The organism is Blastocatellia bacterium (assembly GCA_035573895.1).
In the GTDB taxonomy this organism is placed as follows: Bacteria; Acidobacteriota; Blastocatellia; order HR10; family HR10; genus DATLZR01.
Genome location: DATLZR010000149.1, coordinates 1 through 45,100, shown reverse-complemented (window position 1 = coordinate 45,100; position 45,100 = coordinate 1). Strand labels below are relative to the sequence as shown.

Genomic DNA, 45,100 nt, shown 5'->3' with positions numbered 1-45,100 from the left:
TAAAGGCCGATTCCCTTCCCTTCGTAACGGCTCAGAGCATACCGCCCCGCACCAGGAAAGGGGACCAGCAGGGGAGGAGCCTTTGCCCTGACACCGGTGTCGCAAAAATGCGCTTGGTCGTCCTCCCGATCGCTCGTCTGCTGCGAAGCGGGGCGATTCACGTCAATGCGATATAGCGAACGAGGAACAGGACGGCAAAGAGGTAAATGAACCAGTGAACCTCGCGCCCGCGACCCGCCACGGGCTTGAGCACGGCATAGGCGATGAATCCGAAGGCGATACCATCTGTGATGCTGACGGCCAGCGGCATGAGGATGATGGTGAGAAATGCCGGGATGGCCTCGGTCATATCATCCCAGGGAATGAGCTTGACGCCCTTCATCATCATCGTGCCGACGAGCACGAGCGCAGGAGCAATGACCGGATAGAGCGTCATTCCGCCATCGGCCGGATAGCCCCCGCCGATCATTTTGACGAGCGGATAAAAGAAAAGCGAGAGAAGAAACAACGCGGCCGTCGTGACGTTAGCCAATCCCGTCCGTCCACCGGCCGAGACTCCGGTGGCACTCTCGATATAGGCCGTCACCGTCGAGGTTCCCAGCATCGCTCCCGCAACCGTTCCGATGGCATCGGCCAGCAGCGCCTGACGCGCTCGCGGCAGGACGCCGTTCTGCATCAGTCCCGCTTGCTGGGCGACGCCGACGAGCGTGCCAACGGAATCGAAGAGAGCGAGAAAGAAAAAGACGAAAATCACCTCGATCATATCGGGACGAAAGGCCCCCGCGATATCGAGCTTGAGAAAGGTGGGCGCGAGCGAAGGAGGCCGACCAACCAGTCCCTGATAGCGAACGAGTCCCAGTGCCAGCCCGACGGCCGTCGTGGCGAGAATGCCCCACAAAGCCGCTCCCCGAACCTGACGGGCAAACAACATCGCCATCACCGTCAACCCGAACAGCGAGAGCATTGTCGGAGGGTCCGTCAACCTGCCGAGCTTCACCAGTGTTCCTGGAGACGCCACGATCACACCCGCCCACTCCAGGCCGATCAGAGCGATGAGCAAGCCGATCCCCACCGCGATGGCGTGTTTGAGCGATTCCGGGATGGCCGTGATCACCCGCTCCCGAAGGCCAAATCCGGCCGTGAGGATGAAGACGATTCCCGCGATCGCCACACCGCCGAGGGCGACCTCCCAGGGCACCTTCATGGTCAACACAACCGTGTAGGCGAAGAAAAAGTTGTGGCCCATCGCCGGAGCTACGGCGATGGGGTAGTTGGCTAAAAAGGCCATGAGGAGCGTGGCCGCCGCACTCGACACGCATGTAGCGATCAACACGGCGCCGAAATCCATCCCGGCCGCGCTCAGCACGGCGGGTTGGACGAAGATGATGTAGGCCATGGTGAGAAACGTCGTCACGCCCGCGAGGATTTCGCGCTTGATCGTCGTTCCATATTCGCTCAAGTGAAACCAACGCTCTCCGAGACTCAGAGCTTTCGTCGCGGCTGCCATTTCCCGTGCCGGCATCGTCCTCCTCCGTCGTATCACAAACGTGACTCCCTCAACCAGGCGAAGTGGAACGCCTCATGACGCAAGGCGGGCGAAGTATATCCCTTCGCCTGCTCCGAGAGCAATCGCCGATGCGAAGAAGGGAGAATGGCAACCCGCATGAGAGTGGTAGGCTAAGCCCCCTACCGTGTCTGACCCCGGAGCGAGAAGGTGCGAGATGGAACTTCCCTCAGGCGGGACCATGTCCTCGGATGATTTTTCGCACGGCAAGCATCGCAGCCGCTCATGGGGGGACGCCGATCATTGATTTCGCCGTCCGGTATAAAGGCCAGTCGCTCACGCAAGCGCTCGATAACTGGCACCAGAAGGCCAACGGCAAGCCGGCCATTGATTACAGTTTCCACCTCATCGTCACCGATCTGCCCGCTGAGCGGCTGCCGGAACTCAAACGGCTCATTCATCAGGAAGGCGTGACGAGTTTCAAACTCTTCCGGGCCTATCCCGGCGTGTTCCTGGTGGATGATGGCACGATCTTCAAAGCGATGACTACTGCTGCCGAAACCAGCCGTGATAAAGATGAACCGCCGATGGCGGAACTTGACCTTGACATGACCCGTGAAGTGCGTCACGTCTGGAAGTTCTTTGGCGACCGCCGACCGGAGACGTATAATGAGCTGGGAAAAATCTGATGAAAACGGCAGGCTCGAAAGCCCGCGCCACAAGTGGCGCGGACTTTCCAGTCTGCGGGAGAGCGCAGGCTTGAAGGCCTGCGCCACACTCGCACATCACAGGCGGTGGAGGATTTATGTATCGTCTTTCGTTCAAACATCTGGTGCTCATCAGCTTTCTCTCGGCATTTCTGGCGGCGGGGTTGGTCATCGGCTACTACCGCTGGCTGGATAAGCCCGCCATCACCTTTGAATCGCCGGAGCGGGAGCAACCGGCGAGTTCTTCAGCAGCAGCGCTGATCGAGGATGAGCGGAACAATATCGAGGTCTATCGCCGTGCCTCGCCGGGAGTGGTTAACATCCGCACGATCACGATGGTTCAGGACTTCTTCGCCGTCTATCCCGAAGAAGGTGGCGGGTCGGGCTCGATCATTGACACGCAGGGTCACATTCTGACCAACTATCACGTTGTCGAGCGGGCCGAGCGGTTGTTTGTCACGCTGGCCGACGGCAGCGAATATCGCGCTCGCGTGGTGGGGACCGATCCGGATACCGACCTGGCGGTCATTAAGATTGACGCGCCGCGAGAGAAACTCACCGTCGTGAAGATGGGTGATTCCGATCGGTTGATGGTGGGGCAGAAGGTTCTGGCCATCGGTAATCCCTTCGGCATCGGTCAGACGCTCACACGCGGCATCATCAGTGCCCTCGGACGCCCCATTCGCGCCCGCAATGGCCGACTCATCGAGGGAGCCATTCAAACCGACGCCTCGATCAACCCCGGTAATTCCGGCGGCCCGTTACTCAACTCCCAGGGTGAAATGATCGGCGTCAACAGTCAAATCCTCACGCCCTCGGAGGGCAGCGTGGGGATTGGCTTTGCCATCCCGGTCAATCTGGCCAAGCGCATTGTGCCCGATTTGATTGCCCGGGGTCGAGCGACTCGCCCCTGGCTGGGAATCATTGCCCTGCCCTATCCGGTGTCGCGTCTGGCCGAGGAACTGGACCTGCCGGTTCGATCCGGCGTCATGGTGTCAGAGGTCATCTCCGGAGAGGCGGCCGATCGAGCCGGCATTCGTGGCGGACGCCAGCCGGTGCGCATTGGACGCGGCATCTATTACCTTGGCGGCGACATCATCTACGAGCTTGATGGCGTGAGGATCACGACTCTGGACGATATTAACCGGGTGATGAATCGCCATCGTCCCGGCGACACTATCCCGGCCGTGATCTACCGTGGGCGCCAGCGACTCACACTGACGCTCACGCTCACGGAAAAACCGGCCAATACGTGAGGGTGACGCGGTCGGTCCAACATTCATCACGGCGTGGAGCACCAACCGTCGAGGCCGTGGCCGTTCATTCGCTCGGCCACGCCCCCTGACGGGACGGTCCCGCCAAACGGTAAGGATGAGGTCGTGAGCCCTCTTCTTGCGAGAACCCTCGCTCGACCCCGGGCGGTGATCGCTCTGGTGCTGGGCCTGGCCCTTCTTTCACTCGTTCAACTCGCTCGCCAGGGCATGCAGTTTGACAGCTCGCCCGATACGCTCATTGCCGAAAGTCACGAGGCCCGTCGTCTCTATGCTCAGGCGCAGCGAATTTTCGGCAGCGATCGGCTGCTGGTCATTGGTCTTCACACCCGCGACGTGTTCTCTCCCGATTTTTTGATGCGGCTGCGGGAGCTGACCCGGAGGCTCGAACAGTTCAACGGGGTCGAGCGCGTCATCAGCCTCACCAACATCCCCACCATTGAGAGCGTCGGCGGCGCCCTTGAGGTGAAAACTCTGCTCCCGCCGAATCCCTCCCCCGCCGAACTTCGCACCATCCGCCGGCGGGCGCTCGGCCATCGGTTGCTGCGACGCAATCTCCTTTCTGACGATGGTCGGGCGACGGCGATCACGATCTTTCTTTCGCCAACGGCCGACATCGCCATCACCGAAGAAATGTATCGCGTGGCCCGCAGCGTGGCCGGCCCTGACGACGTCTACATCGCCGGGGAACCCATCATGGAGTATCGCGGCTCGCGGAGCATGATGCGGGATTTACTTAGATTGCTGCCGGTGTCGCTGGGTCTGGTGGTGATCGCTTTCGCCCTCACCTTTGGCCGGTTGAGAGGGGTTCTCTTGCCGTTGGGGACGGTGGCTCTGTCCGTCCTCCTGACGCTGGCCGTCATGAGTCTTGTGCGACGGCCCATCACCGTCAGCACCCTGACGTTGCCGGTGATCCTGATGGCAATTGCCGGTTCCTATGTCATTCATGTGCTCCATCGTTGCTGGCAGACGGGAGATTTTCCCGGCGAGCCTCCATTCATTCGGGAGATCGGACAGGGCTCTCTCGTTCGGGATAACAGACCGAGTGAGGCGACGTCGTCCGAGGAAACCGATTCGCTGACATTCTCCGGGCCGGAGGCACCGCTCGGGCTCTGGCGCGACCGTTTGCGTCAGGCGCTGGCCTTCATTCAGTGGCCGGTCATTGTGTCGGCCACGACGACGATGGCGGGATTCACGTCGCTAATTTTCACAGGGATTCCCACGTCGCGGGACCTGGGCGTGTTTGCCGCCTGTGGCGTGGGAATCGCGCTGTTCCTGGCTCTCGCGTTCGTTCCCGCTGTTCTGGTGCTTGCGCCCCTTCACCTGCGGGCGGTCACCTCAACGGCGGAGAGGCTAGCGCATCTGTCGCAGAGGATCGCCCACTTCGTCATGCGCCGACGGCGGGCCATTTATAGGGTCACCGTGCTTGTGACGCTGGTGAGCGTGATCGGCCTCACGCGTATTGAGATCAATACCGATTACCTGCGCTTTCATCCCTCTCGGTCGGAGCTGCACGCGGCCGCTCGCTTCCTTCACGAGAAGCTGGCTGGCGTAGCCTCGTTTCATCTTCTGGTTGACGCCGGAAGACGCGGAGCCCTCGAACGGCCGGAGATCCTCGCGCGAATCGTCGAGCTTCAGCGCCAGATCGAAGCCCAGCCGGGGATTGACACGACGTTTTCCATCGCCGATCTGGTCATCGAGGTCAATCAGGCTCTCGCGTCGGGCGATCCCGCGCAAGCGATCATTCCCGACAATCGCGAGCGCGTGCAAAATATCTTCGCCGATCTACTCTCGCAAGATGACATGGCGCGTCACCTGATGAACCGGGAGCGATCGCAGGCCGTGATTCTCGTGAGGTCCCATCTCTTCGGTTCGAGAGAAATGAGCCGGGTGCTTGCTCGCATTGAGCGATGGGCGCGGGCCAATCTCGCCGAGATGACCGTTCATCCCACGGGCTTGTTTGTGCTACTCAATCGAACGGCCGATGATGTGGCGCGTCAGCAATCGCGCAGTTTGACGGTGGCGCTGACGCTCGTCTGGTTCATGATGGTCGCTCTCTTTCGCTCGTCGAATGCGGCGATGGTGGCGCTCATTCCCAACGCCCTCTCGATCCTCCTCTTTTTCGGGGTTCTCGGATGGACGGGAATTTCTCTGGACATCAACACGAGCCTGGTGGCGAGCGTCGTCCTCGGGCTGGCTGTGGATAACGCCGTTCATCTTCTGTGGCGGTATCGGGATGAGCGGCGGCGGGGAATCGAACCGGACATCGCGCTGCATCGGGCGCTGCTTCACGCCGGTCCGCCTATTCTCGTCGCCAACCTCACGCTGATCGCCGCGTTTGTCATCTTCGGGCTCTCGACATTCCCCCCCATTCGGATCGAAGGCTTGCTGGCCGCGATGACCGTCTTCGTGTCACTGCTCTCGAATCTGTTTGTGCTTCCGGCTCTCGTCGCTCATCCGCTCGTTGGTTTGAACCTCTTCCGACGCTGATGTTACACTTGGGGGCGTGAAACAGCGGGTTGTCATGGTGGTCGGAGCGGTGCTCGTGGCGCTTCTGGCTTCGCAGTGTCAGCGACGAGCCGCGCACGAGGAATCTCCTCTGCCGGCCATCAGCGGTGAGGACGTCATCCAGCGATTCCGGCAGCAATTCTCCCGCCGTCCTTTCTCCGCCCGAATCAAGATTTCCTTCCCCGGCGATGAAGCAGCGCCGGAAGAAATTCTCGTTCGCGTCCTGCACCGACCGTCGGCGGACGAAACGCGCACCTTCATGCAAATCGTCTCGCCTGTGAGCGAAAGCAAGCAGGCCGTGCTCGTCATCGAGCGCCCGGGGCAGAAGACCGACGTGATTTCCTACCTCCCCGGATTGAGACGGATCGTCAGACTCTCGACGGGACGGCGACTGAGCTACAAAGGGGTGAGCGTCTCGGTTCAGGAATTGATCGGGGGAGAACTCTACAACTATGACCACACCCTCACCGGGGTGCAGGTCATTGACGGCGTGCCCACCTATGTGGTGGAGAGTCATTTGAAAGCCGATCGGGAATCAGACTATCCGCGAATGGTCGGCTTCTATCGGCAGGATACTTTCCTGCCCATGATGGTGGAACTCTATAACGTCCGAGGGGAACGAGAACGCATCGCTCGCTTCACCGAAATCACCACCGTTGAGGGTCAGCCGACGATCCGACGTGTCGAGGTCGAAAGCGTCCCCGATGGTCGGCATTTCACTCTGGAAACCCTCGAGGTGACCTACGAGGAACTTCCCGAGGCGCTTTTCACTGAGGCGCATCTGATCGAAGTCGTCACGCGGGCTGCGCAGGAAATCCTGAGAGGGCAACCGGCAGTGATCCGTTGAGGACGAATGAGACGTCGGTCGTGTGCGCCCGCTCACGCAGACGCCAGCGTGCATGGGGAGGAAGAAGGCCCTCGGTGAGGACAATGGACTCAGGGATGATGGAGATAGAACAACAACTGGAGCTTCTCAAACGCGGTGTGGTTGATCTCATCCGGGAGGACGAGCTGAAGGCCAAGCTCGAGCACTCCAACCGCAGCGGTCAGCCCTTGCGCGTCAAACTGGGGGCCGATCCCACGGCTCCCGATCTCCATCTCGGTCATACGGTCGTGTTGCGCAAGCTGCGCCAGTTTCAGGACCTCGGCCACACGGTCATCTTTCTCATCGGCGATTTCACCGGGATGATCGGCGATCCCACGGGTCGGTCGGTGACGCGACCACCACTATCGGCGGAGGAGATCGCCGCCAATGCCGAGACCTACAAGCGCCAGGTCTTCAAAATCCTCGATCCCGACCGCACGGTCATCGAGTTTAACTCGCGATGGCTCGGAGCCCTCCGCAGCGAGGATTGGATCCGACTGGCGGCCAGGGTGACTCTGGCGCAGATTCTCGAACGGGACGATTTTCAAAAGCGGCTCCATCAGGGCAGTCCCATCAGCCTCCACGAACTGCTCTATCCGGTCGCCCAGGCTTACGATTCGGTCGTCCTGCGCGCCGATGTGGAAATGGGAGGAACGGATCAAAAGTTCAATCTGCTCGTGGGCCGGGATCTTCAGCGGGAATTCGGCCAACCGCCGCAGGTGGTCATGACCGTCCCGCTTCTGATCGGCACCGATGGCGTGCAGAAGATGTCGAAATCCTATGGCAACTACATCGGCATCACCGAGTCGCCCGATCAAATTTACGGCAAAACGATGGCCATCTCCGACGAGCTGATGTGGCACTACTACGAACTGCTGACCGATGTTCCCCTGGCGGAACTGGCTCGATGGCGGCGCGACGCCGACGAAGGCCGCATCAATCCCCGCGATCTGAAAGCGCAACTGGCCCGCCGTCTGGTGACCGAATTCCACTCGGCAGAAGCTGCGGCCCGCGCCGAGGAGGAATTCAACCGGATCTTCCGCGAGCGCCAGTTGCCGAGCACCATTCCCGTCGTGGAGATCACCCTGGCGACACCGACCATCGAGCTGGCCCGGCTGCTGGTGACGACCGGATTGGCCCCCTCGATCCGCGAAGCCCGACGGCTGATCCAGCAGGGGGGCGTCTCTCTGGACACCGTGCGATGCTCCGATCCCCGCGCCGTCGTCTCCTTTGAAGACCGCCGCGAACGGCTCCTCCAGGTTGGCAAACGTCGTTTTCTCCGCGTCATTGTGGCCGATACGGGAAGGCAAGGCGGCTGAGGCCGGCCGCGTGCAGGACGATAACGGAGGACAGAATGCCGACCGATCGTGGGGACGCACTCGCCGGCCGTTGTCCGCAGCGCGTCCACCGAATCACTCTTGTATGAGGAACTGACGCGATGAACTGGAACGCCCTGCTTTCGACCTTCGCCCTCATCTTTCTGGCCGAAATGGGAGACAAAACACAACTGGCGGCCATTACGATGGTCTCCCGAACGCAATCGCCCCTGGCCGTCTTCCTCGGAGCCTCGCTGGCGATGGTGCTGGTAACGCTCCTTGGTGTCCTCGGGGGAGAACTCCTCGTGCGGTTCGTCCCGGAGGAATATCTCCGGAAGATTGCCGCCACCGCCTTCATCCTCATCGGCGTCCTCATGCTGGCCGGGAAGCTCTGATCTGATCGGGCAGCGATCCGAAGGGAGAGCAAACGGCAGGCCCCCTGTGGTCGTTCCCGGAACGACAACACGCGCGAATCGCTCGCCACTCTCGTTCACCGAAAGAAGCCACAGGAGTTGAGATGTCGCCGATTCTCCCGGATCAGTGGGGCGCATGCTCTGCGGCTGGCGCAGGAGTCGCCGACGCGAAAGTCGGCACTACATCCTCCGAAACGTTTATCGGGGAATGTTTCGTCATTTCCGGGCATCGGCTGAGCGCTGGGAACAACTTGGCTGATTTCAGTTGCATCGCGGCAGTGGGTTATAATCAGGCGCGTTGACGGCCTTGATCAGCGAAAAGCTTTCGGATGCATGCCAGGGGAGGTTGCCGGGTGGAAGACGTTGCTGAAACAAGAGGGAAGACCCTGACGGCGCCGCCGATCGAGATTGAGCTGATTCTTCGCGCCGAGCATTCCGATCCGTTCCACCTTCTGGGAATGCATCGGGTGGAATACGACGGGCAACCGGTTGTAGCCGTGCGCGCCTTTGCTCCGGAGGCAGCGGACATCAGCGTGATTGATCTCGCATCAGGTGCCGTCTGGCCGATGGTGCGACTTCACCCAGAGGGATTCTTTGAAGCCGTGATACCGGTCAAGGACCCCTTCCCTTACAGGCTCCGGCTGACGGATGAGAGCGGGCGGAGCTGGGAGATTTATGATCCCTACAGCTTTCCTCCGCTGCTCAGCGAGTTCGATCTCCACCTGTTTGGAGAAGGGAAGCATTATCAGATCTACGAGAAGCTTGGGGCTCATCTGTGCCAGGTCAACGGGGTCGAAGGCGTCCATTTTGCCGTGTGGGCTCCCAATGCCCGGCGCGTGAGCGTCGTCGGCGATTTCAATCGCTGGGATGGCCGCCGTCATCCCATGCGGATTCGCGGATCGTCCGGGGTGTGGGAACTTTTCCTTCCCCAGCTTGGAGAAGGAGAACTCTACAAGTTCGAGATTCGCTCGCATCTGTCGCCCACTCCGTTTGTGAAAGCGGATCCCTACGGGTTCTTTCACGAGCGTCCGCCGGGTACAGCTTCGATTGTTTTTCGTCCGGGCCGGCATGTCTGGACCGATGAACAGTGGATGAGCGAGCGATCGAAGAGAAACGCCCTCGATGCTCCGATGGCCATTTACGAGGTTCATCTTGGATCGTGGCGACGGGGAGAGGGAAACCGTGCGCTCAGCTATCGTGAACTCGCCCCCCTGCTCGCCACGTATGTGACGGAGATGGGCTACACGCACGTCGAACTGCTGCCGGTGATGGAGCATCCGTTCGAGGGGTCCTGGGGCTATCAGGTCACCGGGTACTATGCGCCCACGAGCCGTTGGGGAACCCCTGACGATTTCGCCTATCTGGTGAACGTGCTCCACGAGCACGGGCTCGGCGTGATTCTCGATTGGGTGCCCGCTCACTTCCCCCGGGACGATCATGGGTTGAGCTTCTTTGACGGAACGCATCTTTATAATCATGCCGATCCCCGGCAAGGGGAGCACCGGGATTGGGGCACACTCATCTTCAACTACGGGCGGCATGAGGTGAGGAACTTCCTCCTGGGGAGCGCGCTGTTCTGGTTGGAGAAGTATCATGCCGATGGGCTTCGGGTTGATGCCGTGGCCTCGATGCTCTATCTGGATTATTCTCGTCCTCCGGGTCAATGGATACCTAACATCTACGGCGGCCGGGAAAATCTCGAGGCCATCGCTTTCCTCCGCCAGTTCAACGAAGTCGTGCACGAGCGGCACCCCGGAGTGGTGACGATTGCCGAGGAATCAACGGCCTGGCCGATGGTCTCGCGGCCCACCTACGCGGGCGGGCTCGGCTTCAGCTTGAAATGGAATATGGGGTGGATGAACGATATCCTTGCCTACATGTCGCGGGATCCCATCTACCGGAAGTATCATCACAACGATCTCACCTTCTCGCTCATGTATGCGTTCTCGGAGAACTTCGTTCTGCCGCTGTCACACGACGAAGTCGTTCACGGGAAGCGCTCGCTGCTGGACAAGATGCCGGGTGACCGGTGGCAGAAATTCGCCAATCTTCGAGCGCTCTACGGCTACATGTACACGCATCCGGGGAAGAAACTCCTCTTCATGGGTGGAGAGTTCGGCCAGTGGCGGGAGTGGGATCATCAGTCGAGCCTGGAGTGGCATCTTCTTGAGGAAGACCTCCACCGGAAACTGCAGGTCTATGTTCGAGACCTCAATCGCCTCTACCGGTCGCAACCGGCCCTCTATGAGCGAGATTTTCAGCCCGAGGGGTTCGAGTGGATTGATTGTCACGATTGGGAGGCGAGCGTCCTGACATTCCTTCGCCGGGCGAAGGATCCGGCGGATTTTCTCGTCATCGCCGTCAATTTCACCCCCGTTCCCCGCGAGAACTATCGCGTGGGGGTTCCCGAGGCGGGATTCTATCGAGAACTCCTCAACAGCGATTCCGATTTTTACGGAGGGAGCAATCTCGGCAACGCGGGTGGTGTCACGGCCGATCCGATTCCCGCTTTTGGCCGACCCTATTCGCTCGCGCTCACGCTGCCGCCTCTGGCCGTTCTCATCCTCAAACCGGAGAGGCCGCAGATTGCCCTCCGTAGCAACGAGGAATCGCCGAGTGTGTCCTAAGGCGGCGCATTTTCGCAGACGGGAAAGTCTGCGCTATATTGAGTGACATGAAAACACATACAGACTATCTCGTCTTCAACACCAGGAAGCGACGCGAATACATCAACATCACAGCGGATGTCGAACGAGCCGTTCGTGCCAGCGGCATCACCGAAGGGATGGTCCTCGTCTCGGCCATGCACACGACGGCTGGCGTGTATGTCAACGACGACGAGGACGGCCTTCTCCAGGACCTCGATGCCATGTTGGAGACGATCGCTCCCTACGGGCGCGACTATCGCCATCACGAGACGGGAGAGGATAACGGTGACGCCCATCTGAAGTGCTTGCTCATTCACCATCAGGTGATCATTCCCGTCACCGGAGGCAAGCTCGATCTCGGTCCCTGGCAGCGGATCTTCTATGCGGAGTTCGACGGTCGCCGTCGGAAGCGCGTCGTCATCAAGGTCATGGGGGAATAAACGCAGCAGGGGGATCCGTCTCCGTCACAGCCCGCAGGGGAATCCGTGATGGGACCTGCCATGCGCTCGACCGGAGGCGGTCGCATGGGTCGAGCGGGTGCGGCGGGAGAGGCGCAGTGGAAGAAGCGGTGCGAAAATGGCTGGATCGGCTGGGAGAGTATCTGGATCGTGCTCTCGGCCGCGAGAGCGAAGGAGTGACTCTGCCCGCCCTCATCCCCGCCGTTCAGAAGGCGATTGAACATCGGCTGGCAGCAGATCGGCAAGGAATTCGTCGGATCGCGCCCAATCGGATCACCCTTCGGCTCCCGGTGGATCTCTACACCCGACTCGATGAGGCCGGTCGGGCAAATCTGGAGACGGTCGTTCGAGAGATCGCCCAACAGTACATCGCCGATCACCGCTACACCGTCACGGGGGCGCTCGGTGTCAGTCTTCTGGCTGATGTCCAGCTCGCCTCGTCGTTCGTTGTCGAGGCAGATCATCAGGAGGAGGCGCGTCACTGGCCGCGATGGCGCTTGCGACGGCTGGAGGATGAGACCGTTGTAGTCGCTCTGGAGACGCTCGATCCTCAAGGGCGGTTCACCGTTGGTCGGAGCCCCGACAACGATATTGTGATTGCCCATGAGAGCCTCTCGCGCTTCCATGCCACCCTGTCGCTCGGTGCGGATGGGTTGCCGATCATTGCCGATTGCGGCAGCGCCAACGGGACGTTCGTCAACGAGCGACGGGTGACGACGCACTGTCGGATCCAGCCCGGGGATGAGGTGCGGCTCGGCGCCGTGCGTCTTGTCGTCGAGGACCTTTCCTCATCGTCGTCGGATTGAGGATCAGCCAATGATAGTGCTCGCCCGGTATCTGAGTCTGGTTTTTCTCGTCCTTCTGGTGCTGGCGGTGTGGCGGGCGGCACTTCTGTGCTGGGCGGAGCGGCGACGCACCGAGAGGCCCCCCCCTCAGCCGGGAACGGGGACCTCCCCCACCGCTCCCGGAAAAACGACGCTTTCGCCTCTGTCCGCCTCCGTGACGCGCTGGCTCAACGGATTGCGCGCGGTGTTCATTGTGAGCGGCATCGTGGTTCTGATCGCTCACGGATACTGGGCTTTCTTCGTGAGCGGACCGCTCGGTGAGAACGAAAGCTACACGCGATCCAAGCGCCTGTATGATCAGCGCAATCGGCGGCTGGAGGAGATCGGCTTGCGCGGCTGGATTTTTGATCGAAGGAAGAAGGAGCTGGGCGAGTCCTCCTCACGGCAAAGGCAGAGGTCGGCCGCCGAACGGATGCGGATCGAAGAGGAGAGCCTGCTGGCGGGCTACCGATTGGAGGGCGACTCTCTCGCTCGCTATTATCCGCTGGGGCCGGATGCGGCTTCGATCATCGGCTATCACACGCTCGTTCGGGGGAGTTCAGGAGCGGAACTGGCCTACAACAGTCTTCTGCGTCCTCGGCGCGGGCGTCTGGCCGATCTCTGGAAGACGCGCCTCGTCGGCGAGGATGTGATCCTGACGCTCGATGCCCGACTTCAACGGGCGGCAGCACAGGCGCTTCGGCGGACGGGCAGACCGGGAGCCGTCGTCGTCCTCTCGGTGGAGGACGGGGATGTCCTGGCCATGGCGAGCATGCCCACGTTCGATCCCCGCGCCGTCGAGGATGATACCGCGTGGGAGCAGCTCGTCTCCGATCCGGCTCAACGACTGATCAATCGCGCCGTGCGACAGTACTACTTGCCGGGCTCGACATTCAAGACGCTGGTCGCCGTCGCCGCTCTGGAGAATGGCTGGAAAGATCTCACCTTCACCTGCTCGCGGGAGGGCTATCGTCCGGGCGGATCTTCTCGTCCCATCTACGATGACGGGGGTCCCGGTGAAGTTCATGGACGCATCGGTCTGGCCGATGCATTGCGCGTCTCATGCAATCAGTACTTCGCCCAACTCGGCGTGATGCTGGGAGCCGATCGGCTGGCGGAAACGGCGCGACGCTTCGGCTTCCATATTGATCCCGCGCCGGAGAGCGCCCGCGATCCGAAATTCGCCGACGATCTCTGGACCAATCGGGATCGTTCATTTGAGCGCATCTTCAGCCCGAATGTGAGTCGGCTGGTCCTTTCCTCAACGATGGGGACCTATGATGTGGCGCTGGAGTCCTATGGGCAAGGCTTTGTGCAGGTGACGCCCCTGCAGATGGCGCTCCTGGCTCAAGCGGTGGCCCATCCGAGAGGAGAGATGATGGCTCCCCGGCTGGATTTTCTTCAGCCGCCGCGCGTTCTGGCGCGACCGCTGTCAGCCGCCACGGCGGCGCGAATGCGAGCCTTGCTCACGGCGGTGACGACTCAGCCGGGGGGCACGGCGGCTTCGGCATTCGCTTCACTGCGTCGTCAGGGGATTCTCACCGGTGGCAAGACGGGAACAGCTCAAATCGAAACTCCCGGCGGGCGTCGGGTGGATTCCTGGTTCATCGGGTTCGCACCGAGCGAGCGTCCGCAGATCGCCTACGCCATCGTTGTTGAGGGCGGAGGCTACGGCGGAGCGGTAGCGGCACCGATGGCTGCAGAGATCGTCAAAGAAGCCCTCGCCGCAGGAATCGTTCGCGTGACGGGGACTCCGGTGAAGGCTCTGGCCCGTCCATCGCGCCGGTCCGGGTCAAATTCTTCCCTCGCTCGCATCCGCCGGATGAGGGAGCCACACAGGTAGCGCAGACTTTCCAGTCTGCGAAAATGTGCAGGCCGAAAGCCTGCGTCACAGCTCGCGCGGACTTTTCCAGTCTGCGAGAAAGCGGAAGTGATGAATAAGCCGTCAGCTCATCTTCTGATCCATCTGCTGGTGATTGCCGCTTCGATCTGCGGCTATGGGGCGATCTATCTGAGCAGTCTCTCGCGGGGCTATGCTCCGAGTCTCTGGCCGGTAGCACGCAATCTCGTGGTGCTGATGGGTCTGTCCGTCGTCTTCGTGGTTCTCATCAGGGGGGCGCGCTACCGGGGAAATTTGACCATCTTCACAGCCGCATTTCTCCTCTTCGCGGTGGGATCGGTCGCTCAATATCGGCTCTTCAGCGATCCCGAATATGTCGCCCGGCTGGCGGGCAGGCAGGACCTGGTCACGGCGCACCGGAAGGCGAAGATTCGCGCCTGGCGGGCACTGGCCATCGAAGCCGCTTACGATGAGGCCAAGCGCGATATTCTGACGGGGAGCAGTCCCGGCATCGGCTCGGATGTCTCGGCACCCCCTCTCATGCGCACGACGGTGACGGCGCAGGAATTTTTCTCCTCGGCGTCCACCTATGCCCCGCCACTGGCCGTCCTGGCTCTGGTCGTGAGCTTCCTTGCCCTTCGCCGCGAGTCCGTCCTTTCCTGGCTGCAGCGACACAGTGTCACGCTCGCCGTCGCGGCGTTCATTCCCCTGCTGATCGTGGCCGGACTGGCTCGGAGCGGAAAACTTCTGGAGGAGACGACGCCCTGGGAAGTCGGCAAGATCATCTTCCTCATCAGCCTGGCCGGGATTCTGGTGGACACCTACAGCGTCATCCGGGTCACCCAGTGGAATCTTCCCCCGGCACGATCGGTGCTGCCGCTGGTGGTCGTGACGGCTTTCGCCATTTTGCCCTTCTTCGTGCTGAGCGATTTCGGACAGTTGATGGTCTTTCTCACCGTTTACTTCACCCTCTATCTGATCGCCGTCGGCCGTCGGGCGCAGATTGTGCACGGAGTGATTCTGGCTCTGGCGATTGGGTTACTGGCGTACGCGGTGGGGAAGATTCCCCCTCGAGTGTTCGTGCGGTGGCATCTGTGGCACAGCACCTGGCAGGCGCCCGATCCTCAGACCGAATGGTGGCAGCGGGTCCTGGCTCAACGTTTCGGTCCGTCGGGTCCGGGGAAAATCAGCAACGATGAACTCTGGCGCGACCAAGCGTTGCAGCTCATGCAGGGGCTCTTTGGCCTGACCGAAGGCGGGCTGATCGGGACGGGACTCGGTCTGGGAATGCCGGAGACTGTTCCCGTCTCCGAATCGGATTTCATCTATGCCGCCATCGCCGAAGAGATGGGATGGATCGGAGGAGTCCTCGTGGTCGGCGCCTTGTTGCTCCTCGGGCTGGCGGGCATTACAATAACGCTCTCGGTCACCGACATGTTCACCCGCTTGATCGCCGCCGGCGCGACCTGTTTTCTCGTTTTTCAGGCGCTGGTGAACATCGGCGGGGTCATCAAGCTTCTGCCGATGACGGGCATCACGTTGCCCTTTGTCAGTCATGGAGGCTGGTCGCTGGTGACCTCCTTCGCCCTCATCGGCGTGTTGATGGCGCTCTCGCAGAGAGCGCGTCAGAGGGCCTGAATGGGGGAGCGCAATCACATCCGGCTGGAGTCCTCCCGCCCGTTCAAACGCGGCATCTATGGCGTCGTTTGCGACCGGGGACTGAATCCGAGACGACCGGTGAACGAAGATTTCTTCCTGGCGCTGGAAGACGCCTGTGTCTTTGCCGTCGCCGATGGCGTCGGCGGACAAAATGCCGGCGAAGTCGCCAGTCAGGTGGCCGTGGAAATCCTCCGCCACCATTTCAGCCGCAAGGTCCGCAGTGACAGGATTCGATACCTGGAGCAGATCATCGGCTATACCAACAGCTATCTCTACGAGCTGGCGGTGGAGGAAGAATCGCTCACCGGGATGGCCACGACGCTGGCGCTGGTCTTGATTGAGTCGCGCCATGCCCTCATCTGTCACATCGGAGACAGTCGCGTCTATCGTCTGACCGACGGAGTGCTGTCCCGGGAAACGCACGATCATGTCCTGGTGGAATATGAGCACGGCGGCGGACTCTCCATCCTGGAGTATACCAAGCGCCATATCCTCACCCGCGCTCTCGGCATCGAGGAGGTGGCCAAACCCGACATCAAGAAGATCGCGCTGGAGCCCGGGACGCGATTTCTCCTTTGCACCGATGGGATCACGCATCACATCAGCGACGAGGAACTGCAGGACATCCTGACCGAGGAGCCGGATCCGCAAACGGCCTGTGATCGTCTGAAAGACCTCTGCTACGAGCGGGGAGCGCGAGACAATTTGACCGCGCTCATCGTGAATGTAGACGTTGTGCCTCACCGCTTGACGCGGGCGACCGACGAAAGCGACGGCGAAACGGGCGGGCCCGCGCGTCCGTCGGTCGCTCACCGGGATCAGCCCGCCTGGGCTTTGCCCAAACATCCTCTGACCGATCGGACCGTGAGCGACGATCTCTCCCCGCGAGAGGGGGTGGAATCGGAGGCGGGATCTCATCCGGCGGCAGCGGAGCCCACAGGGAGAAGCAGCCGTCAGCCGCCCTGGTGGAAGATCGGTGGGCCGAGCATTGCCGCTACCGTCATCAGTGCGCTTCTCATCTTTGTCACCGGTTTGCTCCTCGGCCGTTCCTGGAGCACGAATGGATCGAGGACGGTGACACCGACGATCGCGCCCTCTCCTGCGGAAGCGGAAGCTCATGCCACGTTCGATCAAGGCATCCGTCATTTCAACCAGGGACTCTACGAACAGGCCGAACGGGATTTTCATCGCGCCGTTGATCTCGACCAGAACAATAGCGTCTATTATCACTGGCTGGGGCGCGTCCGTCTGGCTGCCGGCAAGTGGCGGGAAGCCGCCGAGAGCTTTCTCACGGCTGTGGAACTCCGGGGCAGCGACGAGAATCTCCTCTTTGCGGCAGCCGCGCTGGAGGCGTGCGGGGAGTCAGCCGAAGCGGATCGCCTGCTGCAAACCTACCTCGGCCGGCAGAAGGCGTCGTCACGTCGCTGAAGGGATAATTCGAACGAAAGGCAGTGGATTGGCGGTGGCTGACTGAGTATACTAGCAGCCGTCAAGTGAGGAATCGCAGGCGCGAAAGCTCGTGCGACAAGGAGCATGGGTTTTCTCGTTTGCTCAGGGGTGCTGGCCGAATGGTCCGTGCGACCCGGTCGCCGGTGGGAAACGTCGGGCAGAGGGGAGAGCCGACGCTCCTCATTGGCCGTGCGATGACTGGATGAGTCGAGGGTGGTTGAAAAAACTGAAGGGATTTCTCGCCGATCTGGACAGGGAATATGTCGGGACGGCCGACGAATCGCCGTCGCGCTGGGATGAATTTCTTCACCAAATCGCCGCCGAGATCGAACGGGTGATGCGGGAGGAGATGCTCTCGCCTCCCAACGAGCCGGTGTACGTTCCTCCGGGATATGTCGTCTTCCTCAGCCGAGAGGATGATGCGGCGCTGCGCGGTGAGAAGCGGATCGGTTTCGTGCGCGGATTGCAGAATCTGACGGCGATGCGCGCGCGCGAGATCACCCGCGGCCGTCACCATACCGAATCGTTCGCCATCCAGATCCGGGTGGACGGATCGCTCCCGCCGGGACAGTTTTCGGTCACCCCGATCTGGCACCGCGACGAACAGAAGACGACTCTTCTCGGACCGGCCCCACCCGGCGGCCAGACGACGCCGCTGGAGATGAAACCTCAGGATGAAGAGACGCGCGTGATCGCGCCTTATCGCCTGGTGGTCGAAGTCAGCACGCGAGAGGGAGGCGAGAAAACGGTGCGCGCGTTCTCGCTTCCCGTCGTGACCATCGGGCGTGGGGGAACCACGGTGGCCGTGGACCTGGAGCTTCCCGGCGATCTGGAGATCAGCCGTCGTCACGCCCGGCTCCAGCGTCAGGCGGCAAACCGGTGGATGTTGGTCGTCGAGGGCCGGAATCCCCTGACGCTCAACGGCCGGGAGATGGAGGCCGGAGAAGAAGCGGCCATCGCCCCCGGAGATGAGATCGGTATTGGCCGCTACTGTGTCCGTGTTATCGAGTTGACCTGACCGGTAACTATGCGCCAGCGATCCTGGACATTCGATGTGTCGCGCTGTCTCGATGCCTCCGGTCGGCTCCTGCCGCCGGACCGGATCGAACTGGGACTGCTCATAGATACGACGAAGATCCTCCGCCTGCAAATTCAATTGAGCATCATCACCCACATGGAGGCGTCGGTTTATCTCTACGATGAGGATTTCCCCCTGCCGCTGGTTCACGATGCGCTGCCGTTGCTGGTGCAATCGCCGCTCTGCCGCGAACTCAACAAGCTGGAGGATAGAGCGACCGGCCTGCCCCGCTGCGTCATTGATACCTGGCAGGCATCGCTCAAGGCGATGAAAGAGCTGCGCCCGGTGAGCGCCGATTGCGTCGGCGGGCGCAAGACGCTCTGGAGCTGCCCGATCATCCTCACTTTCGAGGGCCGCCGCTATCCCAAAGCGAGCTTGACCGTCGCCGCGTATCCCATCCTCAACTTCTATGGCTGCGCCGAACTGGAAAGACTCTTTCCCGAAGGAAATCCCGCGCTGGGGACACGCTACCAGCAGGCATTCGATCTCGCTCTGGACGGCGAGAAACTTCAGGGCGTGCGCGACCTCGTTCAGATTCTGGCCGAGTCCTTCTCCGAAGAAATCACCGCCCGCTACGAGTACGCGCATCGGTACGTCCTCGCCGGCGGCGCCGCATCGGTCACGTCCGAGCCGCGTCCCGATCTGCGTCATCTTGTGGAAACGATCTCCCAGATCGCGCACGACATCAATAATCGGCTGACGAGCATCAATCTCTATGCCCAGATCCTGAACCACTCTCTGAGCGAAAACGAGGAGGTGGCGGAGAATCTGGGACTCATCCGAACCGAAGCGCGACAGGCCATCGAGACGGTTCGCGAGCTGGCCCAATCGGCCCGAACTCTCGTTGATACGGTCGCCGCTTCATCGTCACCGACGGCTCCCGTCACGGAACCGACAGTGGAGGAGATGGAACGGAAACGCATCCTCGTGGTGGACGATGAAAAAGCCGTTGCCGAACTCATCCGGCGTATTCTCCAGTCGCACAACTACATCGTGGATACGACGCTCGACGGGGAAGCCGCCATCGGCTTGATCGAAGCCAATCGCTATGATCTCATCGTGGCGGATTTGAAGATGCCGGGCGTGGGCGGCATGGAACTCTTTCAACACTTCAGTCGGGTGGATCCGGAGATAGCCCGACGAATCGTTTTTCTGAGCGGGGATGTCATCAGCCCCCACACGCTCACCTTCTTGCGCGACACGCAAAGCCTCTATCTGACGAAGCCCTGCACCATCGAAGAGCTTCTCGGCTTCGTCAAAACGGCGCTCCAACGCAGCGCCACGCGGTGAGGAGGAAGCAAGCATTCCCGCCGGCGAAACTTGATCGTTCTCGCCGCGGGCGGCCTGATGAAGCGGAGAGATGAAGAAATCGCTCGCGAGTCTCAGCAGGCCGCACCTTCGGGAGCTGTCGGCTCCGTTCCCACCGCCTGGCTCTCGCCGTGGTACTCGTCGCGGAGCCGCGCGCACGGGGTCCGAGTAACGATCCACCGTCCTCAGCAGAGGCGTATGTTTATCGCAAGCATATCACATGCCAGTACCGGAAAAACACGTTTCGGGGAGGACATCGGCTATGAGCCAGAAGAACTACAACGGCTACAGATCCTACCAGTATCTCGAACCGGGTGTGGATTACAAGCCCTTTCGCCTGGCCCGTGAGATCGGGCGCGTCGAGTCGTTGACCGTCGAGGTGAGTCCGGCGGAAGAGGAGCGCGTCCAGCGACTGCTGGATACGGCTCTAATCGTCTCGCTGCATGACCATCCGTTCGTCACTCCGGAGGACGTGACCGAGATCTTCGACTATCGCCGTCAGGGACGCGATTGGACCGGCTACCAGGGACTCGCCGTCTCCCACATTGATGTCATCTTCGACAACTTCATGGACGGGACGGCGCTCATCACCAGTAATGCCGGGTGGAAATGGACCGACATCATTCACGATCTGGGAATGCGGTTGAGCGATCTGGCTCACCAGAAGATGGTCTATCGCGCCGAAACGGTGGCGGATCTGCTGGCCGCCAAAGAAACGGGGCGCATTGCTCTGGTGCCGGCGCTCGAAGCGGCGACGCCGATTGAGAACGAGATTGATCGGGTGGACGTCCTCTATGGCCTCGGTGTGCGCATGATGGGCATTACTTATAGTGAGGCGAACGCGCTCGGCTCGGGCCTCAGAGAGCGCACCGATGCCGGCCTGACGGAATTCGGGCGCCGCGTCGTGCGTCGCATGAACAAACTGGGCATGGCCATTGATATTGCTCACTGCGGCGATCAGACCTCGCTCGATACCATTGCCGAAAGCCAGAAGCCGGTGTTCATCTCCCACGCGGGAGCACGGGCCTTGTGGCCGACGGCCCGCATGAAACCCGATGAGGTTCTCCGCGCCTGCGCCGCCAAAGGAGGAATCATCGGGATCGAGGCCGCTCCTCATACGACATTGACCCGGAATCACCCTCGCCACTCCATCGAGTCGGTGATGGAACACTTCGAGTATATCGTGAATCTCGTCGGCATTGATCACGTCGCCTTCGGCCCGGACACCCTGTTTGGCGATCACGTCGCCTTACATCGCGTCTTCGCTGAGCATCTCTCGATTCGAACGGTTCATGGGAGCGTCCCCTTCCCCGAAGTCCCTTACGTTGCCGGCCTGGAGAATCCGTCCGAGACGTTCCCCAATATCGTTCGCTGGCTCGTGCGTCACGGGTACTCCGATGATGAGATCACCAAGGTTCTGGGGGGGAATGTCATTCGCGTCCTGCGGGAGGTCTGGTGGTCGTGAGAGCGAGCGGGGGCATACCCCATAAAGAGAAGCGAATCATCCGGGGCGTCGCTCGCCCCCTGAGTGGCCGGAGGAGCGACGCCGTGAGTTTCTGACGTCATCGCCATGACCGGTCCCTCTTTGACGTTTCTCATCGTTCTGGTCGTCTATTTCTTCGTCATTCTGGCCATCGGGGTGTGGGGACTACGGCGCACGCGCACCGAGGACGATTTCCTCACTGCCAGCCGCACGATTGGTCCCTGGGTGGGTGGAGCCGTCCTGGCAGCCACGCAAATTAGTGCCGGAACGTTTGTGGGAACCGTCGGCCGCCATTATGCCACCGGCGTCAGTTGGGTCTGGGTCTGGCCCGGAGTTTGGTTCGGCTGGCTTCTGTCAGCCCTGCTGGTAGCCCCGAAGCTGCGCGAGTGGGGCGCGGTGACGATCCCCGATTTTCTGGCGGCGCGATTCGAGAGTCAGGCGGTGCGCGTCGTATCGGCGCTTTTGATCATCTTCAGCTACACGATCCTGCTCACCGCTCAGTATCAAGCCTGCGGCGAGATCTTCCAGGCCCTCTTCGGCCTCGATCCTCGCGTCTCCATGCTGATCCTGATGGTGAGCACGCTCCTCTACACGATGCTGGGCGGTGTGCGGTCAAGCTCCTACATTGATTTCCTGCAAACGCTCATCATGGTAGCCGGAGTGATGGTGGCGATTCCTCTTCTTCTCTACCAGGCCGGAGGTCTCCAGATCGTCGGGGAGTATCTGACCGCACTCGATCACCGATTGACCGGCTGGTGGTACAGCGGCCGTCAAATTCTCGGCTTCTCGCTGGCCTTCGGATTGACGATGGCGGCGGCTCCTTACGAAATGGTGCGCTTCTACTCGATGCGGGATAAAGCGACGGTGCGGTATGCCATCGGCGTGTGCATCCTCTTTCAGGCGCTCATCGGAGCAGCGGTGATGCTCATCGGTCTCATCATGCGCATGCTCTTTCCCCATCTCTCTTCCCCCGATCAGGCGAGTTCTCTCATGGCACTTCATCTGTTGTCGCCGCTGGCGGGCTCGCTCTTTCTCGTGGCGATGATCTCCGCCATCATGTCAACGGTCAACTCGATCCTCATCGTCACGGCAGCCGGAGTGTCCCATGATCTCTATGTCTCACTCATCAATCCCCACGCGTCGGAGCGGCGCAAACTCCTGCTCAATCGGCTGAGCATTCTGCTGCTCGGCGCGTTGCCCATTGGATTTGCGCTTGAGCGGTATACCGATGTGCAATCGCTCGTCGTGGTGCAAACTCGCTTCATCGCCAGCTTCTTCTTCGTCCCCATTGTAATGGGCTTGAACTGGCGACGGGGAACGTCCGCCAGCGCCCTCGGTTCGATGATTGGGGGCTTCCTGGGGTGCTTGCTCTGGAGCCTCTGGGGCCAGGATCGCTTCCCCGATATTGACGCCGTCGAAATCGGCATCGCCGCGAGCGCCCTTCTCTATGTCGCCATGAGCCGCACGAAGACGGGCCATAGAGCAGGCGCGGAGAACGGCAGAAAAGTTGAGGAACAAAAATGATGTCAGGTCCATTCACCCTCGTTCGGGATGATGCCCGGTGCGGGATCCCTTCCGCCTCTACTGCTCGAGCGGGAGTGCTCGGCATTGTTCTTGTGCTGGTGAGCGCGTCTTTTGTCCGGGCGGCCGACGGTATGCCCGCCCTCACGGCGTATGAGGCTCGCCTCGCCTTCGTTGATCGTCGGCAGATCACCGCCACGATCACGGTGACCACCGCGCCGCCCCCTTCCGGTGAAAAGCTCACGCATACGCTCATCCGTTTCGACCACCAGCATATCGGCGATCTTGAGGTGCTCACGACGGCGGGACAACCGATCGAGTACGAATATCGGACCACGGGGCGAACCCATCATATCGCCTTCGCCGCCGCAGTCAGAGAGCCGGGGAAGACTTCTCTCCGGTATGTCATTCGCTATCGCGTCGAGGCGACGTCGGATGAATCCGCGCGGATCCCGCTGCCCGTCCCGGCGCTGCCGACACGCCCGGGCGAGCGGTCGGTCCATCTCTCGGTCATTCTGCCGGAGGGAGACGTTCACGTGGGGAATTCGTTTCCTCCGTTCCTGTGGTCGGATGCGCGTCACGGCTCACTGCGGCTGACGAGCGTGCCGTCGTTTATCCGGATCACCCATAAACCCGCTGAGGCCGTGTCCTGGAGCGATCACATTCTGACGGCGACGACCCTCAATGACGGCCTCATCCTGGCACTCTTCGGTCTGGGAACCGGATTCTGGAAACTGCGCTCGTCATGGCGACGGGAATAACCGGGCGAGGAAAAATCATGGGATTCGGCGGGAATTTTTACGGATTCTTTCTCGTCGCGGCCGTTTGGGTGCTGGCATATTATGTGTGGGCGCGCTGGCAGAATAATCGAGAAGAAACACGCTACCGCGACCAGTTAAAGGGAAAGAGCCAGCCACCTCCTGCCCCCGACTCGCAGAAGAACGAATGAGCCGTGATTCGGCACGCCGGCAATAGCGGTTGGAATGAGCCGAGGCAATCAACCATCAGGCTGGCGGCCCGACGAGGTCCTTCCCGCGCATCTTGCCTGGGGCATTCGAACTCTTGTATCTTAACCTCGCACCGTTTTTGAGGAAGACGAGCCTTGAATGTGCCAAACGCCATAACGCTGCTGCGCATCTTCATCGTCCCACTGCTGGTGGTGGTGCTGCTGACGCGGGTATCGGAAGCCTGGTTTGGCGTCTCCCAGCGGCTTCTGGGGGTGACGATCTTCCTCATAGCGGCGTTGACCGATTGGCTCGACGGCTATTTGGCGCGGCGATGGAAACAGGTCTCGACTCTCGGCGTGATGCTCGATCCCATCGCCGATAAACTGCTCATCTCGGCGGCTCTGATCGCGCTGGTGGACAATCGGCTCGCCCCCGCCTGGGCCGTCGTCGTCATCATCGGCCGGGAGTTCGCCGTCACGGGATTGCGGAGCCTGGCGGCGCGTGAGGGATACCTGATTGCCGCCTCCCGGCTGGGGAAGTTCAAGATGCTCACGCAGGTTATTGCCGTCGCCCTGCTCATCCTCAGCATGACAGACGAGGGAGGCCCGCCGGTGACTCCGTACGCCGTCCCCGTTTTCTGGGAAGCTCCCGCCTTTGTGGGAGCATTCGCCCGGGTGTTCACGACCGGCTCCCTCACCGCCCATGACCTTCGCATTCTCATCTACAGCGCCGGACGTGGGTTCCTGTGGCTGGCCGTCATCTTCTCGATGAGTTCTATGTATGGATACTTCCGCGCCTTCTACCGCCGCGCCCGTGTGAGCGCGGATGAGTCGCCCGATACTCTGGTTGCCGAGGCCGGATCGTCACAGCCTCAGTCACTCCACCTGCGCAAGACTCGCTGACGCGAAAGATTGCACCACATTCGCAGGAGTGGAAAGTCTGCGCTCCATTCGTCTGCGTCACGGCGCTATTTCGGTGGAGCGAACCGCGAATCGTCAATCTCGACGTTTGTCTTTCGCTCGGTGATGCGGACGACGACGACAGCCGTCGGCGCCTTCGTCGTCAGGGTGAAGGGAACCAGGACGCCATCCATCTCACGATAATCCGAGGGATAGGCCTCCTGAGTGATGGGGCCCAACGGACCATCTTGCGTGGTGTCGGTGCGCAGCAGGAGAAAGGTCTCACTGTCATAGTACTGGGTCACCGGATTCCCCACGCCGGGCGTCAGGCGAATGACATAGGCTGTGCGATCTCCCACTTTCTCCTGGCCAATCAGTTCGACCTTCTCGTACAACCGTCGCCAGTGAATCTCCGAATGAAGGGTCGCCCTGCGCTTGAACGTTTCGAGTTCCTCTGCTTCGAGCCGACGAAAACCCTGGAGGGAGTTGTAGACCCACCCCACCTCTCCATCGAATCCCTGCTTGATCTCCAGACCGGGGATGGTCTGGATAATCAGCAACTTGTTCGGCGCTTTGGCGTAGATTTCAATCGTTCCCTGAAGTCCCTGGGGGACAATCTCCAGCGTTCCTTTGCTCATGATACTGGTGATGCGCTGGCGAGCTTCTCGCCCGCCGGTTGCAGCAATCCCTTTCTCCAGGATCTCTTCCGCCGTCAGCTTTGGAGCATCCATCGGGGCTCTACCCCTGGCCGGTTGCTGCGCTCCCACACCGACAGCCACAGCGAGACTCACGAGAAACCCTCTCGCATAAAACTTTCGATTCATCTCTTCTTCTCCCTCCCCCGGCAACGATGTCACCCCATCGTCCGACGACAAGGGGTGTACGATGATTATCGCCGACTGTCAAGGCGCTGCTGTCGCAATCGGAATTGTCGGTGCCCCGTCTCCCCCGAAAATAACCCCGGGAGCGCCAGCATCTTGTTTGCCGGTCTTGCCGTTGAAAAGAAGCACGCTCGCCCAGTGCGCTCCCATGTTTGATCGTTCGTGGTGGGCTCATTGTCCATGAGCGATTCCCCGGAAAAACCACCGTGGAGGCACATGGATTACCGACGGACGAGGAAACTTCTCCGTATCTTCCGCCTTCACCATTGATCCCTCCACAAGTCCGGACGATTAAATCCTCAGTTTCCGACTGGAGCGAAATACAATAGCCCAGGGCAACGCTCCGGCAACGCGAGGGGAATTACGGATTGCGGAGGGGTGGGTTTCGGATCTACAGGTCCCCATCCCATAACCAGTCATGGGCAAGAGGGTTTTTCAAAAGGCAATTGGTATCAGATCAGAGCCCCACCCGAGCGAAATAGGGTATGTGGAGAATTGAAGGCGGCACTGGTCCGGCGACGGTCATTTCACCCCCCTGGAACTGAACAGCGGGATGAGAGGGGATGCCGAGGGTCTTCACTCGGAGCGACAGGGCTTCTTTCTCGACACGCTCTACCTGATGCCGTACCGTTTCATCTTCTTGATCAACCCCTGGCGACTCACGCCGAGCATCCGCGCCGCCCGCTGTTGATTGTGCCGACAGGCCTGGAGAGCCTCCAGGATCATCCGCTTCTCGATCTCGGCAACGGCTTCTTTCAGCGAGCTGACGGATGGAGACGGGACTTTTCCTCCCCGCCGGATGTTCTCCGAGAGATCATCCTCGGTAATCGTCCTTCGCCAGGTCATGGCCGCCAGTCGTTTCATCTCGTTCTCCAACTCCCGGACATTCCCCGGCCAGGAGTAACTCATCAAGCAGGCAATGGCTCCAGGCGACAGTTTTTTGGGTTCCCTCCCCATCTCCCGACAAGCGGTGGTGAGGAAATGGGTGGCCAGGAGAGGAATGTCCTGCCGGATCTCTCTCAGGGGAGGCATCTCGATATGGATCACTTTCAAGCGATAGTATAAATCCTCACGAAACGTTCCCTTCGTGATCTCCTTCGCAAGGTCCTTGTTCGTTGCCGCCACGATGCGCACGTCAACGGGGATGGGGCGTCGCCCTCCGACGCGCTCGATGACGCGCTCTTGCAGAGCGCGAAGGATCTTCGCCTGAGCCGGGAGGCTCAGGTCGCCGATTTCGTCGAGAAAGAGTGTTCCCCCATGAGCCTCCTCGAATTTTCCCGCGCGTCGTTCGACACCCGTGGCCACGCCCTTCTCGATGCCGAAGAGTTCAGTCTCCACCAATCCTTCCGGCAAGGCCGCGCAGTTCAACGCCACAAAGGGGCCACGGGCGCGCGGGCTGCTGTAGTGAATCGCCCGGGCGACCAGCTCTTTGCCTGTTCCGCTTTCGCCCGTAATCAAAACGGTGAGGGTAGTGTCGCTGATTTGCTCGATGAGCCGCACCACGCGCTGAATCTTTTCGTCCGTGCCGAGGATATTCTGAGTGGCGAATTTCCCCTCCACCTCTTTCCATAACCGCGTATTCTCCTCCAGAAGACGATCCCGATGCTCCCTCAACTGGCTCACCAGCCGGGCCGTCTCGATGGAAATGGCCGCATGAGCAGCTAACGCTTTCAATAGCTCCTCGTCCTCCGGGGTGAAAGATCCTCCCTTCTTGTTCAATACCTCGAACGTGCCGATGATCTCTCCCTCGGTGGTACGCAGCGGTACGGCCAGGATGTTGCGGGTGCGATAGCCCGTTCGGGCGTCAATTCCGGGATAAAAGCGAGGGTCCTGGCGGACATCATCTACTCTGATGGTCTCTCCCGTGAGGGCCACGGCCCCGGCAATTCCCAGGCGGGCATCGAATCGAATCGGTTCGCTCGCCAGCGCCACTTGCGACCAGAGCACGCGCTTCTCTTCGTCCAGGAGAAAAATGCTCGCCCGATCCGCTTCTATGAGTCGCGTCGCTTCGCGGGCGATCAGGTCTAACAACGCGTCCAGGTCGTGCTCGGCGCTCAGCTTCTGGCAGATTCTCAAGACTGCCGAGAGCTTTTCCCCGAGGGAGCCATGCTGTAAATGCGACTGAGCTGGCCTTCCACCAGAAGTCATTGCTTTCCCCCTTACCTGCGACCCGACGGCATAAGTGGCACACTGTCCGCGTGTAGCCGCCATTCTATCAGCGTGGTCCCCGAGCGTCAACATCGTTGACAATACGCTTCCGCCGTTGACTCTTACCGGTACGTCGCCCCCAACCAAGGAGTGTGACTTTTCAGGCAACGATCGTGTGCCAATAGCGCAGACGGGATTCCGATTACTCCCTGGTATGCTTTCAATGCTCTTGACTTCTCTCCCAGCACATCGGACCGGCTGAGATTCCCCGGCTCATGTAGCATCGCTTCGATCCCCCTGGCCGTGTGGCAGAGCAGTTGTTTTGTCCTCCGTGTATCCGACACAACTTCAAGAAGTATGATCAAGGCACACGGTGACATCCTTCCTACCCCGAGAGCCGTCGCCCGAGGGGCGAACTCGCTGAGAAAGATGAGAGCCAGCGCGGTTGTGCGCCTGGTGCTCGGCGTGCTAATGGTGTTCAGCGTAAGGCCCGTCCTGCCTCGACCTCAACATGGGCCGACCTCCTGTCAGCCACAATAATGCCCAACAGCGGCAATCGAGGAGCGACGCTTTCGATCGTCATCATTATTGAGTCCGAACTGTGGAAAGCCAAAGATAAGGGGATGGTGGAACGTGATCAAAATGGCGCTTTTTGCATCAGGGGTTGAACGAGAGCACAGTCAACGTCCGCAGTGATGGGAGATAGAGGCGAGAGATATGATCGGCGAACACCTGGTGACACTGGGCGCGCGGGGAGCAAATAGTGAATTAGGTGCCCTGACTCGATGCTCCGATGAACAGGCTTCTGTTTCGATTCGGCTACAAGCAGCTCAGATAGGGCGTGTTCCTCTCAAGACCGGGAAATCCGGCCGTGGAGTACTGCTTCTCCATACGGATGCCTTAGCGAACGTGATTCCAGCTTACAGGGTCGCTGCGACCTGTACGGCCGGACTAAAGGCCGAGCATGATTTAACATCCCAGCGCCACACACTGTGACGCTGACAACGGGTGAAGCAAAATTGTGGGTGTCGCCCGTTCAGGGATTGCTGCCTGGGCTCCGGGCTGCACGGAAATCAAAAGCGAAGACGCTCGGCTCCGACGGGTTGAAAGCAGGTGCGCTCATCGCTCAGGCGGGGAATCCGGCTCGCGGCGTGCTGTTGATCCACATGGATGGGATCGCATCTCCCGGAAAAATTCAGTTGACCGTCACGGCAACCGATGGTCTTCTGACCGATCAGCGGGCGATAACTCTGTCAAAGGAGGGCCGGTGGAGTGGGCCTCCCGAAGGAGCGAACCCGACCGTTGCGGTGATCCGGGAAGTGAGCGCTAGCGATAGAGGCGACCGGCGTCGGGCGATGAATCGGTTTTCGGCACGTCCAGCCGGTAGCTCTTGAGCACCTGGTCGAGCAATTCGCCGGCCTCGGCGCTGCGCTGAGCCAGTTGCGCATCGAGCTGCTCATAGCGTTGTTTCATCTGATGCAGCTCATCGGCAATATGCAGCGCCGCCAGAATGGCCACCTTCAGCGAATCTACCGTCATCGTGGCCGAGGCGATCTCCCGCATCCGCCGATCCACGTACTCGGCGAGTTGAACGATGTACTCGCTATCGCCGTTGCCGCGAATATTGTAGGTTTGATTGTAGATTTCGACTTTGACGCTTTGAGTCTGTGCTTGATCCATAGGCTCCCTGCTTTGTCTTTACCTCCTCACGGAGTCAGCCATCTCTTGTTCGAGAATGGCAAGGGCTTCGAGCATCGCTTCGATCTTGAGCTTGATAGTGTCGCGTTCAGTCAGCAGGCGTTCGACTTGAACTTCCAGACGATCTTTCTCCGCCAGCAGGGTGCTGATTTCCCGACGGAGCCCGACGACTTCTTTCTCCAGGGCTTCTTTCTCTTGCCGCAGGGCCTTGAACTGCTCGATGGCGCGATAGATCTTGTCTTCGAGATGTGCGAATTTTTCTAAGCCGCTCAATCCGACCACGCTCCTTCCTCCGCGTTTTACAAGTGCCGGTATTTTACTCCGAACGATCGTCTCTGGCAACACCTTTTACTGCCGCATCTCGGCCTGGAACCGATCCTTGAGCAGAGCCACGATGCGGCTGTGAATCTCGGTGATCTCATCCTCGGTCAGGGTGCGATCGTCGGCCTGCAATCGAAGGCTGATCGAGAGCGAGCGCTTGCCCGCCGGGATGCCCGTGCCGGTGTAGACGTCGAACAAACGGACATCGGTCAGCTCGCGGATGCCAAGCCGGCGGATGCTGTCGGCGATCTCGGCATAGGTCACTCCCTGAGCGACGATGAAGGAAATATCTCGCTGGACTGCCGGGAAGCGAGGTAAGGGACGATAGCGAACGGTCTCCCCCGCCTGCGTCACCAGCTGATGCATGTCCACGACGGCGACGAAGACCGGCTGCTTGAACTTGAACAGGGCGGCCACCCGGGGATGCAGTTGCCCGCAGTCGGCCAACCACTTCCCGTGCAGGAGAAAACGCGCCGATTGTCCGGGATGGAGATACGGCTCCGGCGAGGTTGTGACCGTGTAATCGCCGAGTCGGAGCTTCTCCAGCACGGCTTCGAGTACGCCCTTCATCTCATAGAATCCGAACGGGCGCTGATGGTCGCGCCAGGCGGTTTCATTCATCAAGCCCGTCGCCGCCAGCCCCAGCAATTCCACCTCATCGGGGCGATCCGCCGCCGCGCGAAAACACTTACCGATTTCAAAGAGGCGGACATTCTTGACGCCGTGATTGAGATTATGCGCGAGCGACTCCAGCAGTCCCGGCAGCGGGCTCGTTCGGAGTTGGGCGCGCGTTTCGTCAATCGGGTTGAGGATGCGCACCACCGGCGTCTCCTCCGACCGAAACAGGGCATCGAGGGCCTCGTTGACGAAGCTGAAGGTGATGGCCTCGCTGAATCCCTGCATGATGAGAAGACGACGAATGTCGCGTCGCCTGTCCTCTCCCGGCAACAATTCTCCGGCGCCGTTCCAGGGCGGCAATGTCACGGGGATGGTGTCATAGCCGATGTGTCGCGCCACCTCTTCGACGAGGTCGTCCTCTCCATCCATATCCACCCGGAAGCTCGGCGGCACGGCCGTCAGTTCCTCGTCGTTCACGCGCTCGACGGCAAATCCCAGGGCGCGTAGAATGCGTTCGGCTTCACTCAAGGGAATGTCCATGCCGACGATGCGCCGGAGCCGCGACCGACGCAGTCGCAGCCGGGGCCGCGTGAGCGGCCGAGGATAAACATCAATCAGGCCGCGGAGAATGCGTCCTCCGGCGACCTCCACGATCAAGCGGGCGGCGCGATCCGCCGCTTGCGCTGGCGCTTCGTAATCAGCTCCTCGCTCAAATCGGTAGGAGGCCTCGGTCGCCATCCCCAGCGCCCGCGCCGTGCGACGAATCGAGACGGGGTGGAAGTAAGCACTCTCCAGCAAAACATTGGTCGTCTGGAGGGAAATCTCCGTGTCCTCGCCCCCCATAATCCCGGCCAGGGCCACGGGACGAACGGCATCGGCGATGACGAGCATCTCATCGCTCAACGTGCGCCGGACGCCATCGAGCGTCTTGAGCATCTCCCCCGCGCGGGCGCGACGCACAATGATGCGGCGCCCGACGAGCCTGTCGAAATCAAAGGCGTGAAGCGGGTGTCCCAGCTCCAGCAAAACGAGGTTGGTGATGTCGGCCACGTTATTGATGCTGCGTTGACCGAGCTTTTCCAGCCGCTCGACGACCCACGGCGGTGAGGGGCCGACGCGCACGCCCATGATCAACCGGGCCGTATACCGCGGACACAACTCGGGATCGTGAATCTCGATGGAGGTCAGGTGGGCGGCTTCTTCGTCGTCTTCTTCCACGCGCGTCTCGGGCCATCGAACCGATGTCCCGCAGATGACGGCGATCTCCCGGGCCACCCCCAGATGCGACAGGCAATCGGGCCGGTTCGAGGTCAGATCGAGATCGAGAATAGCATCTCCGGCCACCTCCTCGACGCGATCAACGGCGAGTCCCACCATCGTCAGCTTCTCCGCTAGATGGCGCGGACTCAGATCGAAATCCACCAGTTCCTTGAGCCAGGTATAGCTGACCTTCATAGCCTCACCCGAGCACCCGCCACCAGCCGAGCGATACCGGGAGCGCGCCGAGCATCAATATTCCCCCCAACGGCAGACGAGATGTCATCCGAACTGCTGGAGAAACCGCAGATCGTTCTCGTAGAGCAACCGAATGTCATCGAGCCCGTACATGAGTCCCACCATGCGATCCAGGCCGAGACCGAAGGCGAAGCCGGTGAACTCCTCGGTATCAATGCCGACGCCTCGCAGCACGCGGGGATGAACCATGCCGGAGCCGCCGAGTTCGATCCATCCCGATCCCTTACAGATGCGGCAGCCCCGGCCTCCGCACACGAAGCAACTGAAGTCCACTTCGGCGCTCGGCTCGGTGAAGGGGAAGTAACTCGGACGAAAGCGCGTGCGCGTCTGCGGCCCGAACATGCGCTTGACGAACTCGTCGAGCGTACCTTTCAGATCGCCCAGCGAGATATGACGATCAATCGTGAGTCCCTCGACCTGGAAGAACATCGGATTGTGCGTGGGATCGGGCGTATCCCGGCGAAAGACTTTCCCCGGCGCGATGATGCGCAACGGAGGCCGCCGTCGTTCGAGCGCGCGAATTTGTACGGTGGAGGTTTGCGTCCGCAGGGCCAGGGCTTGCTCGGAACGCGCCGGGTCCCGGCGCGGCTCATCCGACCGAGGGCCGTTGCTCAGGTAGAACGTGTCCTGAGACTCTCGGGCCGGATGGCCGGGAGGAATATTGAGCGCATCGAAGTTGTAGTAGCTCGTCTCCACCTCCGGTCCATCCTCAATGGCGTAACCCATCGCCACGAAGATGTCCTCGATGCGCTCGCGGATCAGGGTGATGGGATGCAGGTGCCCGAGAAGTGGCTTGAGTCCCGGCAGCGTGATGTCCAGTCGCTCGCGCTCGAATTTTTCTTCTTCGGCTCGAGCCTCGAGCTGCTGCCGTCGCGCCAGAAGAGCCGCTTCAATCGCATCCTTCAGCTCGTTGACCGCTCGTCCGACGGTGCGGCGCTCTTCAGGAGGAAGCTTTCCCAGTTCCCGGATGGCGGCGGTGACGAGTCCGCTCCGTCGCCCCAGATACTTATCGTGCAGCGCCGCAAGCGACGCGAGATCACCGGCGACGGCCAGCTCGGCATCGAATTGACGACGAATCTCGTCGAGTCGCTCGTGCATGGGACCGGTATGAGAGACCGCCTGCGGACACCCGTTCGACGAACCCGGCGCAACAGACGATGACGGGCATCCGCTCACGCCGAGGGGAGCGCTTTCTTGGCCAGGCTCACCAGTTCCGTGAACGCTGCCGCATCGTGGACCGCCAGATCAGCCAGCACTTTGCGATCCAGCGCGACGCCGGCGAGCTTCAGACCGTGCATGAGCTGGCTGTAGCTCAACCCCTGCTGTCGCGCGGCAGCATTGATACGAATGATCCAAAGACTGCGAAAATCACGCTTCTTGAGCCGACGCCCGATGTAGGCGAATTTCAGTGCGCGCTCGACCGCTTCTTTGGCGTAGCGGTGAAGTCGGCTCTTGGCTCCCCAGTATCCCTTGGCCAGGCGCAGGTATTTCTTCCGGCGTTCGACGCGTTTATGTCCTCGCTTGACTCGTGGCATAGGTCATCTCTCTCCTTCTCGAACCGGCTGCGCTCGGTGCATCCCGGGCGCCGATCCGGCGATACCTCCACGGGGCCTCACTGAGGCGCCGAGTCCTCCCGGCGCGACCCCGCGTCTCATCCTACTCTCTCCCGTAGGGGAGCATTCTCTTGATCCGGGCGGCATCGGTGGAATCCACATAGACATCCCGATCGAGAAGCCGCTTTCGTTTCGACGATTTCTTGGTGAGAATGTGCCGGGCGTGTGAGTGACCGCGTTTGATCTTACCCGAGGCGGTCAGCCGAAATCGTTTGTACGCCCCTCGATGTGTTTTGAGCTTGGGCATGGTTCCTCCTCAAGGGTTCGGACGTTCGGAGGGTGCTCCCTGACGAGCGACCTCCCTTTTCTTGGGCGCAAAGACGACGCTCATATTCGGTCCTTCCATGCGCAGGGCCGATTCGACCACGGCGACCTCAGCCAGATCGGCCATCAATCGCCGGAGCAGGTTCTCGCCCAGTTCCTTGTGAACGACCTCGCGCCCGCGAAAGTGAACCGTCGCCTTCACCTTATCTCCTTCGCTGAGGATTCGCTGCGCGTTTTTCATCTTGAACTCGTAGTCATGATGATCGGTGGCCGGACGGAACTTGATCTCTTTGACGGTGATGACCGTCTGCTTTTTCTTCGCCTCCTGAGCCTTTTTCTTTTGCTCGTAGAGGTATTTCCCATAATCGGTGATCCGGCACACCGGCGGATCGGCCTGGGGCGCGACCTCGACCAGGTCCAGGTCGCGCTGGCGGGCCAGAGCCAGCGCCTCGCGCAGCGGCAGAATGCCGATCTGCTGGCCGTTTTCATCAATGACGCGCACCTGCTCGGCCCGAATCCGCTCGTTGACGCGGTACGGCGAGCGGTGATCGCGCCGGAAGTCAGATCGTCGGTAAGATGGTCGGCTGATAGCGTCCTCCTTTCGTTCTCGCATCGCGTGTCCTTCGGCAACGGGACGCGCCAATCTCCACCGTCCTCACGAAACAGCCTCCCACTCCAGGCTGATGCTCCGTTGCCGCACCAGATGACAGGCACGATCACAAAAAACGTCCACCGGAAGAGCGCCCAGGTCGCCCCGGCTGCGCTCGCGGACGGAGACCGTTCCTGCCTCTGCTTCCCGCTGCCCGACCACCAGCATGAAGGGGATCTTCTGCAACTGCGCCTGACGGATCTTGGCGCCGATCTTTTCGTTTCTCGCGTCAAGCTCCACCCGCAGTCCGGCTTTTTGCAGACGCTTTTGAACGGCGACGGCGTAGTCCTGTTGCTTATCGGTGATCGGCAGGACGATGGCCTGAATCGGAGCCAGCCACAACGGGAAGGCTCCCGCGTAGTGCTCGATGAGGATACCGAAGAACCGCTCCAGCGAACCCAGAATCGCGCGATGAATCATCAGCGGTCGGTGAGGCCGATTGTCCTCCCCAATATATTCCAGCTCGAATCGCTCGGGCAGATTGAAATCGAGCTGAATGGTACCGAGCTGCCAGGAGCGGCCGATGGCGTCCACGACTTTCACGTCAATTTTGGGTCCGTAAAAGGCCGCCTCGCCTTCGATTGTGCGGAAGTCGAGATCCAACTGACGGAGCGCCTCGGCCAACGTCTTCTCGGCCCAGTCCCACATGGCTTCACCGCCCATGTATTTGGAGCGATCTTTGGGGTCGTGGACCGACAGTTCGACGGTATAATCGAAGCCGAACGTGCGATAGACATGACGCGCCAGATCGAGGCAGCCGATGATTTCCTGCTTGAGCGTCTCCGGCGTGCAGAAGATGTGAGCGTCGTCCTGAGTGAACCCGCGCACCCGCAGCAAGCCATGCAAGACACCGCTTCGCTCATAGCGATAGACGGTGCCGAACTCCGCCAGCCGCAGCGGCAGTTCGCGATAGCTCCGGTGCCGACTGGCATAAATGCCGATGTGGAAGGGACAATTCATCGGCTTGATCTGATACTGGACGTCATCCACCGCCATGGTGGCGTACATGGAGTCGCGGTAGAACTCGGCATGGCCCGACCGCTGCCAGAGACCGAACTGCGCAATATGCGGCGTATAGACGAGTCCGTAGCCGCGCTCGATCAGTTCCGCCCGGAGGAAATCTTCGATCTCCTTGCGGATGATCCCGCCCTTGGGATGCCAGAAGATGAGTCCCGGTCCATACTCTTCCTGGATGCTGAACAGATCCAGTTCCCGACCGAGCTTGCGATGGTCGCGTCGCTCGGCCTCCTCGCGCTGGCGGAGGAAGGCCGCCAGTTCCTCCTCGCTGAAAAATGACGTGCCGTAGATGCGTTGCATCTGGTGGCTGCGCTCGTCCCCGCGCCAGTAGGCACCCGCCACGCTGAGCAACTTGATCGCCTTGATGCGACCGGTCGAGGGAATGTGAGGGCCGAGGCAGAAGTCAATCATGTGATCGCCGAGCTTGTAACAACTGACCACCGGCCCGCCTTTATCCGTGATCAACTCGCATTTCAGATGATCGCCCACGGCGGCAAAATGCCGCAGCGCCTCGTCACGGGGAATCTCGATCCGCTCGAATGGAATATCCTTCTCGATCAACTCCCGCATCTTCTCCTCGATGCGCTGGAGGTCCTCCGGGGTGAACCGTTCCGACCGGAGGAAATCGTAGAAGAACCCGTCGTCGGTCGGCGGCCCGATTCCGAGCAACGTCTCGGGATACAGCTCCAGGACCGCGGCCGCCAGCAGGTGGGCCGACGAGTGGCGATAGACCTCGAGGGCTTCAGGCATTCCCGGGAGAATCGGCTCCACCGTGCTGCCATCGGGCGGTCGGTACGTCAGGTCAACGAGCTGACCATCCACCCGAGCTACCAATGCCTGTGCGGCGATCTGGCTATCGGCTCGGGCAATCGCTTCGGCGGCTGTTAGTCCAGAAGGAACTTCGATCGGTTCCCTGTCAGGAAGACGAACCCACACTCCCATTGTCGTTCCGACGTTACACTCCCTCCCGCATGGATTGACGATGGCACCTCACGCGCACGGGTGAGGATTGCATCGCTCGCGTCATCGTGCAGACTGCCTTCATCGGTCCAATCATCACCCGCTTCAAAGGCGCCCATCATACCAAATAAAAATGGTAGGCGCGAGCGGATTTGAACCGCTGACCCCTACCGCGTCAAGGTAGTGCTCTCCCCCTGAGCTACGCGCCTATTCCATTGTGTCAGCGCGAGACAATCTAGCAAAGAGAAAGTCAGCCTGTCAAGCATGCCTTCACCACTGCCTCAAACTTCTTTTCAAACCCCAGGTGATGGCGATTGGTTTCACCCCCCAGGACGAATCGCGCACGGTCGCCCTCTCTTTGAACAACCACCCACAGGCGCTCATGAGCAAAGGCAAACACGAGCATCAGGGCCAGAATCAGCACCGCCGATCCTCCGTAGACGGCGCCGACTCCGGGATCATATTGAACGCGGAGAATGTGGTGCTGACTCACCCGGTCGAACGACTGCAGAACGACGCGCCAGCCGGCCAGACGGAACGGCGCGAGGGAATCATTGGAATCGGCGGAAAACAGATCGGCCGCCTCTTCGCTGAGCGCCCATACCGTTTTCCTCTCCCCGTCGGACGACGTGATTTCCAGCTCAGCGGCGGGGTTCGTATAGTCGTCTGATGCCGATCGGGGTTCGCCTCCCACAAGTTGCAGATCGGGGAAAAATCGAACGAATCGAACCGTTCCCACTCCCTCCACCGAGGCCGCCTGAAGTTTGTCGAGCGTGATCACCTGAGGCTCACCATTGTCCCGGCGGAAACTCACGACGATGCGACTCGCATCGGCGCCGCCGCCGGTTGCCGATTGAAAGAAGCGATGGCCTCGATAATCGAGCGGCCCATTCACCTTGATGACGCCCTGATGTTCCCGGTCCCGGTCCCGGATCGTCACCTCGGTATACCAGTTGATGATATTGGCCGGAGTCATGGGACCCTGAGGGTTTTTCAGTTCGACCCAGATGCGACGACACACCACCGTGAACGGAAGCGGCCGTCGCTCGTCTGGCCGGTTCAGCGCCGGCACACCGGGAATGAACAGATCGGTGACCGTCGTCCCCGGAGCAACGGTGATGATCCCCTCATATCCCCACCGCGAGCCCACGAAGGCTCCCGCCAGGATGACGACGAGCGAGAGATGAACCACCAATCCTCCCCACCGCACCCATCGGCCCCGTTCGGCGAACACCGTCGTGCGCTCGCCCTCGGATGTCACCGTCACGCGAAACCGGAGAGCCCGACACACCGCCGCGCAGCGATCCACCACATCGGCGGAAAAACCGGTCTCCCCCGTGCGCGAGAAGGCCAGTGTTGAGAGAAAGGCCACCGGAGGAGCGAGAGCCGGTCGGCGATAAAACCGCAGCGCCTTGGCTCCGATGTCAATCGAGGCCAGCGTGAGGTTCAGCGCGAATAAAACCATCAACCCGCTGAACCACCAGGCATGATAGAGATCAAACAGCCCGAGGCTGCCATAGAGCGCCCGCTCGGCCGGCGTCAAGCGCCGATAAAACTCGTCGAAGTTCTCCAGCGTGACCTGGGGAATCACCGTGCCGAGCAACGAGGAAATGACCAGCAGGATCATGAGCGCGATGCCAAACGGAACGGAGCTGAGGAAGCTCAATGCACGATCCAGCCAGTCCGTCGTCGCTTCGCTTTCGATTTTTCTCTCCGACGTCGGTGCGTTTTCGTTCATAGCGAACCCATCCAGGACCACCTCTCCCTTCACTGTGCCCGGGAAAGAGGATCGGTGAGGAGAATCATCATGATGGTCTAGGGAAGCGTCGGGGCATTTTTCAGGATCGCCACGAAGGGGAGATTGCGGTATCTTTCGGCATAGTCGAGACCGAATCCGACGACGAAGGCATCGGGGATGTCAAACCCCTTATAGGCGACTTCGACCTCAACCCGTCGCCGCGACGGCTTGTTGAGCAAGGTCACGATGCCGATCGAGCGAACCTCCCGCGAGCGAAAGTTGGTGAGCAGGTAGTTGAGCGTCAAGCCCGTATCGAGAATATCCTCCACCACCAGGACGTCTCGATCCGCCAGGCTTTCGTCAAGGTCCTTAATGATGCGCACTTCACCGGTGGTGCGGGTGGAGCGGCCATAGCTGGAGACAGCGATGAAATCGAGCGTGACCGGCAGATCAATGTGTCGCATCAGTTCGGCCAGAAACACCACCGCCCCCTTGAGCACACCCACGAGATGGGGCGTGCGCCCGGCATAGTCCCGGGTGATCTCAGCCCCCAGCTCAGCGATGCGCTTTTTGAGCGTCGCCTCGTCAATGAGGACTTCGAGTTCCGGATTCTGAAACTCCGAGATACAAGCACCCTCTTGTGGCATGGTGATCGTTCCTCCGGCAACACATCACCGGCAAATATATCGGTCAGCTCGGCAGCGAGTCAAATTATTTGATGACCTCCAGGACGGCGTGAATCTCCCGCGCGCGAACAACAAAGGCCAGATACTCCTCCCAGATCCGACGAAAGAAGCGCCAGCGGCGGTGGTGCATCACCGCATTGATGAGCCACTCCACCCCCATCCATCGCCACAGCCGAAGCATTTTCACCTGAACGGTGATGACATGAAACCGGCCTCGCCCCAGATAGTAACGGGCCGGATGGTCGGCATCGAAGTAGTCGAACGTGTAGGAACTGAAGTGCCAGCGATGCGTGGGATCGCGCCAGGAGTGGGCATAGGAATAGTGCGGCGTCGTGATGTAGAGCCGGGCACCCGGCCGGGCAATGCGATGAAGCTCATCGAGAAAGTGAACGACCGATGCGACGTGTTCGATGATATGGCGGGCGTGAATCTCGTCGAAAGCATCGGTCACAAAGGGATAGGGGAACATCTCCAGATCATAAACAACGTCCACTCCCTCGACCGGAATGCGGTCCAACCCGATGGCGCGAGCGACCTTGTTGCGCCCACACCCCACATCCAGAAGACGCCGGGTATTGGCCCCCTGCCGATCCACGTTCCACCACGAAGAGCAGAGTCAGCTTAGAAGCTCCGCCGGTGCCTGTCAACCACCAGGTGACGAGGTAAAAGGTGAGGGGGCCTGGACGAGGGGGCACGACGCCGTACTAACTGAGCGAGAGGGAAAAGATGAGCAGGTGCGTGCTCGCCCGCCTGTCGTTTCCCCAGCGACGGTCGGCGCGACGGCGGCTACTCCAGACGGATACCGACTTCCAGGCGGGCTCCTTTGAGGAATTCGCGGGCGGGCAGGCGCTTGCGCCCTTCAAGCTGAAGTTCCGTGATAATGAGCCGCGAGTCCCCGCCGCAGATGACGGCAAACGCATCCTTTCGGATCTCACTGATTGTTCCCGGCGCAAGCGCGCGCTGCTCCGGCGGGATGGGGGTTTCCGCCTCTGCGCGCCAGAGAATAACCCGCGCGCCCCGCAATGTCGTCCAGGCCCCTGGCCAGGGTTGAAACCCCCGCACACGGTTGCGAATCTCTTCCGCCGTGAGCGTCCAGACGATACGACCATCCTCCCGCTTGAGCAGAGGGGCATAGGTCGCTTGAGAATCATCCTGAGGAATCGGCGTCAGGCGTCCTTGCCGGAGTCCTTCCAGCGTCTCGATGAGCAGATCGGCTCCCATCCGGGCCAGTCGCTCGGTCAGCTCCGCAGCCGTTTCATCGGCCCCAATGGGACACGACCGTTGAAGCAAGATCGGGCCGGTATCCATCCCCTCGTCCATGAGCATCGTCGTCACGCCCGTTTCGGTCTCGCCCCGAACAATGGCCCAGTTGACGGGAGCCGCTCCCCGATATTTCGGCAAGAGGGAGAAATGAACGTTAATGCATCCCCGCGGAGGGATGGCCAGCATCCAGGGTGGAAGAATTTTCCCGTAGGCGACGACGACGACGGCTTCGGGTGCGAGCGCGTGAAAAATCTCCCGCACTTGCTCGTTAGTCTTGATCTTCTCCGGCTGATAGACCGGCAGGCCTCTTTGCTCGGCCCGAACCTTCACCGGCGATGGAGTGAGCTTTTGGTGACGCCCCACCGGCTTATCCGGCTGCGTGAAGACGGCCAGGACCTGGTGACCGTGATCGAGGAGCTTCTCCAGCGTCGGGACAGCGGCTTCGGGTGTTCCCATGAAAATGAGGCGCATAATATCGCGACCTTTTCTCTCGGTATGAGCCCGCGACCTGTGGCTCAAGCAGATGTCGCAGGCCGACAAGTCGCCTCGTTGTGGTACACGCTTTCCGGCCCGTACCGGCTTGCAGACTCCAAAATCCGCGCGACGCCGGCTGTTACCACTCTCCGGCCTTGATCAGTTTTTTGATCTTCCGCTCAAGAAGATCGCGTTTGATCGGGCTGAGATGAACGAGGTAGAGTTTGCCGTCGAGGTGATCCACTTCGTGCGCGACGCAGCGCGCCGCCAGATCGCGCACGTCCAGGGTGTACTCCTTCCCATCGAGGTTGAGGCCGCGAGCGACCACGCGCACCGGACGCGCGACCTTGGCATAGAAGCCGGGAAGGCTCAGGCACCCTTCTTCGGCGATGTCCTCGCCCTCAGCGACGAGGATCTCCGGATTGATCATGACGTATTTTTGCGCCGGGTCTTTGCCTCCGGCGCAGTCCATGACGAAAATTCGTTTATTAATGCCGATTTGCGGAGCCGCCAATCCCACGCCCCGCGCCGCGTACATTGTCTCAAACATATCCTGGACGAGCGTCACCAGCTCACCGTTGAACTCCGTGACCGGGTCCGACGGACGTTCGAGCCTCGGATCGCCGTATTTGATGATCGTTCGCACCACGATTGACTTCTCTCCTCTGTGTGATTTCACTCACGAGCCCCTTTCTAGCCCACGCCGAGAGGCTTTGTCAAGCACGCGCTCCGAATCGCAGTCGAGGAATCTCTCAGGGACAGAGGGGGCCGCTGCGAGGTCCTGAAATTCTCGCCGGAGATGAACCGGATACGTCTTCCCATTCGTGCGCCTGCACGCGAACGGTGAGCACGTGGATGCGAATGGAGTGCGTGTTCAGATCGGAGTGATTCGACGGGAGATCCTGTTTCGCGGAGGGACAGGAGACCGACATCACTTCCGGCCGAGGAAGCGAATGCGCCCGGTGAAGGTTCGCCCCTGACGTCCGCTGAAGGTCAAAAACCCCGGCGCATCTCGATTGTTGTTGACGACGGTGGGATTGTCTCGACCGGTGAGGTTATTGAACCCGGCCCGCAGCGCCCATTGAAACCCGAAGAGGTGAAACCGCCGCTCGACATGAAGATTGAGAGAAAAATAGGCGGGGAAGCGCTGTCCGTGAGGAGCACCGACGAGTTGCTGATCCCCATTGACGACGCTGAAGGGAAATCCATCGCGCCACTCAAGCGAATAGGCGAGATCGAATCCCTTCCCCACGGGCATCCAGCCCCAGCAGACCAGGCGATTGGGCGTATCCCAGGGCAGAGGTCCACCCGCTTGTGGGCTGAAGGTGAAGGTATCGAGGCTGTAGTCGAGCACCGCATCGGATCGCGCCGATGACCGCGTATAGGCGACAAAGATCGTGGATCCCCGGGCGAATGTTCGTCGAAGGCTCACCTGCACGGCACCGTAGCGATCGTGCCGCATCGGACGCAGAACGAACAGACGAGAGACCCCGTCGGTTTGACCCACAAAGGCCCAATCCTTCGCTCCCCGTTTGCGCAAGACCTCGAGCTGAAGGTAGATCGAGGCCGGAAGCTTTTGTTCCAATCCAACGCTCCACTGCCAGGTGCGCGGGACTTTCAGCTCCCGTTCCGTAGCAGCAAAGGCCGTCTCCACCGGGGGGAGGCGAAGCGTGCGCCCATCCTCAGCGTAAAAAAGATCACGACGAGTACCCTCGTGCGGGCGCGCGAGCAGGACGAGAAGCGGGGCATCGGAAAAAAGCCCGACCCCGGCGGTGATCTTCGTCTCATGCCGAACGAGATAGCTCGTCGCCAATCGGGGAGAGACCATGACCTGCTGGAGAATCTGATCCCAATCAAACCGTCCGCCCATCTCGATGACCCAACGATCCTGAACCAGCCATCTGTCCTGAACGTAGGCGCTGACCAAAACATTATTGCGGGCGAAAGGCGGACGGTTCTCAAATGTCACCTGGCGGGCGAGCGTGCCGTCCTGGCGGAAAATCATTATCGGATGGCGTTGGATGGCCTGCGCGAACCGGAGAGCCTCGATATCAACGCCCATCTTCAGCTCATGACGGCCATACCAGAGGCGCGGCGGGAGGAAGAGGTGGGCGAGTCCCTGGAATCGCCGCGCTCGATCATCACTCCGCTTGAAGAAGTTGCCACTCACCCCATCGGGACGGATGACGTAGTGTTGAGACCCGTGCGGAATATCGGCCCTATGAAACCAACCGGCGGCAAATCCCACATCGAGCAGCCACCCCGACTGTGTGGAGACCTGATCCTTGAACGCGAGGAAGGAGACCGTCTGTTGCTGGCGGACCGTCGCCTCCGGCGGGACAAACGGCGAGAGACCGGCGCGGGGCGAGCGCGACCGATTCACGAGCACGGAGGCCGCGAGAATGTGGCCGGAACCGATATTGACCTGACCTTTGATGAGATTGCTCACGCGCCAGCGAGAGTTCCGATCGGCTCCCGGCGGCAATTCTCTCACAATCGCCAGATCATACTCGCCATCCAGCGCCTCGTAGAACCACGCCTGCTTCTTCCGCAGAGGGCCGGATACTGTCGCCCGGGGCGTCCAGTTATTGATGTGAAATCCCTTGCGGTTTTGAAACGAAGGGATGAAATCGGTGGCCGAGAACCGATAGCGATCATCCCCCATCCCGGTCAGGAGAGCCACCACACCGCCGCTCGCTCGACCGTATTCGGCCGCATACCGGGCGCTCTGAACGTCAACCGAGCGCACCGCATCCACGCTCACGCGCAGATCGAGCTGACCGGTCGCCGGATCCGCCACACGGAATCCGTCGAGCTGATAGAGCGTTTGAGAACTGGCCGAACCGCTCAGGTGGATCTGACCGGTTTCATCCCGGACGATGCCGGGCATGAGCGGGAGCGCGTAGCGAATGTCGCGCGTGACCGGATAGGGAACGGTGAGAATCTCGCGGGAATCAAGCGTCCGACCGGCGCTCGTTTTCGTCGGATCAATCGCCGGAGGCGAATAAACGACATCCATCTCTTCGACGAACTCTTGAATGTGGGTGAGCACGATCTCCATCTGGGAGGTTTGATCGGGGCGAACGTCATCGAGCGTGACGACGTAAAAGCCCTCCTTCTCCACCCTCAACTGATAGACGCCGGGCGGCAAGTCGGTGAACTCGCGCCTCCCGGAGTAATCACTCTCGCCCCGGAAGACCGCGCCAGAGGCCGTGTGCGTGAGGATGATGCGTGCCGACGTCACCGCGACGCCGTTTTCGTCGGTGACTGTCACGCGCAACCGCGTGAGCGTCTCCCCTTGCACCCGCACCGAGTTCGCATCCACCGGATCTTCCTCGCCCAAGAGGGAGTGCGATGCCGGAGGCTCACGTCCGGGATTCTTCCGCCGGGGAATTCCTCGGTCTTCACCGAAGCAAGTTTCGCCAGACCCCGATCGCAGGGACGGCGGCGCCCCTCGCCAATGCGCCAGAATCTGCGTCGAGGGAATAGGCCCGGCCGGAAGAAGAAGGAGGATCAGGATCACCCCTGCCCGTAGCACAGGCGCGACAAGCCAGCCCGGAGCACCGTCATGACTCCCACCGATCAGGAGGGAAAAGGTCCCGGTACATCGTCTGCTCTCACCGGAGATCCGATTCATCGCCGCATGAGCAGGCGTTGATCATAAGCCGGAGGTTCTTCCGCGAGGTTGCCAAACGGGCGACTCGCGCCCCTTGAATTTCACAAGGGTCGCAGCGCCTTTGCGCCCGGGCACCGGATGAGAACCATGAGCCCGACGGCTCATCGTGAGGTGAGCGACGGGAGCTGAAGCGGCTGTTCTAGTTTCATCCGCAGGATGGTTCCCGGATTGAGCCGGATGTCGTTGCCTGTGGTCAGGAGAACGCTCCCGCCCAGGGTGCTGGCGATCACGATCCCGGCGGCCCGACCGCTGCGGGTGATCAATCCCACGGCGGTGCCCGCAGCCAGTCCAATATGGGCTCCCCGATAGACGTTCTCCACCGTCTGAGCGCCGCTGCGACCGCCTCGGGCGATGCCTTCGTCGTCGCTTTTGATCTTCTTGTCGTTGCGCCAATCGTCAATGGCGGCGAGAGTCAACGTTGCTGGCTCTTCGCCATAACTCAAGCGCACGCGATCAAAAACAAGCGAGAGTTCCGATTGACGCTGACCGCGCCGGGCGGGTTTCACATGCGTCACCCGTCCGAGAAAGAGCGTTCCCTCCCGGAGCACGAGCTGACCGTCAATGATCAGATCATCGTAAAGCGTCGCGCGAATGGGATCGCCCACTTCGCTGATCTTGGTGCTGACCGGCGTTTGCAACGACAGGCGCAGGACGGTGCCCGCGGGCACGACGACATTTTGTGGCGACTGCGCCCCCGTCACAGAGATCGGGCCGGTCATAAAGGCGAGACCGAGAAGCACGCTGACAACCGTCCTCATTCTTCTCCCTCCTGGCTCGCGGCATTTTCATGGTCATTATACCGCAGGGAACAGCAAAAGAGCGATCCTTAAACCCACGAAACACCCGCAGCGGGAACGCCTTTCTCTCAGGTTCTCGGAGAC

Annotated in this window: 37 protein-coding genes and 1 tRNA gene; 19 read left to right on the top strand and 19 right to left on the bottom strand. The window is 60.7% G+C overall.

What is annotated here, in order from left to right; translation table 11 throughout:
* Positions 1 to 157 precede the first annotated feature (157 nt).
* A complete protein-coding gene (locus VNM72_12985; GenBank protein HXF06311.1) occupies positions 158 to 1,522 on the bottom strand; it encodes an NCS2 family permease in 1,365 nt (454 codons plus the stop codon).
* 233 nt (positions 1,523 to 1,755) lie between these two features.
* Here VNM72_12985 and VNM72_12980 point away from each other — a divergent pair, with 233 nt between their 5' ends.
* From VNM72_12980 to pgsA, 19 genes are all read left to right on the top strand, one after another.
* Positions 1,756 to 2,193, top strand: a complete 438-nt coding sequence (locus VNM72_12980) for a hypothetical protein (protein ID HXF06310.1) — start codon at positions 1,756 to 1,758, stop codon at positions 2,191 to 2,193.
* 116 nt (positions 2,194 to 2,309) lie between these two features.
* Positions 2,310 to 3,467, top strand: coding sequence for a trypsin-like peptidase domain-containing protein (locus VNM72_12975; GenBank protein ID HXF06309.1), 1,158 nt, complete (start codon positions 2,310 to 2,312; stop codon positions 3,465 to 3,467).
* Between the two features lie 123 nt (positions 3,468 to 3,590).
* On the top strand, positions 3,591 to 5,972 hold the full coding sequence (locus tag VNM72_12970) for an MMPL family transporter (GenBank protein HXF06308.1): 2,382 nt from the start codon (positions 3,591 to 3,593) through the stop codon (positions 5,970 to 5,972).
* Between the two features lie 16 nt (positions 5,973 to 5,988).
* Positions 5,989 to 6,837, top strand: coding sequence for an outer membrane lipoprotein-sorting protein (locus VNM72_12965; GenBank protein HXF06307.1), 849 nt, complete (start codon positions 5,989 to 5,991; stop codon positions 6,835 to 6,837).
* Between the two features lie 95 nt (positions 6,838 to 6,932).
* Positions 6,933 to 8,174 (top strand): tyrosine--tRNA ligase, encoded by a 1,242-nt coding sequence (gene tyrS, locus VNM72_12960; protein HXF06306.1) that lies wholly within the window; start codon positions 6,933 to 6,935, stop codon positions 8,172 to 8,174.
* 119 nt (positions 8,175 to 8,293) lie between these two features.
* A complete protein-coding gene (locus VNM72_12955; GenBank protein ID HXF06305.1) occupies positions 8,294 to 8,566 on the top strand; it encodes a TMEM165/GDT1 family protein in 273 nt (90 codons plus the stop codon).
* A 476-nt stretch (positions 8,567 to 9,042) separates the two neighbouring features.
* Positions 9,043 to 11,211, top strand: a complete 2,169-nt coding sequence (glgB, locus tag VNM72_12950; GenBank protein ID HXF06304.1) for a 1,4-alpha-glucan branching protein GlgB — start codon at positions 9,043 to 9,045, stop codon at positions 11,209 to 11,211.
* Positions 11,212 to 11,258: 47 nt separating this feature from the next.
* Entirely contained in the window at positions 11,259 to 11,672 is a 414-nt protein-coding gene (locus VNM72_12945; protein ID HXF06303.1) for a secondary thiamine-phosphate synthase enzyme YjbQ, read from the top strand.
* 116 nt (positions 11,673 to 11,788) lie between these two features.
* Complete coding sequence (locus VNM72_12940) at positions 11,789 to 12,496, top strand: FHA domain-containing protein (GenBank protein ID HXF06302.1); 708 nt, start codon at positions 11,789 to 11,791, stop codon at positions 12,494 to 12,496.
* Between the two features lie 10 nt (positions 12,497 to 12,506).
* Positions 12,507 to 14,357, top strand: a complete 1,851-nt coding sequence (locus VNM72_12935; GenBank protein ID HXF06301.1) for a penicillin-binding transpeptidase domain-containing protein — start codon at positions 12,507 to 12,509, stop codon at positions 14,355 to 14,357.
* Between the two features lie 90 nt (positions 14,358 to 14,447).
* Positions 14,448 to 15,992 (top strand): FtsW/RodA/SpoVE family cell cycle protein, encoded by a 1,545-nt coding sequence (locus tag VNM72_12930; protein HXF06300.1) that lies wholly within the window; start codon positions 14,448 to 14,450, stop codon positions 15,990 to 15,992.
* Positions 15,993 to 17,441, top strand: coding sequence for a protein phosphatase 2C domain-containing protein (locus VNM72_12925; protein HXF06299.1), 1,449 nt, complete (start codon positions 15,993 to 15,995; stop codon positions 17,439 to 17,441).
* A gap of 223 nt (positions 17,442 to 17,664) precedes the next feature.
* Positions 17,665 to 18,480, top strand: a complete 816-nt coding sequence (locus VNM72_12920; GenBank protein ID HXF06298.1) for an FHA domain-containing protein — start codon at positions 17,665 to 17,667, stop codon at positions 18,478 to 18,480.
* A gap of 9 nt (positions 18,481 to 18,489) precedes the next feature.
* Positions 18,490 to 19,830 (top strand): response regulator, encoded by a 1,341-nt coding sequence (locus VNM72_12915; GenBank protein HXF06297.1) that lies wholly within the window; start codon positions 18,490 to 18,492, stop codon positions 19,828 to 19,830.
* Positions 19,831 to 20,110: 280 nt separating this feature from the next.
* Entirely contained in the window at positions 20,111 to 21,313 is a 1,203-nt protein-coding gene (locus tag VNM72_12910; protein HXF06296.1) for a membrane dipeptidase, read from the top strand.
* A gap of 105 nt (positions 21,314 to 21,418) precedes the next feature.
* Entirely contained in the window at positions 21,419 to 22,855 is a 1,437-nt protein-coding gene (locus VNM72_12905) for a sodium:solute symporter family protein (GenBank protein ID HXF06295.1), read from the top strand.
* Positions 22,852 to 23,613: a hypothetical protein gene (locus VNM72_12900; GenBank protein HXF06294.1), complete on the top strand. Its 762-nt coding sequence runs from the start codon at positions 22,852 to 22,854 to the stop codon at positions 23,611 to 23,613. The genes VNM72_12905 and VNM72_12900 overlap by 4 nt, the downstream gene beginning before the upstream one ends.
* On the top strand, positions 23,598 to 23,801 hold the full coding sequence (locus tag VNM72_12895; GenBank protein ID HXF06293.1) for a hypothetical protein: 204 nt from the start codon (positions 23,598 to 23,600) through the stop codon (positions 23,799 to 23,801). The genes VNM72_12900 and VNM72_12895 overlap by 16 nt, the downstream gene beginning before the upstream one ends.
* Before the next feature lie 159 nt (positions 23,802 to 23,960).
* Entirely contained in the window at positions 23,961 to 24,701 is a 741-nt protein-coding gene (gene pgsA / locus VNM72_12890; GenBank protein ID HXF06292.1) for a CDP-diacylglycerol--glycerol-3-phosphate 3-phosphatidyltransferase, read from the top strand.
* A 65-nt stretch (positions 24,702 to 24,766) separates the two neighbouring features.
* On the opposite strand, the gene VNM72_12885 is transcribed toward pgsA, so the two are convergent.
* From VNM72_12885 to VNM72_12800, 18 genes are all read right to left on the bottom strand, one after another.
* On the bottom strand, positions 24,767 to 25,522 hold the full coding sequence (locus tag VNM72_12885) for a hypothetical protein (protein HXF06291.1): 756 nt from the start codon (positions 25,520 to 25,522) through the stop codon (positions 24,767 to 24,769).
* Positions 25,523 to 26,191: 669 nt separating this feature from the next.
* Positions 26,192 to 27,655, bottom strand: a complete 1,464-nt coding sequence (locus VNM72_12880) for a sigma-54-dependent Fis family transcriptional regulator (GenBank protein ID HXF06290.1) — start codon at positions 27,653 to 27,655, stop codon at positions 26,192 to 26,194.
* A gap of 1,398 nt (positions 27,656 to 29,053) precedes the next feature.
* Positions 29,054 to 29,407 (bottom strand): cell division protein ZapA, encoded by a 354-nt coding sequence (locus tag VNM72_12875; protein ID HXF06289.1) that lies wholly within the window; start codon positions 29,405 to 29,407, stop codon positions 29,054 to 29,056.
* A gap of 18 nt (positions 29,408 to 29,425) precedes the next feature.
* Positions 29,426 to 29,707 carry a hypothetical protein gene (locus tag VNM72_12870; protein HXF06288.1) on the bottom strand — a complete coding sequence of 94 codons (282 nt, stop codon included), beginning with the start codon at positions 29,705 to 29,707 and terminating at the stop codon, positions 29,426 to 29,428.
* Positions 29,708 to 29,773: 66 nt separating this feature from the next.
* Positions 29,774 to 31,819: a phenylalanine--tRNA ligase subunit beta gene (gene pheT / locus VNM72_12865; protein ID HXF06287.1), complete on the bottom strand. Its 2,046-nt coding sequence runs from the start codon at positions 31,817 to 31,819 to the stop codon at positions 29,774 to 29,776.
* Between the two features lie 84 nt (positions 31,820 to 31,903).
* Entirely contained in the window at positions 31,904 to 32,977 is a 1,074-nt protein-coding gene (gene pheS, locus VNM72_12860) for a phenylalanine--tRNA ligase subunit alpha (protein HXF06286.1), read from the bottom strand.
* Between the two features lie 74 nt (positions 32,978 to 33,051).
* Positions 33,052 to 33,414 (bottom strand): 50S ribosomal protein L20, encoded by a 363-nt coding sequence (rplT, locus tag VNM72_12855; GenBank protein ID HXF06285.1) that lies wholly within the window; start codon positions 33,412 to 33,414, stop codon positions 33,052 to 33,054.
* A gap of 121 nt (positions 33,415 to 33,535) precedes the next feature.
* Positions 33,536 to 33,739, bottom strand: a complete 204-nt coding sequence (gene rpmI / locus VNM72_12850; protein HXF06284.1) for a 50S ribosomal protein L35 — start codon at positions 33,737 to 33,739, stop codon at positions 33,536 to 33,538.
* 9 nt (positions 33,740 to 33,748) lie between these two features.
* Positions 33,749 to 34,369, bottom strand: a complete 621-nt coding sequence (gene infC, locus VNM72_12845) for a translation initiation factor IF-3 (GenBank protein HXF06283.1) — start codon at positions 34,367 to 34,369, stop codon at positions 33,749 to 33,751.
* A 42-nt stretch (positions 34,370 to 34,411) separates the two neighbouring features.
* Positions 34,412 to 36,364, bottom strand: coding sequence for a threonine--tRNA ligase (gene thrS / locus VNM72_12840; GenBank protein ID HXF06282.1), 1,953 nt, complete (start codon positions 36,362 to 36,364; stop codon positions 34,412 to 34,414).
* Between the two features lie 152 nt (positions 36,365 to 36,516).
* Positions 36,517 to 36,591: transfer RNA gene (locus VNM72_12835), tRNA-Val, on the bottom strand.
* A 41-nt stretch (positions 36,592 to 36,632) separates the two neighbouring features.
* Positions 36,633 to 38,120, bottom strand: a complete 1,488-nt coding sequence (locus VNM72_12830; GenBank protein HXF06281.1) for a cytochrome c biogenesis protein ResB — start codon at positions 38,118 to 38,120, stop codon at positions 36,633 to 36,635.
* A 77-nt stretch (positions 38,121 to 38,197) separates the two neighbouring features.
* Positions 38,198 to 38,767 carry a hypoxanthine phosphoribosyltransferase gene (gene hpt / locus VNM72_12825; protein HXF06280.1) on the bottom strand — a complete coding sequence of 190 codons (570 nt, stop codon included), beginning with the start codon at positions 38,765 to 38,767 and terminating at the stop codon, positions 38,198 to 38,200.
* A gap of 64 nt (positions 38,768 to 38,831) precedes the next feature.
* Positions 38,832 to 39,401 carry a methyltransferase domain-containing protein gene (locus VNM72_12820; protein ID HXF06279.1) on the bottom strand — a complete coding sequence of 190 codons (570 nt, stop codon included), beginning with the start codon at positions 39,399 to 39,401 and terminating at the stop codon, positions 38,832 to 38,834.
* A 191-nt stretch (positions 39,402 to 39,592) separates the two neighbouring features.
* Positions 39,593 to 40,540: a methionyl-tRNA formyltransferase gene (fmt, locus tag VNM72_12815; GenBank protein HXF06278.1), complete on the bottom strand. Its 948-nt coding sequence runs from the start codon at positions 40,538 to 40,540 to the stop codon at positions 39,593 to 39,595.
* Positions 40,541 to 40,682: 142 nt separating this feature from the next.
* Positions 40,683 to 41,192: a peptide deformylase gene (gene def, locus VNM72_12810; protein HXF06277.1), complete on the bottom strand. Its 510-nt coding sequence runs from the start codon at positions 41,190 to 41,192 to the stop codon at positions 40,683 to 40,685.
* 282 nt (positions 41,193 to 41,474) lie between these two features.
* On the bottom strand, positions 41,475 to 43,868 hold the full coding sequence (locus VNM72_12805; protein HXF06276.1) for a TonB-dependent receptor: 2,394 nt from the start codon (positions 43,866 to 43,868) through the stop codon (positions 41,475 to 41,477).
* A gap of 452 nt (positions 43,869 to 44,320) precedes the next feature.
* Positions 44,321 to 44,977, bottom strand: a complete 657-nt coding sequence (locus VNM72_12800; protein ID HXF06275.1) for a hypothetical protein — start codon at positions 44,975 to 44,977, stop codon at positions 44,321 to 44,323.
* Positions 44,978 to 45,100: the final 123 nt, after the last annotated feature.

Excerpts from the sequence above, each read along its gene's own strand:
- VNM72_12800 (HXF06275.1), bottom strand. The coding sequence starts at position 44,977 with ATGAGGACGGTTGTCAGCGTGCTTCTCGGTCTCGCCTTTATGACCGGC.
- rplT (HXF06285.1), bottom strand. The coding sequence starts at position 33,414 with ATGCCACGAGTCAAGCGAGGACATAAACGCGTCGAACGCCGGAAGAAA.
- hpt (HXF06280.1), bottom strand. The coding sequence starts at position 38,767 with ATGCCACAAGAGGGTGCTTGTATCTCGGAGTTTCAGAATCCGGAACTC.
- VNM72_12975 (HXF06309.1), top strand. The coding sequence starts at position 2,310 with ATGTATCGTCTTTCGTTCAAACATCTGGTGCTCATCAGCTTTCTCTCG.
- VNM72_12830 (HXF06281.1), bottom strand. The coding sequence starts at position 38,120 with ATGAACGAAAACGCACCGACGTCGGAGAGAAAAATCGAAAGCGAAGCG.
- VNM72_12945 (HXF06303.1), top strand. The coding sequence starts at position 11,259 with ATGAAAACACATACAGACTATCTCGTCTTCAACACCAGGAAGCGACGC.
- VNM72_12910 (HXF06296.1), top strand. The coding sequence starts at position 20,111 with ATGAGCCAGAAGAACTACAACGGCTACAGATCCTACCAGTATCTCGAA.
- VNM72_12920 (HXF06298.1), top strand. The coding sequence starts at position 17,665 with ATGAGTCGAGGGTGGTTGAAAAAACTGAAGGGATTTCTCGCCGATCTG.
- VNM72_12895 (HXF06293.1), top strand. The coding sequence starts at position 23,598 with ATGGCGACGGGAATAACCGGGCGAGGAAAAATCATGGGATTCGGCGGG.
- VNM72_12885 (HXF06291.1), bottom strand. The coding sequence starts at position 25,522 with ATGAATCGAAAGTTTTATGCGAGAGGGTTTCTCGTGAGTCTCGCTGTG.
- VNM72_12935 (HXF06301.1), top strand. The coding sequence starts at position 12,507 with ATGATAGTGCTCGCCCGGTATCTGAGTCTGGTTTTTCTCGTCCTTCTG.
- fmt (HXF06278.1), bottom strand. The coding sequence starts at position 40,540 with ATGCGCCTCATTTTCATGGGAACACCCGAAGCCGCTGTCCCGACGCTG.
- pheS (HXF06286.1), bottom strand. The coding sequence starts at position 32,977 with ATGCACGAGCGACTCGACGAGATTCGTCGTCAATTCGATGCCGAGCTG.
- VNM72_12930 (HXF06300.1), top strand. The coding sequence starts at position 14,448 with ATGAATAAGCCGTCAGCTCATCTTCTGATCCATCTGCTGGTGATTGCC.
- VNM72_12900 (HXF06294.1), top strand. The coding sequence starts at position 22,852 with ATGATGTCAGGTCCATTCACCCTCGTTCGGGATGATGCCCGGTGCGGG.
- thrS (HXF06282.1), bottom strand. The coding sequence starts at position 36,364 with ATGGGAGTGTGGGTTCGTCTTCCTGACAGGGAACCGATCGAAGTTCCT.
- pheT (HXF06287.1), bottom strand. The coding sequence starts at position 31,819 with ATGAAGGTCAGCTATACCTGGCTCAAGGAACTGGTGGATTTCGATCTG.
- infC (HXF06283.1), bottom strand. The coding sequence starts at position 34,369 with ATGCGAGAACGAAAGGAGGACGCTATCAGCCGACCATCTTACCGACGA.
- VNM72_12980 (HXF06310.1), top strand. The coding sequence starts at position 1,756 with ATGATTTTTCGCACGGCAAGCATCGCAGCCGCTCATGGGGGGACGCCG.
- rpmI (HXF06284.1), bottom strand. The coding sequence starts at position 33,739 with ATGCCCAAGCTCAAAACACATCGAGGGGCGTACAAACGATTTCGGCTG.
- VNM72_12955 (HXF06305.1), top strand. The coding sequence starts at position 8,294 with ATGAACTGGAACGCCCTGCTTTCGACCTTCGCCCTCATCTTTCTGGCC.
- glgB (HXF06304.1), top strand. The coding sequence starts at position 9,043 with ATGCATCGGGTGGAATACGACGGGCAACCGGTTGTAGCCGTGCGCGCC.
- VNM72_12925 (HXF06299.1), top strand. The coding sequence starts at position 15,993 with ATGGGGGAGCGCAATCACATCCGGCTGGAGTCCTCCCGCCCGTTCAAA.
- VNM72_12985 (HXF06311.1), bottom strand. The coding sequence starts at position 1,522 with ATGCCGGCACGGGAAATGGCAGCCGCGACGAAAGCTCTGAGTCTCGGA.
- tyrS (HXF06306.1), top strand. The coding sequence starts at position 6,933 with ATGATGGAGATAGAACAACAACTGGAGCTTCTCAAACGCGGTGTGGTT.
- VNM72_12905 (HXF06295.1), top strand. The coding sequence starts at position 21,419 with ATGACCGGTCCCTCTTTGACGTTTCTCATCGTTCTGGTCGTCTATTTC.
- VNM72_12875 (HXF06289.1), bottom strand. The coding sequence starts at position 29,407 with ATGGATCAAGCACAGACTCAAAGCGTCAAAGTCGAAATCTACAATCAA.
- VNM72_12915 (HXF06297.1), top strand. The coding sequence starts at position 18,490 with ATGCGCCAGCGATCCTGGACATTCGATGTGTCGCGCTGTCTCGATGCC.